The following is a 57,671-nucleotide window of genomic DNA, read 5'->3' as shown; positions in this document are numbered from 1 at the left end:
GCATTATTGCCGTTTCGCGTTTTATCGGCTCCTTTTTTAGCGACGATTCCCCACTTTGCGAAGAGCACCATCGTTCACTCGATGTGCATTCATGCGAAACTGCGCTTCGCCATGTGGCACGGCAATCAGAGAAAGCATGTTCTCGTCTGGCAAAAAACGCGCAGAGCTAGTTTTTGTCAGCCCAAACTCGGAGCAGTAAAACAAAACAACTGGTCAACATGTTTTCGCCAAACCCCTCTTGAGGCTAGAGGGGTTTCTTTTTGCCCACGTTTCATTGAGAACGCCCATTCTTTAGTGGTGACGGCTATACTAGTGCGCATGAATACTTCACATAACAATTGCCGTGCTACCACTCAACTTGACCGCCCCGTTGTCGATCAAGTTAGTCACGACACCATCCCTTATGAAGATTATTGCCAGACCACCGGACCAAATGAAGCCGGAATGATTACCCAGCAGTTTCTGGCCTTCAATACCGTCATTACGCTTCAAGCCTTCGGTGACCCTGATCATGTACGAGCAGCGTTTGACGCAGCCCGAGCACAATGCCGCACCTACGAACGTCTTTTTTCGCGAACACTCGCTCATTCAGACATTGCTCGCATCAACAATGCAGGTGGCAAGCGCGTTAGCATCAGCAGCGACACCGCCAAGCTTATCCAGGCAGCACTCTATTATTGCCAACAAGCAGACGGTCTTTTCGACATCACCATCGGCAAGGCTGTTGCGCTCTGGAACTTTCACGAAGGCACAATTGCACCCGAAAAGCAGCTAAAAGCAGCACTTGCGCATGTCAACTGGAAAAATGTTCATGTTGAACAAACAAACGATGGCGCGTTTGCCTATCTAGACGACCCTGAAGCGGCACTTGACCTGGGCGGGATTGCAAAAGGCTGGATGGCCGATCAACTCACCGAGCTCCTTGAGAGTGAAGGCTTAAGTAACTTTATTGTCAATCTTGGTGGTAATGTGGTTGTTCGTGGCGAAAAACCCAATGGTCAGCCATGGCGCGTAGGTTTACAAGATCCGTTCAACAAAGAAGGCATCTTGGGAGGTATTGAGCTCACGAATGCTTCAGCGGTTACCAGCGGCACCTACGAACGAAGCTTCACCCATGATGGCAAAACTTACCATCACATTCTTGATCCCAAAACGGGCTATCCCGTAGAAACAGACGCCGCAGGAGTAACAGTGGTAACGCGTAACTCTCTTGATGCCGAGGGCTATTCGACCACATTGCTGGCACTTGGTATTGAACGCGGTTTGGCCTTCGCAAAAATGCATCCTGAGATCTTAAACGTCTTTTTCGTTGATCAGGAGAGAGGCATTTACACCCTCCGATAAAAATGCACCACCCCGTAAGTGCACAAAGCGCTAACGTGCACCAACAATAAGAGCCGCACATAATTCATGCGGCTCTTGTGAAACAACAAGTTTAATTATTGGTGGTGACACTTCGTATAAATTAAGCACAATCTGGACAAGCTCTCAAAAGCGCCCAAGTGTTGCAGCTACATACGCTAGGACAAAACCGTTTCTTCTTCGTCCTCTTCAACCATTTCCGTGAAGTCAGCACCCAAAACATCGTTTTCTGGGATAAACGGTTCAAAGAGTGGCTCGCCATTTTGAGAAAGCTCAACCATTCCCGTTAGAACATCAACATACTGGTAAGACTGACGTGCCGTACGACCGCGCTTGCGATCAACTTCCATAATGAAAAGCTGCGGATGCACCTGCATCAATACGCCTTCGCTCTCAATGATCTTCGAACGACCCATGTTAGCGCGCACCTTCAAACGCTGGCCCACAAAATCATCAAGCGTATCGTGAATGGAGTCTACAATCTTTGCCTGTTTCGCTAAATCCATGCTCAGTATCCTCATAGAGATTCGGTTACAGTGATAACGGCTCAAAATTTTATCACGTTTGTCAAGCTTCTACACAATCTGCAAACTTGCGTCATCTTTTGAGCAAACCTCACTGAGACACTTATTCTTCTTGCTGCACAACCCCAGACTTATAGCCCTTTAGGAGAAGAGTCGTCGAAGACAACATCATTGTTGCTGCACACCCCCAGACTGAAAGCGGTAGTGCTGCGCGCTAAAAGCGCCTTTCCGCGCATCAAGAAGCGCCTGCAATAAAACCGCACGATCAGCGCTTGTTCAGCAGCTTATCAAGCTCCTCGTAAGAGTGTGCGCCGGTTTTGCTGTAGATGCCCTGAACATGCGAACGCACGGTTGCCACAGATACCACAAGCACTTCGCTAATCTCTTTGGGGCGTTTGTCGCGTGAAAGAAGTAGCAAAATCTCAGACTCCCGTTCGGTAAGGCCGAACTCGCGCGAAACTTCCTCACAGCGTAAATCCAGCTCGCGATTCATCTTTGCTCGAGGGTCCTCATGAGGAATAAGCCCCCAAACAGTCTTGGCGTACTTCTCGGAATTCATATTGAATGTCACCAGTGTCAACAAACCAAATACAACCGCGCCAATAATGCTAAACGTAGAGGCATCAAGCACGACGTTTTCGTGCACTATCGTTCCAATCATGTTGCCGCAAAAAAATCCCACAGCACGAATAAAAAAGGCTCGACCAAACACCTGAGCTGGCGAGCTATTGATTGCCAAGGCAATGGTATAGCTTGCCGTGGCCAAAAGTGCGTCGAAGTAGTATAGGGCGCATGCCTGCAAAACAAGCGCAGGCAAAAACTCTGTTTTGGTGGTCAGTGGGCCAAGCAGCGCCGCAATGGTCACAACAGGAAAGACAAAACGATAAAAACGATTCCAAATACTCGCAACATTTTGCACGTCTGCCGGTCGAACTGTCCACGCATACAACCCAAACGCTACAACCGCACCAATGATAAAGGTAACCACACGCGCATATACACCAAGCGGCAAAGCGAGCGGAATGACATGCATAAACCCAAATACACATGCATACAAACCTACAATTGCAAACAACCTAATATAAACAGGTATTCGGTGACGAGCACTATCGCCACTTTCCACCTGCGCACGAATTGGCTGCTCATGTGCCTCATAGGCTTTGTGCAGCGCTTCACTTTTTCCAAGTGCAAGCACATAACTGACAGCTGCAATAATAACCAACGCATTATGAAGCAGCGCTGAAACTTCAAGTGGTGCACTCACTTCAAGCGCACTAAAAAGCCCTTGCACGAGAGCGATCATGGACAAGAACACAATCATGACCGTCATGATCATCTGTCGAGGAGACAAGCAGCGAACAACTTGCACGCACACAATGACAAATAGTGCACTCACCGCAGCCCCGAGAATCTGCACTGTCACCATCAGCCACCATGAATCAGGATGCTGCAATGCATAATAAAAAGACGCCACTATAACAAATTGCACAACAAAATAGGCAATCCACCAAGCACGATTGAATGCAAGACTGCGCAGCCGACTCCAACTCAAAAATGAAGCTGCCAGCCCAAGAATCAGCCCCACAGAATGAGCATCACAGGAATATGCGCGAACGTTATGAACCTGCCCGTCAACAAAAGAGTAGCCAAGTTGCCAACTAGCCGATTCGTGAAGCAGTGTGGAAGAGCTTGCAATACAAATGAGCGCTATAAGCACCATCACAGACCCGCATGGTAAAAAACACCGCGCCTCGGTATGCACTTGTGCCTGCTGAGTTTTTGCCATCCTGGCACTCAACGTAGCGCCCCTCCCCTTCGCACTGCTGAACACCGTCTACTTTGGTCGAAAATCTTTGCTTTGCAAAGATTACCACGCTTCATGCGTAAACGCCGAATCGTAAGCACAATATCGATCAGGTATTTTGCAAAATTCATCAACAGTTGATGAGATAAAGACATCCAGTACTTCGCAATTCCACAACACTTGCTGATCACAGGTTTTTCACCTGTTCGTAAACTCAAGATACGCGCATGGAGTGAATTGAAGGTGCTTGGGGTGAGAAAGCGGATTCGATTTGCCTGTGCATAACCCGACCCATCAAGGAGAGGAGAGGCAGATGAAAGCTGTCAAGACTCAGAGCGTGTCAAGGGGACGCGCACTGGCTATCGTCGCAGCAAGCATGCTTGCACTGACGCTCGTTTTGTGGGGATGTGCCCCCAAGGCAAGCTCAGATGATGCTGATAGCACCGCTTCGCAATCAAGCGAAGCAACCGCAGACAATAATGCTGCAGATTCTATGTATCCGAAATTTACCGATCGCACGGCAGGTTTATTCCCGGACACATACTTTAACGAGAACTATCTCAATACGGGCAACCGCGGCTGCAACGCATGCCATGAGAATCTGTTCGACAAGATGGTCAACAAAAATGGCTATACGCACATTTTGAGCTATGTTGGCTATGACAAAAACGGCACGTACAAAGACTGCGAGCCGTGCCACCGCGGCCACATGACGCTCACCGGTCCGTACCTCGGCGACGCAATGCATGCAAGCCACTACAGCTCTGAGATGTTCTTAGAGGCTGATGGCAATTGCTGGAGCTGCCATGCAGTCAATTCAGATGGCGAAATGGGCGAATACCAATTCATGTTATGGGAAGACTACTATGACCAGGCAGCTTTGGGCGGCTACCCATGGCTGGCTGACGATGAGTCCACTCGCGCTTGGGTTGAATCTCGCGGCTACGCAGGCGGCTACCTCACCGAAATGGCCGTAGACACTGATCCGCAAATTGAAGTGAGCTTTGCTCAAGACGCAACCGACGCCGACGACGTATTCGTTGTTAACAACTGGGGTCCAGACGCTATTGACCTTGATGCCATTTCGGCTGATGACAACCCGCTGACCATCACTGGTGTCAACAATCCTCGCACCTTCACGGTTGAAGAGATTCGCGCAATGCCGCAAGTTGAATTCACCGCTCAGCAATCATGCGCAACCAACGGCGAAGGCGGCGCTCTCATGGAGAACCTCCCCATGGCTGGCGTTCCACTGAGCTATCTTGTTGAGCAATGCGGCGGTCTTGTTGAGGGCACCAACGCCATCAACGCTGCAGGCAATGATGGTTGGGCAGCATTCCCGCCGATGGACTTCCAGCTTGAGCTGCTCTATGAGGACACTTATGTGGTCACACAAATGTATGGCGAAAACCTCACCGTTAACCAAGGTGCTCCGCTTATGCTGGTTCCCTGCGGTATGCCTGGCGCACAATGGGTAAAACACCTCGGCAGCATTGACTTCAAAGTTGCGGATCAATTTATGGACGGCCCAACTTATGCTGCATCAACCGCTCCATCTCCGAAGATCAACGTTAATGGCATGTGGTTCCAAAACGATGGCATCACCGCTAAGGTTGGTGAAACCATCAATCTCACTGGCGCTTGCACCAGCTGGGCAAAGTTTGTTGGCGAACTGGACACAATCCGCTTCAGCTTCGATATGGGTCAGAATTGGGTTGAGTACAAAGTGAGCGAAGAAGTGCCTGACTTCGACAAATATCAATGGGTGAACTACTCCATGGATTGGACGCCAACAAAAGCCGGTAAATACCAGGTCAAGCTGGATGCTGTCGACACCGAAGGCAACCACATCACCAACCCAACCACCCTGTTCGTAACGGTAGAAGAATAAAGGAACGCGGTGATATTCATGAAACAACAAACGATTAAAACCGCAGGTGCATTACTCAGTGCTGCTGCATTAATCTCCGGTGGCGCTGTAAGTGTTGCCGCCGCCGCTCCGGCCGCCCCTGCACAGCAAGACCCGCAGGCAACGGTCGAGCAGACTGATATCGTAAGCGTCAATGTTGAAGAGCGCGCAGTTGAAGGTACTTTTGGCTACAGCCAAGACGTTGTATCTTCTACGGAGCAAATCTCGTGCATCTTCTGCAAAGCTGCAGCTACGCTCTGTGCTGGCCTGCCGCAATATTCAGCGCAGTTGGTCAACCCTAGCATCACGGTAAGCGCCGACAATGGCGTCAGCTTTGAGGCAAATGTTGCCGATATGGCCGCTGACGAAGATGCAACCTCCTACGTCATGGCATGCGCATGCGCTACCAACGTCGCTGGTGGCGGCGCTGTTGCAAACGCTGATGTAAGTGGTGTTTCGTTGGCAAGCGTACTAAATTACATCGCCGGCTAACGCTTCTGCTTACCAAACGCTCCCTCTTATGCCCTTGCGCCATGTGCGCAAGGGCATTTTTGTTGCAGGGAAATTTGTGTTCGCGAGCTGCGTTGTATCCGCAACCCGCGCCGACACCCGCTTCGCGCTGGTGCTCGCCCGGCTCAGACGACCGCGCTGGCGTTTTCCGCCTGCGCCGGCGTTCGCCCTGTTCAGGTGGCTGTCTGAGCAGGCGGCGTGATAAAATTTGCAATTAAACACCAAACTTTGGCAGGAAAAGTAGCCGAATAGGTGGATTGGGCTTCAAAATGGCTGGAAAAGTTGCCGATTAGGTGGGTCATCCTCCAAAAACCGCCAAATATTAGTTCAGTGTTGCAACAAAATCGTTACAGCAGTTTCGCGCAGATTGCGCAAGTTTGCCAGATTTACGCAGGTTCGTCCAATTTCGCCCTCATTCGCCAGCCTTCACGATATCACCAGTTCAGAAGTATATACGCTCTCTGCATCACAAGAGCAAGCTTAAAATCACCGCAACAATTGCTTGCCTCCCGATGCCGCGATCGTCATGTACCGAGCATCTGTCCCATAGACAGTACTACGAAATCTTGCACGTTCTCATACAATCATGTTGCATGTAAAAAGAGTATGGTTGCAAATATCTTCACGCCCCCAACCACCCTACAGAATGGAGCTGCTATGACTCAGCCCAGTATCAAACAGCACAATAAGAAAGCTGACAATACACGTACTCCTGGCGAACAGCTTCGCGCAATTGTCTATGGTGCTGCTGTTGGAGATGCTCTCGGCGTGCCGTACGAATTCATGGCGCGCGACACATTTACCTGCACAGATATGGTTGGCGGTGGCGCACATCGACAACCAAAAGGTACCTTTTCCGATGATACTTCTCTGCTTTTAGCCACCTGCGACAGTATCAGGCACAAGAGAAAAATTGACGTAAAAGATATGCTTCAACGCTTCAGACAATGGAGCTACGAAGGTGCTTATGCAATTGATGGGGCTGTATTTGACATTGGAAGAACTGTGGCAACGGCGCTCTCTGAAGGGGCAGGTCGCTCAGACGAATATTCCAATGGAAATGGGTCGCTTATGCGCATTGCGCCACTTGCTCTCACGAACGCAACCAACAAACAAATTGCTGAGGTATCAGGCATTACACACAACCATAGCCTCTCAAAACAAGCTTGCATAACCTTTGTCAGAATCTTGAGAGAAGTACGACTGTCCGCAGATCTTCCCGCCGCCATTGCAAAAAACATCCCCGACGACCCCCGTTTTTCCTTCATGGAAAATCTCTCTGAGATGTCGCGTGACGAAGTCTCCTCTGGTGGATACGTCATGGATACACTGTGCGCAGCTCTTTGGTGCGCCCTCCACACCAACAGTTATGAACAATGTGTGCAAAGCGCAGTAAATCTTGGCAGAGACACCGATACCACGGCATGCGTCGCTGGCGCATTGGCAGGTGCGCTTTATGGCCAAGAAGCTATACCTACCAAGTGGCTTTCGGATTTGCGCGGCAAAGACATCATTGAAAGCTGCCTGTTTTTGTAATCCAAGCACCTATCACAAGACAAATACGCCACGAAACATGCAATTCCGTGCACGTATGCATGGGAATAACCCTTTGCGCAAAAATCTCAAGTAAAGTTAATTTATTTGCTTATATAAGCTTTTGATCAGCATTAACGCAAAATACCCCAATGCGGGTGACGCAGGATTTTTCTTCCCAAACTACTATGACGCCACTTCGTCATTAGAGACGCTGTTATCAATTTTGATTCCTTAGGAGGGAAGAATGGCGCAAGGTATTTCACGTCGTAGTTTTTTGTCAGGTGCAGCATTAGCAGCAGGCGCTGCAGCAGCAGCCGGTTTATCGGGATGCGCTCCGCAGTCGCCACAAGACGCCATGGCCAAAACAGGCTCTGCTGTTGACGAAAGCGGTATGGCTGTCGTTGGCAAGACGCCGGCTTGGCTTGGGGAAGCTCCCGAAATTGCCGCAGAGGACATTATTGAAACAAAAGAGACTCAACTGCTCATTGTAGGCGCAGGCAATGCAGGTCTTGCCGCTGCTGTAACGGCACAAGATCTCGGCCTTGATTTTTTGTTGGCCGAAAAGGCGGGCACCGTTTCTACCACACGTAGTTGGTATGGTGCAGTTAACATTCCAGAGTGCGCTGAAGCAGGCAAGTCTGTTGACACCATCAAGCTTAACAACGTTTTGCGCCAAGCTTTCTGGGGCAAAAATGATATGCGTACCACAAAAACATGGCTCAACGAATCTGCTGAAATGCATGAGTGGGTCAAAAACATCATGGATCAATATGGCTTTGCAGTAAACTTTGATTCAGACCAAGGCGAAGGTCGTGGTGGTGTTGGCATTGACATGTATGTACCGCCCATCCAGGTAAATTACAATCCGCGTGAGGATTGCCCTGAGGAAAACAAGGAACTCTCTCGTAACCAAATCTTTGAAGACCTGCTCAATAAACAAGGTAACGAAGTATTGTATGGCTACGATCTTGCAAAGCTTTTAACTGATGAAAGTGGAGCTGTTACAGGCGCAATCTTTGAGACGCGCGAAGGCTTCGTGCAGATCAACGCAAAAAATGTCATGCTCACAACTGGTGGCTACGCAGCAAACCCTGACATGATGGATGGCATTAACCCCATTCTGTCACGCTGCCTGACCTCATCAGACTGGGAGCCAAGCAACACCGGCATGGGTATCAAAGCTGGGCTTTGGGCTGGTGCCATGAAAGATCCCGGTGCCGCAGCTTTCGTCTTTGACCGTGGCGCTGTTACACCAGGCACGAAAGCTGGCTGGACCGAAGAGAGCGTGGCAGCAGGAGAGCCCATGCTTCCAACTGCGGGCCAATTCAATCCAGGTTCACAGCCGTTCTTGAAAATGAATCTCCATGGCGAGCGCTTCACGAACGAGTCAGGCAATTACGACTGGCTACCTTATGCTGCAGCCTCACAACCGGGTGGAGTTTATCTCGAAGTTTGGGATGCAAACTTCGCCTCCGATGTTGAGCGTTTCCACAGTCTTGGCTGTGCAAGCTTAACAAACCTAATTGTTAATGTTATGGGCGCAGGCACTGATGGTTTCTTGCAAGAGTGGATTGATAAAGGCATCGTCATAAAGGCCGATACGCTTGAGGAACTTGCCGACGGATTGCTTCTTGAAGGAGATCACAAGAAGAACTTCCTTGCCTCAATTGAGCGTTACAACGAACTTTACGACAAGGGAGAGGACGAAGACTTTGGTAAAGAGCCTTATCTCTTGTCCGAGATTCGCACTGCACCATTTTATGGAGTAACACTAGGAGGTACACTGCTTGATACCTCCGACGGTTTGCGCATTAATGCTGACGGACAGGTACTCAAGACCGATGGCGACGTTCTTCCTGGTCTTTACGCTGCAGGCAACTGTGCTGGTTCGCTCTTCGCAGATGGCTACTACAACCTTACCCATGGCATGGCTTGCGGTCGCTTGTTGACGTTTGCACGTCATGGTGTACGCCATATCGCAGGTGACTTAGACTAAGCGATTTAAAGACTTACTCATACCCTCCCGTTAGGGACGACGCATATCCAACCGCGTCGTCCCTTTCCGCACATTTGGAAAGTACCAAGATTCATACCAATGGTGACATTATGTGTATTATTGGAAAACATATTAATCTGATACATTCGGCGTACTGATATCTCGTACAAAACATGATAACCAAGAAGGTCTTATGAAAATTACGAGCAACTGGCTTTCAGTCTGTTTTGCAGGAACCGCAAGTATTGCCTGCAATAAAGTTTTGAATATGGATATTATTGCGCCGCTTTCAGTAACGGCACCGCTCTGGCGCGATGTTGTTTTTATTATCGCTGCCATTGTCCCTTATCTTGCAATTTTATGGATGGTCCAAAACTCTCTCTTCCCAAAAGCTGAGGCACTGGCAACCAAGGTTTCCGTAATTACAACGTGTACAGGAGCTTTTTGTGTTGGCTGGTATATGTTTCAACCCATCACGGGAATATTGTGCGTCGGGTTTACTCTATGGGAGCTTGGAGGATTATGGATAAATGTACTCATCATGCTGGCGCTTTGCCAACTTCCAAACGCAAGAAGTGCTGCTTTGTGCATATGCATAGCAAGTCTGTTTGGTGATCTTGGACAAGGGCTTCTTGTGGCATGTAATCAAGAATTTCGCATTGTTGTTGGCACCATATTAATGCTTATTTCGCTTACTCTTTCACGACCTTATGCTTGTCAAAACCTTCTACTGCTAGATCGAGTTAAGAATATCGAAGCTGTAGAATTCACTAATCCTTTTGCATTCATCAGCCCTTTTAATCCTGCTTTTTGTTGTCTCTTCGTTTTTAATCTCGTGTTTGGTATTGCCCTCTCGCTTAATTGCGTCAGTGGTATTCCGGTTGACACCTCTCTTGTTGGCGCAATCGTAGCTCTCTGTGCATTCGTCTGCATTGCATGGAGCAAAAAGCTTGAAAACTATGTTGATCTGCTTGCCACCGCTGCAGCTTTTTTAGTACTAGCAGGTTTGCTCTGCGCCGCAGTATCGCTCTTTATTCCACTTGGAACAACAAGCAACTATATTATCCACGCTGGGGACATCTGTTTTTCCATCATCCGATGCTTAGTTGTTTTTGGCATTGGCATGCGCAACAGATTAGGAGCATTGCGCGTTATAGCGTGGAGTTCTATTTTTACTGGTTGCGGAACTCTCGTAGGAACCTATTCTGGGCATGTCGTGAATAGTCTTGTAGGCTTAAATGATACGCTTGCCTGCGGATTCCTCTGTTTTATGCTGCTCTCATTTTTAGCGCTTTCTTTTGTCTGGCTCTCAAAATATAGCTTCCGCGCCGTTATATTTGGGGTTGAGCCTCTTAATCATACTCTGCCAATTGAGTTGCCAAAAGACACAACTTCCAACTCAAAAACACTCGATGAATGCTGCTCAGAGCTTGGCGCAGAATATGGCCTCACAAAACGCGAGATTGAAATATGCGCATTGCTTGCCAAAGGACGCAACGGACGCGCCATTAGCGAACAGTGTTATCTGTCATATAACACAGTCAAGACGCATGTTAAACATATCTATATGAAACTTGATGTCCACTCCCAGCAAGAACTCATTGATTTAGTTGAGGACATGATCACCACTTCATCTGCGCCAGAAACCGAGCACGCAAATAAAACGCAACCCACCTCAATAACTAGCTGCGAGCATAAAGCGCACGAAGCTTAAGCTGTTGGATTGGATTAAGCCTCACGCCGTTGGTCAAATATGCCTGAAAGCTGCCATACTGCCGTTCTATTTCGTCGAAGAATGCATGCAAATACGCAGGTCGGGCCTCTAAAAAAGACATCAGTATTGCCAGCTCATGCTCAGTCATGCCCGCACTTAGTCCTTCAGCTTCTTCGCGTATATAATCCGCATTAATTTCGTTAGTGATGAGATAATCCTGCATAATGTCATCGTCATGCACGTCGCATGCTTTCATGATGACCGCACAAATCACACCCGTGCGATCCTTACCATTCACGCAATGGATCAGTGCTGGTACTTGTTCTGCAGCAAGCGCACGTAATGCGCGTCCTATAAGGGGATACTCCTGAACATATCGCCTATAATTCGCAATCATACGCTCTTCGGGTACGCCATATTCGCCAATAACGCCAGCCGCAAAACGCTCGTTGGCGCTCTTGCGGCGACGCGTTGTAAGCGGTTCAAGCTGAATGGTTTTCGCCCCCACCAAATAGGGCTCCGGAGCCGCATGCACCTCCCATTCATTACGAATGTCATAAATGGCTTGAATACCTATTTGTGAGGTCATAAAACGTGCTTCATCTGGTGAAATATCAGTTAACTGTGCAGAGCGAAACAGGCGAGCTCCCGCAAGAGATCCACCGCCCAACGCACGCATGCGAAACCGTCCGAGCACCTCATATTCGCTCACGGCAACACCTCAAACGCAAAACCTGACACAAGCGAGGAAGCTTCGCCGGTCTTGCTAAGTGCGCGTACTTTGAGAAGATAGCAACCAGCCCTTTGAGGGGTATACTCAAAATTCCAGGTCAGTCCTACGTCATCTCGAGAATCTTCAGTGGAATAACCCGTCCAAGTCACGCCATTATCCAAGCTGAATTGAATTTGCGCAATCCCATGCTCGAAATCATCAACGTAGCCCTCAAAAATGATAGGTTCGCCCACATGATGAACTTCGGTAGTCACCTTTGCTTGCTTCTCGCTCACCCGCACTCCCCTTTACGCTTGTTCACCCAACGTCTGCAACGCGCATCCAAGCGCAATGAATTCATCCAGGTCAAGCGTCTCGCCACGTCGTTTCGGATCAATATGAGCTGCCTGTAGTATCTCTGGAAGCACGCGTAAAACGTGCGCGCCTTGCGCTCCTCGTCCCGAAAAATATGTCTTGCACGAATTCGCAATGGTTTTACGGCGTGTGGCGAAAGCAGCATCGGCCATTTGCGCAGCACAGCGCAACGTTGCTTTTGAAAGTGGCTCTCCTTGCGCATCCGTCAAGGTGCGACGATCAAGCTTTATCACACTACTCTCAACGCGTGGTGGGGGAAAGAAATTCTGCGGGCTCACTTGAAAACGCCCTGCTACCTGAGTATAGAGGCGAAGCTTTACCGTATAAGCACCATAGTTTTTGCTGCCAGGCGTTGCCGACATACGATCCGCAACCTCTTTTTGCACCATAACCGTAGCAGAATTGATTTCTTCAAAGCGCTCGAAGTAGTCAAGCACGATAGTTGCCGCAACAGCATAGGGTAAATTTGCCACCAGTTTATTTGGAAATGGAGTGGTATCCACCGTGGCTAAAGCAGGGCTTGTAGCAGCCGATGCAGCAGTTAGCTGTGCGGCGCATGTAGCAATCTCGTCGGCGCTTACCTGGAGCGCATCAGCCGAAATGAGCGCAAAATGATCTGCCCACGGTGCTGTGGTCTGTGCCAGCACATCCACCAAATCCTCGTCACGCTCAATAGAAACAACCCACCCCGCTCGCGTAAGCAATGCAAGCGTGAGCGTACCTATACCAGGACCCACCTCTAAAACACCATCGGATGAATCCAGCTCGGCAAGACTGACAATTTTTTGCACAATAGCATCATTGACCAGGAAATTCTGCCCAAGTGAATACTTCGTGGATAGTCCATGCAATTCCAACACAGCACGCGTAGCTTTAACGCTTGCAAGCGGCGACAAACTAGGCATGCACATCCTCCCCCACCTTTGGGAATATACCCGTAGGCGTTTGCATCAGGTACTCAGAAGCGGGAGATACGCGACCCCCACAGAGCGCACCCACTTCATCCATAAGCGCCCCATCGGGACGGATAAGTCCTACCCAATCGTGAACCGTCTCAAGGCGAAATCCCGCAACCGCCAAAGCAGAACGAGTTTCACTCACCAAAGCGGCAAAACCATGCGGGTCTCCACCTTCGCCCACAACAAACAAATCACACGGGCGCTTACTCTTAAACATATGCGCGTAATAATAAGGTTGCAAGCGATCAAAAAATGCCTTGAGCTGCGAAGGGGCGCCCGAAAAATACACCGGCGAAACCACCGTCAATGCCTCCGCCTCATTTAACAGCGCACGCACGCGAACCATACCATCAGCAATCACACAATAGAGTGGATCTCGACCATGAACACGCAGGTTTTGCTCACACACTAAACACCCTGTGCACGACGCAATATCTACACTTGCCAAACTGACGAGATCAACTTCGTCACCTTGCACACGATATGCATCTGCCAGCGCCTCAGCAAGCGCTGCACTTCTCCCTAACGCTCGGGGAGATCCGCAAATAATCAACCGACGCATATAGTTCTCCTCACACTCTTTAAGCTTCCTCGCGCTGCCCAAGCAGCCTATTCGCATTGTGAAAGAGTTGCGCCAAAAACTCCTTGCGTGCCTGACCGGGCGCGCAATCGCGCACATTCGCCAACTGTGCTGCAGTAAAAATCGTATGCGCCGGCTCGCATGCCATACCACGCATGGGCTCAGGAGTCATATAGGGCGAATCAGTCTCTGTAAGCAACCTCTCAAGCGGAACGCACCGAGCCGCAGCGCGCACCTCATCGGTTGACTTAAATGTCAGCGGACCGCCAAAAGCAATATAGCAACCCGCTTCCACCCAAGGAGCTAACATCACTTCGTCCAATTTGAAGCAATGCAAAAGCACGCCCGCCTGCGGAAAGCCCTCTTCACGCATGATTGCAAGCGCCTCATCATGCGCTTCGCGAAGGTGCAACACAACGGGCAGCCCGAGCTGGTGCGCAACACGCAGCTGGGCGCGAAATACGCGCTGCTGATCTTCGCGCGGAGAAAAGTCATAATGATAGTCAAGACCAATTTCTCCAATTGCACACACGCGCGGGTCACGCGCTCGCTCAATGAGTTTCTCTTCAAGCGTCCGGTCATAGTGCTTGGCATTATGGGGATGGCACCCAATTGCAAAGCGAACCTCAGGCAAAGCTAGGGAAGGTGCATCCTTGACGCTTTCTGTATCTGACCCATCCCGTGCCGCACTTTGTGCAGCCCAAACCTTAATTGCGCTCACCGTTTTCGCTGGAAGCGCCTGCGCTCCATAGGCTTCATAGGCGCTTTGCGCCAGCGGATAAACCAGCTGTGCCGCTGCATCATGTGCGCGCATTACGTGATCAAAGGTGTCGGGATCATCTTCCCATACATCAACAATATCGCAGATAAAATCAACGCCGAAAACCGCCGCCTTCGCAAATGCCGCCGCAGGAGATGCTAACAGCTGCACATGTGCATGCGTATCCGCAACGGCACCTTCTAAGGCAGGAATAGGCGGTTCCACCACACGAAACTTGCCCTTTTTTCGTTTCTGACGAAAGAGTGCATCTTCAAATAGCGGTTCGCCCGAAAAACGATCTACGCCCGCATTACCACAGGTGCCGACCGCAGGTTCTTCCTGCATTGCATTGGCTTGCGAGTTATCGGACTCTTCCATGAGTTATTCAACCTCAAGAGCAATGGCATCCATGTCAAGACGCGGGAAGAGCGGATCCCCAATCTCAACTGCATTACCAGCAGGAAGTTGTCCCCACTGAGAAACCGCTTCAATATCGTCAACCTCAGTGATATTACCCAGCGACAAACGCTTGAAAACCTCAGCTGAGGTGTTGGGCATAAAGGGCGCCATATACAGCGCTATGATGCGAATGGCCTCAAGGAGGTTATACATGACATATGCCAGCTCATCGGCTTTTGCCTCATCTTTGGCAAGCGTCCACGGAGCTGCCTGCTCAACATAGAGATTTGCCGCATTCGCCAACTTTTGAACTGCCGCGGCTGCGCCCGTGAAATCAACTTGTCCCATGCACGCGTCATACTCAGCATACAACTCATCGGCAACAGCTTTGAGAGGATTGTCTACCCCTTCAAGCTCAAGCGGAGCCACAGGAACTTGACCGTCAAAGTATTTCTTTGTCATGTTGAATACGCGACTCACCAGGTTACCCCATGTGTTCGCCAAATCTGCGTTATATACCTGCACCATACGCTCAAGCGAAATTGAACCGTCGTGACCAAACTGAACATCGCTCATAAAGTAGTAGCGATATGCATCCACGCCAAAGATTTCCACCAATTCAGCGGGCTTTAGGGCGTTGCCTTTTGACTTAGACATCTTTTCGCCCTTGGTAAGCAAAAAGCCGTGACCAAAGACGGTATGCGCAATAGGAAGCCCGGCAGCCATGAGCATGGCCGGCCAGATTACACAGTGAAAACGCGTGATATCTTTGCCAACAAAGTGGTATTGCATAGGCCATCGTGCATCGAATTCACCCGGTCTATCAGGATCGCCATAGCCAATGCCGGTCAAATATGCCAATAGCGCATCTGCCCATACATAAGCCACATGACCCTCATCAAAAGGTAGGGGTACACCCCAATCAAAAGTGGAACGCGAAATGGAGAGGTCCTTAAGACCACCCTCGACAAAGGTCACAATCTCATTGCGACGTGTTTCTGGGCGAATGAAATCAGGGTGCTCTGCATAAAAATCAAGCAGCGGTTGCTGGAATTCAGAAAGCTTAAAGAACCAGTTTTCTTCTCCCCCTGCCTTTTGGACAGGACGCTTGCAATCCGGGCATACCAGCTGGCCTTCTTCGTTTTTCTCAAGGTCGCTTTCCGCGTAATACGTTTCTTCGTGCACGCAGTACCAGCCCTCATAGGAGTCTTTATAACAGTAACCCTTGTCATAAAGATCCTGCCAAAACTTTTGCACCGTGCGTGCGTGGCGCGGTTCCGTTGTACGCACAAAGTCAGTGTAGGTAATATCAAGCATATCCCACGCATCGCGAAATGCCGGCTCCATTGAGTCGCACCACGCCTGCGGTGTCAAATCATGCGAAGCGGCAGTGTCGGCAACCTTTTGCCCGTGCTCATCCATACCAGTCACAAATGCAACATCATAACCATTCATGCGCTGGTAACGAGCAACGGTATCGGCGGCAACGGTCGTATAAGCAGTGCCCAAGTGTGGCGCCGCATTTACATAATAGATAGGAGTAGTAAATGAGTAGGTACCTTTTGACATGGTGCTTCCTTTAGAATCAGGGATATTCGGCGCATAATTGTACCATGAGCACGCCTTCCTCACACACCTCACACCGCAGCTTTGGGCGTCTATCACACGTCAACTACCCATAACAAACATACAATCTGAGACACACACGTTATGCGCTTTTGGTGACCAGCCAAATTAACACCACCTCACTTCGTATAATATGCGGATGCGAATTTTTCGCCCGACATATCAAACTCACCAACGCATGATGGATGCCGGAAGCGTTTCACCACTATATGCGCTGATCAGCTGTATACTAGCTTGCGTTTTAGCTCTCTATGGTTTTAACGCGCACGCGTTTGAGTTGCACTACGCATACGCAGCCGAAGAAGACACACAAGAAACCTCAGATGAAACTCGCATTGAAGATGACGCAGACAAAGCGCCTGTTACCGGCAGCAATCCGGACACAACCGTACCAGACGACATTGATCCGCTCACACAAGAAGTAGAGCGCACCTCGCAAGAATACGATGAGGCCACCAAGCGTTTAGCCGAGATTGAAACGCAAATTGAAGAAAACGAAGCATCGCTTGCAACCATGCGCGAAGACCTCCCCGAGCAACAAGAACGCGCCGCAAGTGCCTATCGTGCGCAGTATGAGCTTCAACAAGAAAGTCCCAATATTATTGCGCTCTTTTTAGGTGCAGAGTCGCTGCAAGACTTCATTCGCAACTTCGTCTATCTTGATCACATTCAAGCGCACAATGCTGCAGAAATTGAGCGTCTGCAAAGCCTCAAGGAAGATCTTGAGACAACCCAAGCAAACTTGGATTCCGCGCGCGATGAAGCGGCAGCCGAAAAAGAATCAGCCGAAAGCGCCCTCAAAGCCGCACAAGAAGCACGCGAAGAAATGCAGCGCCGCGCACGTGAAGAAGCGGCGCGCCAAGCAGCCGAAGCAGCAGCGTTAGCCGCTGAAGCTGAAGCAGCGCGCGAAGCAGCCGAAAAAGCTGCGAAAGAAGCCGAAGAGGCAGACAAAGACGCCGACGAGTCCAGCAACGACGATGAAGAAGACGATCCAACCAAGGATGAGAACTACATAGCGCCTCCCACCAGCGCCCTAGAGCCACCCAGCGACGATGGTGCAGACTGGAGTATGGGCCGAGATGCCTTTATTGCCGAGTGGAGTACGCGAATAAACAACTATCTTGCTGGATCACCGCTGTCAGGCTATGGCGAAGCTTTTGCCACTGCTGCATGGAGCTATGGTGTTGACCCGCGGTGGTCACCTGCAATCTCTAACACCGAGTCATCCAAAGGTGCGTATTGTTTTGAACCCTACAATGCCTGGGGCTGGGGCAGCAATAATGGTTGGACCAGCTGGGAACAGGCAATTGATGCACATGTTCGCGGGTTGGCGGCAGGCTATGGGTATACCATTACCGTTACAAATGCACAGAAGTATTGTCCTCCGAACTGGGAAAAGTGGTATATCAACACCTCTAATCAGATGGCGCTCATTTAGGGATAAACCTCACGCGAGGTCTCAAACAATCTCCCCTAGCGCAATTTCGCGCGGCGCTCTTTCCAATCAGGCATAAACGCATCCATGAGCGCATGAAATTTCGGCCCATGACCGCGTTCGAGCAAATGACACAGCTCATGCACCACCACGTACTCTAAGCACTCAGGCGGATACAGCGCAAGACGCACATTGATGCAAATGCGCCCCGTAGCAGGCTGACAACTTCCCCACCGACTCTTCATGTTGCGATACGCCACGGTTTTCGCCTTAACGCCCATAATAGGCTCCCACGCCGCTATGAGCGCAGGCACGCACGCTGACACCACCTCACGCCAGCTGGCAATATCTTCAGGCGAGGCGCTTTCAGCTTGTGCCATCGGAGATTGGCGAAGCACAGCGCGCTGCTTTTCAATCCACGATTTATGCGTGCGAACAAAGCGTGCTATCTCGCCTTTTGAAACCGATGCTGGAGCCGAAACCACAACCACCTCACCCGCATCAGCAAGGCGCATGTGCACCCCTCGTATTCGTTTTCTCACGAGGCGAACACGAATACCATCCACCTCATACTCTTGTGGAGGCGAAACTATTGCCCCATGACCTGCACGTTTGCGATCACGCGCGCCCGAATGCGTGCCGGTGCGACCATGCGCGCCCGGATGCGCACCTGTGCGACCGCGCATCACTTAGCCCTCATCCTCAAGAGCAATAGCATAAGCATCATTACGTGAAATACCAAACTGCTCTGCAAGGTGTTTTGCAATTTCTTTCTTGCGCACCCCTTGGGCACGCAAGCCAGCAGCAACCTGACGCGCATCTTGCTGAGCAAGAGTCTCGTTTTCATGCTCCTCTGCAGAAGAAGGCCCATCAACCACCAGGACGATCTCGCCTTTGATCTGGTTTGATTCGCCACGTGCTGCAAACTCTTGTGCCAGCTCAGGAAGACTCATGCGGACAATCTCTTCGTGAAGCTTTGTGAGCTCTCTGCACACTGCCGCCTCGCGATGCGGAAAAGCTTTCGCCAATGCCGCCAATGACGAAACTACCCGCTTGGGGCTTTCGTAAAAGATGAGCGCCGCATCAAGTGGCGCCAAACTTTGCAACAGTGCTTGTCGCTGAGTGTCTTTGCGCGGAAAGAAGCCACCAAAATAAAAGTTCGTGTTATGCGTTCCGCTTGCCACATAAGCCGTAGCTGCAGCAGTAGGACCAGGCAACACCTCCACCACACCGCCCGCAGCGCGCACCGCCTGCACCAAACGCATACCAGGATCAGAAACCCCTGGCATACCAGCATCTGAACAGTAAGCAATCACTTCGCCAGCACAAACTCGCTCAGCTATTGCTTCAGCGCGTTGAGACAAAAGCGCCTCATCCAAACGCTCGAGACGCTTCTTGATACCCAGCGCTGTCAATAGTTTTCCTGTTACGCGCGTGTCCTCGGCGCAAACCACGTCTGCACAGGCAAGCGCTTCGCGCGCACGAAAAGTCATGTCACCTAAGTTGCCAAGCGGCGTCGGGCATATGATCAGCGCGCCTGCCTCGTACGTTTGTGGCTGATGCTGGATAGAGGACGCAAACTCCTTAGCGTCATAAGCGTGAGCTGTGACGCTAGTCGAAGTAGTTGGCGAAGAATCGCTCATGAAGGTAGCTCCTGGTTATGCTAGACGCTTACTCAAAATGCTGCGAGTCCATGATAGCGCACTGCGACAGCTGCCGGGTTGTGGCGCGCGGGAGGCGGCTTCGATCCGCCAATGCGAGTGCGCACCTTCCACCGGTCGCCCCCTCGCTGGTTGCAGCTCCTCGCAGGCCGTACAGCCAACGCTTTCTGCGGCATTTCTATACAAATCGGGAACAAACTGCCACAACACTATGGGGCATCTGATCAGGCATTATGCTTCATAATGCCTGATCAGAGCTCATGGCAGCTTCTGCCCGATTTGTATAGAAATCGAGCGATTTCGCGCTCAATTCCGCGCCCGTTGTCGCGCCTGGCTCCGCGCTCAATTCCGCGTCCGGCTCCACGCCCGATGTCGCGCCTGGCACGCCGCACGCCGCACGCTGGCTGCGCAGCTGCTTAATCCACCTGCGTTTCGCTCACTTCAATCTCCAGCGCACCGCCATCTTGCGTGGACGCCTGTCGCGTTGAAGCAGCCACCTGCGTGTCGCGCTCAACACGCGCTACCTGCTCCTTTTCTGACAAGTTCGCCTTAGCTACACTAATCATAAGCTTAATGCGGTTGAGCTGGTTTACCTCAGATGCACCCGGATCGTAGTCGACTGCCACAATATTGGATTGCGGATACTGACGTCGTAGCTCCTTGATAACTGCCTTACCCACTACGTGATTCGGCAGGCAAGCAAACGGTTGCGCACATACAACATTGGGCGCACCCGTGCGAATAAGCTCAACCATTTCAGCTGTGAGCAGCCAGCCCTCACCCATGGAGTTACACAGAGACAATACCTGACTTGCGTAATCTGCCAGTTCATAAATATCAGCTGGCGGCTCAAAGCGACTTGACGCCTTCAACGCATTAGTTACCGGAGAGCGGAACTTCTCAACCACTTTCAAAGCAATGCGACTTCCAAGGGCTCCCTTAGCGGATCTACCAAGCGGATCTTTTTGGAAGATGCCGCCCGCAATACCAAAGAGGAAAAACTCAATGAGCCCCGGCACAACCGCTTCGCATCCTTCGTGCTCAATTACGTCAACAACCTGGTTGTTTGCTGTGGGATGGAACTTTACTAAAATCTCGCCAACCACACCAACACGCGGCTTTGTGCCTTCACCTTGCAGCGGCAGCGTATCAAAATCCTCAACAATGCGCTTTACTGTTTTCTTAAACTCAGAGCGCTTGAGACCGCGCGTCAGTTGCTCGCGACAAGTGCTCATCCATTGGTCAAACAAACGATTGGCACTACCTGCTTCCACCTCATAGGGACGCGTGCGATACAAACACATCATCAGCAGGTCACCATACATAAGCGCATAAACTGCTTGCAAAAGCATTGCAGGCGTAATCTTAAAGCCCGGATTATCTTCGCCTAAATCTTTAAATGACAACGCAATGACGGGAATGTGCTCAAGCCCAACCGAGGCAAGCGCCTTACGAATAAGCGAGATATAGTTCGTTGCGCGGCATCCGCCACCTGTTTGCGTAATGATAACCGCCAGCTTGTCGGTGTCATACTTGCCCGACATGACCGCTTCCATGATCTGGCCGGTGACAAGGATTGAGGGGTAGCAAATGTCGTTGTTGACATATTTGAGACCCGCATCCACTGCACCGTGATCAACCGAAGGCAAAAGTTCAAGGTTATACCCATTGCGATGGAAGATCTCAACGAGCAGGTCAAAGTGTATAGGAGCCATCTGCGGGCAGAGAATGGTATAGCCAGCATCTTTCATCTCTTGCGTAAATTGCGCACGCGGAAACTCGGTAGTGGTTCCTTCGCGCTGCTTAATGCGCTCGATGGTTTCAGGAGAAGCCTTTTCGGTGAAGGTTTCAGGTGCTTCAATTAAAATGTCGAAGTTTGCAGCAGGACACGCATGAGGCGAAAGCTGCTCTTCGGCGCGCTCGTCAGCCTGGTTTTTCAGAGCCGCCAACAAACTTCTTACGCGAATGCGCGCGGCACCCAAATTTGAAACTTCGTCAATCTTTAAGACGGTATAGACTTTGCCCGCTGCCTCCAAAATCTCTTGCACTTGATCAGTAGTTAGAGCATCTAAGCCGCAACCAAAACTGTTGAGCTGGATAAGATCTAAGTCTTCACGCTCGGTGGCAACCTTGGCAGCTGCGTAGAGGCGCGTATGATACATCCACTGGTCAACAAGACGAATAGGACGCTCAAGGGTGCCCAAGTGAGCAATTGAGTCTTCAGTGAGAACCGCCAGGCCAAAACTGGTCAACAGCTCAGGAATTGCATGGTTGATCTCAGGGTCGTTGTGATACGGACGGCCTGCCAGCACAATGCCGTGAGTGCCTGTCTCTTCCATCCATGCAAGTGTCTCTTCGCCCTTTGCGCGAATATCACGCTTGAACGCTTCGTCTTCTGCCCAGGCGGCCTCCACCGCGGCATCAATATCAGCTTGCGTCGGCACATTTCCCTGTGCATCGCGCATGAGTTCGGGGTGCTCTTCTACCAGCTCAACATAGAGTCGCTTCTTCAGATGCTCCTTTTGGTCATAGGGCAACCAGGGGTTTAAGAACGGCATCTGAGAGGTCTGCAACTCATCAATGTTGAGACGCAGCGCTTCAGCATAACTTGCCACAATAGGACAGTTAAAGTGGTTTCCTGCGCCTTCGTCTTCTTGGCGCTCCCATTTTGAACACGGGAACCAAATAAAGTCTGGACGCTTTTCCAGCAAGTTCATAACATGACCGTGGCTCAGCTTAGCGGGATAGCACACACTCTCAGAAGGCATAGACTCAATGCCTGCCTCATACGTCTTTTTCGTTGACGGATCAGAGAGCACCACGCGATGACCCAGTTCAGTAAAGAACGTAAACCAGAATGGATAGTTCTCATACATATTGAGTGCACGCGGAATGCCTACCGTTGGACGCGTTGCCTTTTCAGCTGAAAGCGGCTCATAGTCAAACAAACGGTGAGATTTATACGTAAAAAGATTAGGTGTTGCATTCGACTCATCAAAGGTGCCTGCACCTTTTTCGCAACGATTACCCGTAATAAAACGGCGATGCTTGCCCGTGCGCTCATCTTTGCCAAAGTCATTTACTGTCAGCAGACAGCTATTTGAGCAGCCCTTACAACGAACCGTCTTGTGCGTAGGAGAAAGCGTTTCTATCTGCTCAAGGGTCAAAAGCTCAGACACTGGACATTCCACTTCAACTTGAGAATCCAGCATGCTGAATGACTCTGCGCGATCCGCGCGGTTTTGCAGTTTATGCGCCTGCACTTGATAGCGATCGCGCGCCAATAAAGCAGCGCCGTATGCACCCATGTTGCCTGCAATATCAGGACGAACAGCATTAACTTCAGAAAGCTGCTCAAATGCGCGCAAGACAGCATCGTTTAAGAAGGTGCCACCTTGCACAATGACCTTTTCGCCCACATCATGCGGGTCACGAATTTTAATAACCTTAAAAAGCGCATTCTTAATAACCGAAATGGCCAAACCGGCAGCAATATCGCCCACCGTTGCGCCTTCTTTTTGCGCCTGCTTCACGCGAGAATTCATAAATACCGTACAACGGCTTCCCAAGTCTACGGGGTTCTTTGCCTCAATAGCAGTCTGCGCAAACTCAGCAACATCAAGATTGAGACCAGTGGCAAAGCTTTCAATAAAGCTTCCGCAGCCTGATGAGCATGCCTCATTGAGCATGATGTGCTCAATGACCCCATCTTTGACACGCAAGCATTTCATATCCTGTCCGCCAATATCCAAGATGAATTCAACGCCAGGCAACATCTCTTGTGCGCCGCGCAAGTGAGCTACAGTTTCAATTTCACCAGAATCAATGTGAAGTGCTTCAAGCAAAAGATGCTCGCCATACCCTGTTACGGTAGCGTGACCTATAGTGATAAGCGATTCACCTGTTTGCGAGTCAACGGGCATATCGTTATACAACTGAGAAATGGCTGCTTTTGCGCACCCCAACACATCTCCTTTGTTGGAGGCGTAGTGAGACCAGAGCAGACGCCCCTGATCGTCAATCAGCGTTGCCTTAAATGTGGTTGAGCCCGCATCAATACCCAAAAATGCCACACCCTCATACTCAAGAAGGTTTGCTCGCTCCACTGTCTCTTGCGCATGGCGCGCATTGAACTCAGCGTACTCCTCTTCATTGGCAAAAAGAGGCGCCAGACGAACTACCTCAGAGCCTTGGATGTCGCCCAAGTTACGCAGGCGCTCAAGCACGTCAGTCAAGCGCTCGGTTTTAACCGTCTCGCTTTGTGCGCCCGCAATGGCACAACCACTTGCCACAAACAGATGCGCGTTATCGGGAACAATGATGGCATCATCGGTCAACTCAAGCGTTTCATAGAAGCGTTTACGCAGTTCAGGCAAGTATTGCAGCGGACCACCCAAGAAAGCAACGTTACCGCGAATGGGGCGACCGCACGCCAAGCCTGAAATGGTCTGCGTAACGACTGACTGAAAAATTGACGCAGCAATATCTTCTTTTTTCGCACCCTCATTAAGCAGCGGTTGCACGTCAGTTTTGGCAAACACACCACAGCGGCTGGCTATGGGATATATCGTGGAATGGCTTTTCGCCAACTCGTTCAACCCACCCGCGTCGGTGTTCAAAAGAGCTGCCATCTGGTCAATGAATGCACCTGTACCTCCGGCACACGTACCGTTCATGCGCTGCTCAATTCCCTGGTCAAAATAGATGATCTTGGCGTCTTCGCCACCCAACTCAATAGCAACATCGGTAGTAGGAATAAAGGTTTCAACAGCGGTTTTAGAAGCAATAACCTCTTGTACAAACTCAACGCCTAACCACTGCGCTAAAAGCAAACCACCTGAACCGGTAATAGCAATGGTCATGACTTGGTCACCAAAATCTTGCGCTGCTTCAGCAAGCACTTCGACAATAGTTGCACGTACGTCAGCATGATGGCGACGATATACTGCGTATTTAATTTCATGCGCAGCATCCAAGATAGCTAGCTTTACCGTGGTTGATCCCACGTCAATACCCAGATGAAGTGCATTATCAGATGTTTGCGTCGTGAGAGTTTCAGTTTGGCTCATATCTTTCACTTCCATAACTATATTCTTCGCCTAAAGAGCAATAGGTTCGCCGGGTTTAATAAAGAACAGTCTCAAAGCAATCAGCGCCATCTCTTCGCTTGATTCATGCATCCCTGTTTCAATCCAACGCGTAATCACGCCAAGATACGCAGCAGCATAAAAAGAGACGTAGTAATCTACAAAGGCATCATGTTCGTTGGCATAGTGCTCATGCAAAATTGACCAAACAAGCTTCGAGCACACACAGTCCTTAAGACGCGGCCCAAACCCTGGATCTCCGCCAGGGCCAAGCATTGCGTGCAGAAAGTCTCCTTGTTCGCGCAGGTAATCAAAGAGCTCAACCAAAAACGGAAGGGGCTTTTTAAGCAGACGCAATTTCACCAAATCCATCATGCCGAGCTTTGCCAGATCATCCTGAAAACGCGTCAAATCAAAGAGAATCTCATCTTCAAAGGCACGAAGCAGGTCGTCTTTATCTTTGTAGTGATTGTAAAAGGTACCGCGATTCAGATCAGCGCGCTCGCATAGATCATTTACGGTAATGGCATCAATGCCAATCTCTTCAGTAAGCGACACCAGCGCCGTACGCAAGGCTCGCTTTGATCGGGTGATGCGCCTGTCTTGGAGGCTTGTAGCATCAAATGCTAGTACGGTTTCCAACCCATCCCCTTCGTGTCGGCAGCTATAAACTTCTATTTTCAACACTACGCACATTATTGAACAGAGTGTTGAATAATGCTATCCTCATGCTCCTTTTCCACAAGAACAACCTATTTGCGCAAGTCTACGGGTATACTAAAAATCATGGAGAGCCAAAGACCACATACTGCCAAAAAGCCGACACCGCGCAAAGACGCCTTGGGCTACAGCGCTCAAACGCATACCAGCACCACTCCTTGGGGCCGAGTTGCAGCTCTTATAGGTGGCGTAGTGATCTTAGTTGCGCTTATTACGTTTATCAGTGCACCAGGTTCACTCGATCAAACTGATAGCTCATCCAACCCAACCGAAAAGAACCAAAATACCGAACTAGCTGGAACTTCAGGACGCGTGTCATTTGTAGCAGTTGGAGACAATCTGCCCGACATTACCATAGCCGAATATGCTGACGCATGTGATGGTGAAGTGGGCGATGGTGCCTATGACTATGCTCCGCTTTATGCACCACTTAAGCCACGCATTGAAGCTGCTGATCTTGCTTACGTCAAAGAAGAGACTCATCTGGGTGGTGATGAAATTGGTCCGCGTGGTTGGCCTTCGTTTAATACGACTGACTCCATGGCAGATGCCCTTGTAGAAACAGGATTTGACCTGGTTGCCTCCGCAACAAACCACTCCTATGACTGGGGAAATTATGGCGCAGTTGAACATAGTCGCACAGTATGGAACGCCCAACCTGTCACCTTTACCGGTACGGCGTCCTCTCAGGCTGAAGCCGACGAAATAGCCACTGTTACCTGCAATGACATAACCTTCGCACTGCTTGATTACACCTATGGAGTAAATGGCTTTGAGCAAACAGATCTACCCGCTTATGCGGTGAATTTCATAGATGAAGAACGCATCCGCTCAGATGTAGCTCGCGCTCATGAAGTTGCTGATGTGATATTAGTTGCAATGCATTGGGGCACTGAAAACCAAACCGAGCCTGATGAAGATCAGCTCTACTATGCCAACCTGCTCACCGAACTTGAAGTTGATGTGGTTTTGGGGTCTCATCCGCACGTAATCGGACCGCTTGAGTGGATGCAAAGCGAATCTGGTCATTGGACACTGGTGGCTTATTCGCTCGGAAATTTCATCTCACACCATGATGCACCTGCCCCACTCAACGAACTTGAAGGAATGCTCAGTTTGGATTTTGTTCGCGGTGACGATGGCGAGATAACCGTGCAAAACGTGGAATGGACGCCGCTTATCAACCATACGCAAGAGGGCGCTTATGCTGTCTACCCTCTTGATGACTACACTAATGAGCTTGCGTTTGCTCATGAAAAGCTTGGCGAGCTGGAAGACCCCCTCACCTGGATGCACGACACCACAGCTGAGATCATCAACAGCCGTGGTGGCAGCTTTACTATTACCGATTAACCATCCATAGCAAGGCTTTGGCAAATATATCTGTCCTTGCCTACCTAACTGATAACCGATTTTCGTCATGCTGACCCAAATCACCCCTTATAATGACGCGTTATAATCTTTTGAATTTGAGTGTCATTTTTGTATTCGCACGTCATGAGGAGTTCACATGCAGATTACGCCTGCTGAAATTGCTGAAACATTAGCCATGGTAAGCAAACAGCACCTTGATATCCGTACCATTACCTTAGGCCTAAACCTACGCAGTTGCACTGATGCCGACATCAACGTGATGGCTCGCAAAGTGTATGACCGCATGACATCGGCTGCCGAAAAACTTGTTCCCACCGCTGAACAGCTTGAGCGCGAATTTGGCATTCCGATTGTCAACAAACGTATCTCGGTTACTCCTATTGCTGAGATTTGCGCAGCTTGCGAAGCCGAAGACCTCACACCGATAGCGGTTGCCATGGACAAAGCTGGCAAAGAAGTAGGCGTTGATTTTGTTGGCGGTTTTTCAGCACTGGTGCACAAAGGCGCAACCGCTGCTGATCTTAAGCTCATGAACTCCATTCCGCATGCTCTTTCGGTTACTGACAACGTTTGCTCTTCAGTTAACGTTGGTTCCACACGTGCGGGCATCAACATGGATGCCGTGCTCAAGATGGCTCATATTATCAAGCAAACAGCCGAAGCTACAGCCGATAGACAATGCATTGGCGCAGGTAAACTTGTTGTTTTCTGCAATGCTGTAGAAGACAACCCCTTTATGGCAGGCGCTTTCCATGGCTCAGGCGAAGCTGACGAAGTCATCAATGTCGGCGTATCAGGCCCGGGTGTTGTACGAGCTGTCTTAGCTGATTTACCCAAAGATGCAGACCTGACCACTGTGGCTGAGGCAATCAAAGCAACCGCTTTTAAGATCACGCGCGCAGGCGAATTAATGGCACGCGAAGCGTCAACACGCCTGGGCTACCAGCAAGGCATCTTAGATCTCTCTCTTGCCCCTACTCCCGCCGAAGGAGATTCAGTAGCCGAAATTCTTGAAGCCATTGGTGTGGGCCAATGCGGAGGTCCAGGTACCACCGCTGCTTTAGCAATGCTCAATGACGCCGTTAAAAAAGGTGGCGTTATGGCTTCTTCTTCAGTCGGCGGTCTTTCAGGTGCTTTTATTCCGGTGTCTGAAGATGCTGGCATGATTCGCGCAGCTGAAGATGGCGCGCTTTCCATTGAAAAGCTTGAAGCTATGACGTGCGTTTGTTCCGTGGGTCTTGACATGATTGCAGTTCCAGGCGATACCTCAGTTGAAGCCATTTTTGGCATTATTGCTGATGAATGCGCCATTGGTATGATCAACAACAAGACTACCGCTGTGCGCATCATCCCTGCTATTGGTAAGGGAGTTGGCGAACAATTAGATTTTGGTGGCCTTTTAGGATATGCACCTGTCATGCCCGTCAATCCCTTCGCTGGAACCGTTTTCGCGCATCGCGGCGGCAAGATTCCAGCGCCGCTTAATTCGCTTAAGAATTAGCCCTTACCACCACCAACATACCCCTCACAGTAAAGGAGCTGACATGGGATTTCTAACAGGTAAAACCGCAATCATCACCGGAGCTGGCTTGGCCAAGCTTAAAGACGGATCTCCTGGTGCCATTGGATATGGCATTGCTATCGCCTATGCAAAAGAAGGCGCAAACCTTGTTATCACAGGTCGCAATGTGGCTAAACTTGAAGGCGCTAAAGAAGAACTTGAGCGCGAATATGGCATTGAAGTGCTCTGCGTTCAAGCTGACGTTAATGCTGGAGCAGATAATAAGGCAATAGTTCAGCATGTCATTGATAGCGCTGTTGAAAAATTTGGTCGCATTGACGTGCTTGTCAACAACGCACAAGCCTCTGCTTCAGGTGTTACGCTTGCCGATCACACAACCGACCAATTTGACCTTGCCATTTACTCAGGTCTTTATGCAACGTTCTATTACATGCAAGCATGCTACCCGCACCTTAAAAAGACGCAAGGTTCTGTTATCAACTTCGCTTCAGGTGCTGGCCTTTTCGGCAACTATGGACAGTGCGCTTATGCGGCAGCCAAAGAAGGAATCCGTGGTATGTCACGCGTAGCGGCAACCGAATGGGGCCCAGATGGCATCAACGTCAACGTCGTTTGTCCTCTTGCATGGACAGCTGCGTTGGAAAACTTCCAAGAGCAGTATCCTGATGCCTTTGAGGCCAATGTGCACATGCCTCCTATGGGCCACTATGGCGACGTTGAAGCCGAGATCGGCCGAGTCGTTGTGCAACTTGCCAACCCTGACTTTAAGTTCATGAGTGGCGAAACTCTCACGCTCGAAGGCGGCATGGGTCAGCGCCCGTAAGCTCAACCCTTGGCTTAAAGCATGCAAAAGCCCGCCCAGATGGAATGATCTGGGCGGGCTTTATCTTTAAGGGAGCCCAAGCACTTTGAATGCTTAAGCGCCTTTGAAGCTATTTTGCCACGATATTAACCAGGCGTCCGGGCACAACAACAACCTTCTTAACATCTTTACCTTCAAGGTCAGCAGCCACCGCTTCGCGAGCAGCAGCCTCAACCACGTCATTGTCGGCATCCGCGGCAACGGTAATACGCGCCTTTACCTTACCATTAACTTGTACAGCAAGTTCAACTTCGTCTGCTTTTGCCAACTCAGGATCATACGTTGGCCATGGTTGGGTGTGAACTGATTCCGTATGCCCAAGCGCTGTTTGCCACAACTCGTCTGCCCAGTGCGGTGCAATTGGCGCCATAAGCTTTACGAGCACCTCTGCTACCTCACGATCAAAGGTGCGCGAGAATTCCGAAGCCTGACGCTCAGATGCTGAACAGCGACGTACATAATCACCAACTGCATTAGACAACTCCATAATGGCCGCAATAGCGGTGTTGAAGTTATTGCGCGCGAAGTCATCAACAACCTTACCAACTACGCGATGGCGTTCACGGACCAGCGCATCAAGCGAGGCTTGCGCCTGCTCAGGCGTAGCGCCTTCCTGGTATAGCGTCTCTTCGCCCGCATCTCCTACGAGGTCAAACACTTGGCGCCACACCCTATTGAGGAACTTATACATGCCAGCAAGGCCATCTTCGTTCCAAAGCTTCTCTTTGTCGGGCGGCCCCATAAAGAGCATTGCTGCGCGTACCGCATCTGCGCCATAACCAGCAATCATTTCCTCAGGAGAAACCACATTACCCTTAGATTTGCTCATCACTTCGCCATGAGCATCTAGCACCATACCTTGGCAAAGCAGATTCTCAAACGGCTCATCAAATGCAAGCATCCCTTCATCACGCAGCACCTTAGTAAAGAAGCGACTGTAAAGCAGATGCAAAATGGCATGCTCGATACCGCCAATATACTGATCAACCGGCATCCATTTATTTGCCTTCGCCGGATCAAAGGGTAATTCTTCATTGTGCGGATCGGTATAACGCATGTAATACCAGCTTGAACACGTAAAAGTATCCATCGTATCAGTTTCGCGCTTTGCGGGCTTGCCACACACCGGGCAAGTTGTATCAGCGAACGCCTCATGGGTGGCAAGCGTTTCGCCCGCCGCCAAATCAATGTCCTCCGGAAGCAAAACTGGCAACTGATCAGCAGGAACAGGCACAACACCGCAGTGCTCACAATGAATTGCCGGGATGGGATTGCCCCAATAACGCTGACGGCTAATCAGCCAATCGCGCAGGCGGAACTGCACACTGCGACGACCGCGACCTGTTTCCTCAAGCGTTTTTACCACTGCCTCTTCACCAGGCGAATGCTTTCCTCCTACCAAACCCGTGTAAGGACCTGATTGCACAAGATAGCCCTCAGCATGGTAGGCTTCCGGCCAATCAACCGACGTCACTACGCGCGACTCTTCATCCTTTAACTGCGGATAGAGCGGATCATCCTCGGGCAAAATGATAGGAATGATGGGCAAATCGTATTTGCGCGCAAACTCAAAGTCACGCTGGTCGCCGCACGGAACCGCCATAACAGCACCCGTACCATAATCAGCAATAACATAGTCAGCAACCCAAATAGGCACACGCTCACCATTGATAGGATTAATGACATATCTTCCGGTAAACACGCCGTGCTTTTCGTGATCGCCTTGGGCGCGCTCGAGCGCAGAGATCTTTTTGGCAGATTCTACAAGCTCCATAACGGGTTGCTCGTACTCGGTTCCTGCAACCAGATCATGCAAACCGGCATATTCTGGTGCGAGAACAAAGAAACTGCAACCAAAAAGCGTATCGGCTCGCGTTGTAAATACCGTGATAAGTTCAGGAATATCTGTAGCTTCCTCGTCCTCACGCGGCACCAGCTCAAAATCAACCTCGGCGCCCTCTGAGCGACCAATCCAATTTGCCTGCTGTTGCTTTACGCGCTCAGGCCAGCCTTCCAGTTGATCCAGATCATCAAGCAATTCCTGCGCATAATCGGTAATCTTTAAATACCATTGCGTCAGATCGCGCTTTTCAACCTCGGAGTTGCATCTCCAACAGCGTCCCTCAATGACCTGCTCATTAGCCAAAACAGTGGCGCAATCAGGGCACCAATTTACCGGGCTATTGCGGCGCTCAACTAAACCGCGCTCCCACATCTTCAAAAAGATCCACTGACCCCAGCGATAATAATCCGGATTGCATGTCACAACAGTACGATCCCAGTCATAGCTAAAGCCCATGCGCTTGAAGCTTGCCATTTGCGTATCAATATTTTGATAGGTCCATACCGCTGGGTGCGAATGATGCTTAATGGCAGCATTTTCAGCCGGCAGACCAAACGCATCCCAGCCCATGGGATGCAAAACGTTAAACCCTTGCATACGACTATAGCGTGCAATCACATCACCATAGGTATAGTTGCTGACATGTCCCATATGAATATCACCTGATGGATAGGGGAACATCTCAAGCACGTACTTTTTGGGCTTGGTTGATTGTTCGTCAACCTTATACAGATCTTGTTCAGCCCACGCCTGCTGCAGGCGCGGTTCAATTTCATGCGGATTGTAGGGTTTCATAATGAAAGCTCTCTTTTCCCAGGTGTCAAATTCAGAATGCTCATATTATAGTAATTGCGAAACATCGTGCACGCACACGCCGAAAAAAAATCGTGCCAGCTGCACCTTCGCACCACCAAAGGAGTCAAAGTATGTTCGTTGAGACACCTATTACTGTTCGCTATGGCGAAACCGACATGATGGGCGTGGTCTATCACGCGAATTATTTACTGTATTTTGAAGATGCACGCATTGATTTTTTGAACCATCTCAACTTTTGTTACAGCGAACGCATTGAGGGCGCTGGCTTTATGAGTCCCATACATGAAGTGCAAATCAAATACCACGCTCCCCTGCGCTATGGAGAACGTGGTTTTGTACGTACCTCTCTGGTTAAAAACCAACCGATGCGCACGATATATCACCAAGAGGTATACCGCGAAGGCATGACACCAGGAATAGATTCACCTCTGGTGGACGCCTATATAACCGTATGCGTTGTTGAGCGCGAGACGTTCAAGTTAGTCAACGCCAAAAAGACGTTTCCTGACTTGTACAACGCTTACGCATCAGCACTTGAATCCAGTGAAAGTGTATGATCTGCTTTTTGACCCCACACTTGAAGCTGAGAGACAAACGCGGGCGAAAAATCGTTGTCGCCCGCTACCAATACCCGAAGCGCCGGGAGCGACGTCACATCAAGATAGGTGAGGTTGCAGTTGTCGCAATAGAGCTCAGCGATTGTGGCTGACTTTGCGGTGTCAAGCTGCAAACCAGAGTTATAGCCACAGATCAGCACTTCAATCTTTGGAAAGCTTGTCAAATTAAGCGATGCGAGCATATTTGTGCCGCAATCCAAATAAGTAAGAGAAGCAGCCTGTCCAGTGATGCTCGTCAAACGATTGTTGGCGGCATATAAGCGCTCAAGAGCTGGATAGTTTGACACATTAAGCGTACCAAGCGCCTGGTTGGCAACATTTATCTCACGCAGACAAGGTGCTGTGCCTGACAATGTTGCAAGTTGCGCTTTGCCTGAAGCCTTTTTGGCGTCACGCTGGCAGGTAAACGTAGTCAGATTTGTTGCGCCCGATAAATTAAGCACGCTCAGCGCATTATTGTTGCAGGTTAAAGAGGTGAGCGAAGAAGCCTTTGTCAAGTCTAATCCAGTCAGATTGTTGTCACTACAATTAAGCGTCTGCAAAGAAGTCATGCTTGTCATAGGCAGCGATGACAAAGCATTATACGAGCAATCCAACTCTGTGAGTTTTGCCGCTGTTCCCGTAATACGTGAGATCTGGTTTTGCGCACAATGAAGAGTTTGCAGTGCAGGATAGTTATCCAGATTCACTGTAGTGAGCTGGTTTTTTGTACAATTCAGCTTTATTAGCGACGCAAGATTGCCCGTAAGTGTTGTAAGGCGGTTATTGTTGCAGTCAACCGTGCGAAGTGTAGGGTATTTCGACAAATCAAGCTGTGCAAGACGATTTGACGCACAATTCAAGTATTCAAGCGGAGCTGAAGTTGGCAGCACAAGAGTTGTGAGGTTATTAAACGAACAATCCAAATTGCGCAATGATGTGCACTGACTCACGTCAAGCGTGTTGAGTCCTGACAATGTCACGACCTCTTGCTTGGTGCTTGAGGTAGTTGGATAAGTAGTGACCTCCATGGTGGTGTAACCGACGCCGTTGAGCTGCACGCTCACTACGTTAGCTCCTCCAAGCGTAGCAGGAATGGTCACCTTTTCATCTTCACCATTGTAACCAGTAATATAGGCGCCATACCCCTGGTCCCCTGTCTTAATAGTGTAAGTAAGCGCAGTAGGAGCTGTTGTGGTGTCACTTGGAGTTGACGGTTGCGAAGGAGTAGATGGTGTTGAGGTTCCTGGTTTTGTCGTCGTACCCGGTTTGGTTGTCGACGTACCTGGTTTCGTAGTAGACGTACCTGGCTTTGTAGTGGACGTGCCTGGTTTCGTGGAAGGGGTTTCCGGCTTTTTTGTTACCAGACCATCGGCGCCAACATATTGATTGCCCACCATCTCGTTGCGCGCCATGATGCCATTGCTCTTGAGATAACGCCCATCAATCCACGTATTTTTCACCATAGCACCTGATGAAGCAAAGAAATATTTGTTGTTTGAAAGAGTCTTCCAGCCAACAGCCATCTTGCCCGTTGCAGGTTCTAAGTAGTAGCGAACACCCGACAGCTCAAGCCAACCATGTATGCGTTCGCCTGAACTTCTGAAGTAATACCACGAACCATTAATCTGCTGCCATCCATTCTTCATGGCTCCGCTTCCAGGTGTGAGGTAGTAATAATTGGCACCAATTTTTGTCATACCTTGCGCCATATATCCACCAGATTTGAGGTAGTACCACGCACCACTTGACTGAATCCACGAAGACTCTGCCATTGCACCTGACGAAGCAAGCCAGAACCAATCAGCACCAACTTTTAGCCAACCAGTTTGCATGGCACCGCTGCTTGGGAGTAGGTAATACCATACGCCACCCACCTTTTGCCAGCCGGTTTGCATAGCACCGCTGCTTGGCGCTAAGTAGTACCACACGCCACCAACTTTTTGCCAATTGGTGCACATACCCCCGTTGCCTGGCTGCAAGTAATACCACACGCCACCAACTTTTTGCCAGCCTTCCTGCATCCAGCCGCGCGCATCAAAGTAATACCACGTCCCAGAAATCTTCTGCCAACCAGTTGCATATCCGCCACGCGAATAAGCATACCACCAGCTCGTTCCTGATTTCTTCCATGTGCCAGCCTGAGCAGCATAAGCAGGCGTTGGATCTTGAGCAGCCGTAGTTACTGCAAGTGCTGATGCACCGGTAAACACGCCAACCCCTAAAGCAAGACTCAGCAACACCGATGTCAAAAAACGTTTTGGCTGCGTTGACACAGTATCCCTCTTTCTCTTTAGCTTCGCCGCAAGCCTACCCCTGGCTTAACACCACCGAGCACGCATGGTTTCCCATGCCGCATCGCGTGCGGCTTCTATCTCGGCAATTTCTTGCTCATCCAGTGCGCGGAAGCGTCCTTGTCGCTTGAGATACGCCTCAACGCTGGCAAACTCTTTCGGATTGCGATCGAGCTTAAACACGCCACCTGGAACCCCACTGAGCGCCGAGCCTTCAAACTCCGCCAAATACCATAGGCCAGTGTCCACGATATCACGGGCAATGTCCACTGTTTCATCTACACCGCATCCCCAGCCTGTTGGGCAAGGCGCCATTACGTGTATAAAGCGCGTCCCACGCATGTCACGAGCACGTTCTACCTTACGCACGAAGTCCGGCAAATATCCAACCGATGCTGTAGCTGCATAAACAATATCGTGCGCTGCAACAATCTGGAACAAGTTCTTCTTGTTTGTTAAGCAACCATGTACATGCTGCCCAGCAGGGGTGGTAGTGGTTTTTGCACCAAACGGCGTGAGAGAGCTTTTTTGAATGCCCGTATTCATATAAGCTTCATTGTCGTAGCAAATATAGAGCACGTCATCATTACGATCAATTGCACCCGAGAGCGCTTGTAAACCAATATCAGCAGTGCCGCCATCGCCCGCAAAACCCACTACCGTGCAATCATCAGGCTTTTTCCCTTGAGCACGCAAACCGGCTTCAATACCAGTCAACACCGCGGCTGTAGCAGCAAAAGGCGTAATCATGGAGTTGTTGGCAAAGGAAAGCTGCGGAAAGTTAAAACCGACCGCACTCATGCATCCCGCAGGAAGCGCTGACACCGCATTCGGACCAAGCACTTTAAGCGCCGCTCGTACTGCCAGCGAACCACCACACCCAGCGCATGCTTTGTGGCCAAAAAACAGTTCGTTATCCGAAATCGTAGAAGCATTAAGCGCCATTATTCATGTCCTCCTACGTTGTCAATTCCAATAAAGCGCACATGGTCACCAGCACTTTGCTGAGACGCCATGCGAGCAAGAGAACGATAGATATCGCACAGATCAGTTACCGAAATATCGTCGCCACCAAGACCTCCAATAAAATTGCACGTCGGAAGTGCCATGCCTGCCTGGAGTAGCGCCGAGTTTACATTGGTAAACACCGTGCCTTCGCCGCCAAATGAAATATCTTTCTCTAGTACGCCAACGGCTTTCGCGCGTGACAGCACATGCGTCAATTCATCTTTCGGGAAAGGACGCATGTAGCGAATACGTACCAAACCAGCGCGAATACCTTCTTCGCGCAGCTGCTCAAGCACGCTTTGAGCAAGCCCTGCGACAGAACCAAGCGTGACCAGCACTACTTCCGCATCGTCGGTATATGTCGTCTCAAGCATGCCGGTATAGTGGCGGCCAAAAAGCTGCGCAAACCGCGTCTCAATCTCTTCTATCACCGTTGGCGCCGACAACATGTCATGATGTTCGAAGTATTTGAAGTACTTGTTGTATTCAGGTCCTGCCGAATAACCGATGTTGACAGGATTATCAAAATCAAAACAATTAGCAGCGGGTTCATAAGGTGGTAAAAATGCGTCTGCCTGCGCTTGATCAGGGACATCAACAGTTTCGTAGGTGTGCGTGAGTGCAAATCCATCCAGATTGACCATCACCGGAGTCATAACGCGCGGGTTTTCTGCAAGCGCATATGCCATAAGAGCCATATCAAGTGCTTCTTGATTGTCCTTTGCGTAAGCTTGAATCCAACCGTGATCCAAAAGCGCAAGCGAATCGCGCTGATCACCGTAAATGTTCCAAGGCAGCGCTGTTGCACGATTGGCATTCATCATAACAATTGGAAATCTTCCGCCCGCTGCATAGGTAAGGCACTCAGCCATATAGAGCAACCCTTGGCTGGAAGTAGCCGTAAAGGTGCGCGCACCGGTAGCCGCTGCACCAATTGCACACGACAGCGCCGAATGCTCTGATTCCACATGTACATATTCTGCTTGAAGTTGCCCCGATTCCACCATGTCAGAAAGGCGCTCAACAACAACTGTTTGGGGGGTAATAGGATAAGCCGAGATTACCTGAGGACGCGCCAGACGCACGCCTTCGGCAAAAGCTTCGTCTCCCGAGAGAAACTGTTTCATGCGCGGTTCGCCTCGCTTTCTGAAATCATGGCAAGCGCATTGAACTTACATACGCTTACACACACGCCACATCCTTTGCAAAAGTCCAGGTCAACCGCTACTGGTACAGAGGAGGCAGCCTTGTAGATGGCGCCATCAGGACAATAGAAGTAGCACTGATAGCACCCCGTGCACAATGCGCCATTAATAACAGGACGTTCGTTTCGCCATCCAGCATTTTTGGTAACAAGATGTCCTGCGGAAAAACAGGTCGTATGAGCAAATTGCTGCGGATCAAGTTCACCTGCTTGCAGGGTGCAAATAATACTGTGCGGTCGCGGGGGATGCATGGCAGATGCGCTTTCATCCTGCGAGGACACAACTTCCGGCGTTGGTTCATCAGCACCGAGCGCCTCTGCGTTATCAAGCGTTGCTACTTCACCAAAAGCTTGCGCGGCTACGCGGGCTTGAGCACACGCTGCGTCAACAACCGCGATATTCTTGTCGTGCAATTTTGGTGCCATATACTGGCGAATTGCCGCATGCACATCTATGGATTCAAGCCGGTCGCACAGCGCGCACAATGCGCCCAAGAAAACCGTGTTAGGAATTGCTCTCCCAAGATACGCTGTGGATATTGCATCAGCATCAAGTGCAATAATGCGCTGATCCCCAAAGTAAGCTGTGGGTTTTGCGGAATTAACAAGCACTATACCACCGGGCTTCAATTCGCGTTCCCAATCGGCACCAAGAAGCGTTTCGTCTAGATACACCACAAAATCTGCCTGCTGCATGGCACTTCTGTCCCCTATTGGAGCATCATCCATTTTAGTGAAGGCGCACATTGGAGCGCCGCGACGCTCTGGACCAAACGAAGGAAATGCCAGCGCATATTTTCCCTCACCAAGCGATGCTGCTGCACCTAAAAGTCGAGCGGCAGTAAATGCGCCTTGCCCTCCTCGACCATGCCATAACACTTCAACCATAGACATTTCACCCTGTATTTCGCCTGATTAAAAACTGACTAATTTACTCTGTCGTGCGATATTCAGAATAATTGTAGCGTATCTAGCATCTATTAAACCTTATGCTAGAGACAAGAAACCATTTAAGCAAATATGGGGAGAAGGTTGCTATGCGATGGCTTTCGCGGTATCAAATTGTTGCTCTTGTTGGCTTTAGCTTTTTGTGGGCATATATCCAAAAAGGATTTTTATCAACTCGCCTTATTTGGGTTCCACAAAATGACACCCCTTTTGCAACCGCCGTTTTTCTCTTCTCGCTTTTTCTCTCGGTTGCCATATGTGCCGTTTTTCATGCACACATTGAAAGCTATTTTACAAAACGTCATGCAAGCATGGCTGTCTTTGCCACGGTTGTGATCATCAACGAATTGTTCGCCTACAACAATGGCATCTTTACCCTCTCAGGACAAGCTGAGTATCTGCTTTGCTCAGTCTACTATCTCATTCATGCAGCCACCCTTATTGTCCTATTCTTTGCTTGGATGCTTTGGTTTGTTCAAAACGCTTTTAGATCAGGCTTATCATCAACCGTAAGCATCATGCTTACAGCCATGCTAATCTCTCGCATAATCACAATGCCGTACTTTTATATATGGGAGTTTTTTGCCACCGAGGAAACCTTCTTTCTCGAAGGGCTCTCTTTTGTCCTTTACATCTTCAGCCTTAATAACTCACCTCAACCCGAAGTGCGCTTTTCTGGCCATTTATCACAAAGCTCTCTTTTAAAACGCTACTTAGCTCCGTTTACAATCTACTTTTTCAGCGGTGTATCAAGTCGTCTTCTTCAAGGCTTTTCTGATGATTTTTTCACAATGCAAGTATTCAACAGTTCGCGCGAAATCATCTGTTTTGCCTTCTTGGCGCTCTGCCTGTCCGTTCTTCTCTTGTCGCATAAACAGCATCGGATATTCTTACCGCGTGACACATTTTTCCTGGTAGCAGGTCTTTCTATGGGTGCCGTAGTTGGTCAGTTGCTAGGCATAAGCACTGGCGTTGCCCCAATGCTGGTATTTTTCGACTTTATTGAAGTGTCACGTGCAATACTTCTTGTTGTCTCGGTGCTTTTAGTGTTGCTCATTGTGTACGAAGAATCCGTCTCTCCTGTTTTAGCTTTTGGCGTATTTGTTCTTGGTCCGATTATCATTTGGCGAACCCTTAATCTGCTCTCAAACACCATTGGACCAATGCCCGTCTCAGAATGGGTCTATATCCTTATTCTTGTTTTAGTCGCCCTTCTCTTCCTCATTACCTCTCTCATGTTTTTGCTCGTATTTGTGGGAAGCAACTCATTCAAAACGTTCTTCCAAGTCTCAGCGCCAACCCCAAACGAACGACAGGCAACGCTTGATAAACTTGCTAAACACTACCAGCTTACCCAAAGAGAATCCGACATCTTTGAATACCTTGCGTTAGGCTATACCGCAAAAAGCATTGGAGAAAAGCTCTACATTTCTCCCTATACTGCACAAAACCACATTCGCTGCATTTATTCGAAACTTGGTGTTCATTCAAAACAAGAAGTCATTAATCTCATAGAAGCACAGAGTTCCACCCCCGTTTAACAGGCATTATTAAAGATGATTAAGAATTCATCACTCCAAAAAGCTAATTATTAATCTCGCGCCTCATTCCTCTCTGTCTTAAAAAAGTCTCATCGGTTCATTTTTTAGAGGAAGGATCAACTATGGCCGAGGGGAAATTTTCGCGAAAAGAATTTTTACTGGGAACAGGAGCTGCGCTTGTTACCACATCACTTGGATTGCTTGGATGTACTCCCGAGCAATCTCCATCCCAACAAGAAGAGCAGCTTGCATCAACAGCAACCAACAACCCTACTTGGGATGAGAGCTTTGACGTTATCGTTGTGGGCGCAGGTATTGCAGGCATGGCAACCGCCGCAACTATTGCAACAGAAGGCGACGGCGCAACATGCCTACTGTTAGAAAAGAGTGACAATGAACTTGGTGGGGGCAATACCCAGTATTCTGCTGGAGCTATCCTTGCCACCAATGATGCAGACGTAGCTTTTAAGTACATGAAGGCTTTGCGCGGCGAGAATCCAACTGTTTCTGATGACGTTCTTAAGGCCTATGCCGATGGCATGGCAGAACATACTCCGTGGCTCAATGCCTTAGGCACCGAAGACTTTTATGCGCCATGGGATCCAGGTGACCCAAAAGTCACCTCCGTATCAGCTCCCGAGTATCCAGAGCTTCTTGATACCGATGAAGAACGCGCAAGTGTTGGCTGCATGCTCTTTAATGGGGGCAGCAGCGGAGAAGGATACAAACATCCACACTTGTTCCTTTCGGATGTAGTTGACCAATATCCTGATATTGTTACGCGCAAGACCAACACACCCGTCACCCGACTCATACAAGATCAATCAACAGGGGAAATTACTGGCGTCATATACGAATCCGATGGCAAAGAAGTATGCGCACAGGCATTAAAAGGTGTCGTTATGTGCTGTGGCGGATTTGAAAACAATCCCAACATGATGGCGAACTATATTCGTGCCTATGGAGCGCATCCGTTTGCTGGCATCAGCAACACAGGTGACGGAATTGCTTTGTGCGCTGAAGTAGGCGCCGATATGTGGCATATGGCAAATATTGCAGGGTTCTACAACGGCTTTGCTTCTCTTGACGGCGAAAGCTTTGTGGCTAAAAACGCTGCGCAAACACCACGCGGCGAAGGCATAATTGTCGGACTCAACGGTCGTCGCTACTATATGGACAATGGCGGCTTTGGTAATAAGGGTTTGACTGAATATGATCTTCGCATTCATTCAGGCTATCGTCATGGCGACAACAACCGCGGCGGCGAGTGGATGCACCAACATCTTCCCGCAGTGTCGTGGTTCGTTTTTGATCAAACAGGTTTTGACGCAGGTGCGACGTCTGAGATCACCGAAGATGACCCTGTTGCTGCTGGTTGGGGCTATAAAGCAGAAAGCCTAAGCGAACTAGCTGAAGCCGTTGGCCTTCCAGCCGGAGAGCTTGAAACCACCGTTGCACACTGGAATGAGATGTGCGACAACGGTGCCGACCTTGCCTTTTATCGCTTCAGCGACACGCTGAACAAAATTGAAAACCCGCCATTTTATGCTATGAAGATGGTTCCTTATTTCTTAAACACCGATGGAGGCCCCGTTCGTTCTGCAAATGCTGAAGTAATGGATCGCCAAGGAAATCCTATTCCTCATTTGTATTCCGCTGGTGAGTTTGGCTCCATTTGGTCAGATATGTACAATGCGGGTGGCAACCTTTCTGAGGGAATGGTATTCGGTCGAATTGCAGCGCGTAATTGCCTGCAGTCTTCTCAGAGCTAAACATCTTTATCTCGCACGCAATCTTTACGTTTCCTGCAGCAAGCTCCTCCCTCCGTGCTTGCTGCAGGTTTTATGCTGCTATTGGTCATTTCTCCAAATAATCCTGCTTCTGCAATACAAGCAATATATGCGTCAACAATTTATATATCCCATGTAAATCAAATAACTCAATGACGCCATCCAAGAGATTGACGCATAATAATCTACGTAAATGATCACGCATCTGAGAGAAAGTTCAGCTTTTCACGTATGGATCGGCAGCCGCAGCATACTTCTTTTGATCAAGAGCACACGCGCGAATTCAAAACCACAAGCACCTCAAATCCCACCTATTCAAACAGCGCTGTTAGCAACCAAGAGACAACGCGTCGCTTGCGCGGCCAGCATGCAGCGCAAACAGCTGAAATGCCTCAGACGCGCACGCGCAAGCCAAACTTCATTAAACGTGGGTTGGATCATTGGTTTTCTCGTTTGCTCGGCGCTGTATCATCAGGAGATCTCGGCGGCCAACAAGAAGAATATGCGTCGCATCGCACTACGCGTGACTACATCTTTAACACAATTGGCATCACATTATGGGGCATGGTTTTCCCCATCTTGACCATTGTGGTTACTCAGCTTGTTGGTGTCGAACAAGCTGGTATGTTTTCTATGGCATTTGTCACTGGCATGCTGCTCATGTATTTGGCTAATTATGGTGTCCGTACCTATCAAGTCTCCGATCTTGAGCAAACGCATTCATTTTCGGATTATCAGATTAACCGCTGGATTACCTGCATCATTATGGTGGCAGTGAGCGTTGCTTACTGCTCTTTGCGCGGCTATAACTCAGAAATGTTCACCATCAGCATGGGTGTGTATATCTATAAAATGATTGATGGCTTAGCCGACGTATACGAAGGACGCCTCCAGCAGATGGACAAGCTGTACTTGGCGGGCATTTCGCAAGCTCTGCGCTCGGCAGTTGTCCTTATTGTCTTTATCGTCTTTTTGTTTATTACGCGCAATCTTCCTGGTGCCTGTATTGCCATGGCAGTTGCCGCTGCCGCAACGTTTATCCTGGTCACCTTTCCCCTTGCGCTTTTTGAAACACCAAAGTCAGATCATATGCGCGTCTCTAGTGTGGCAATGCTTTTTAGGCAATGCTTCCCGCTGTTTGTGGCTCTCTTTCTTTATGCGCTTATTGACAACATGCCGAAATTTGTCATGGAAGGTGTTCTAAGCTACGACAACCAACTCTACTTCAATGCGCTCTACTTCCCAGCGCAAGGCATTTTGCTCACCGTTGGTCTCATCTATAAGCCACTACTCGTTCGGATGGCTGAGGCATGGTCAGACCCCAACAAACGACGCCGTTTTGACCTCAGCATCATTGCCATGTTTGTCCTCATCATTGCCATCACCGTTATCGTGGCACTCTTTATGGCATGGATTGGTATTCCACTTATGAGTTGGCTCTATGGCCTTGACTTTGAGCAGTTCCGCGGGCTGTCCTACATCATGATTGCCGCAGGTGGCGTAACTGCTGCCATTGATTTTCTCTACCAAGTAATCACGGTGCTTCGCCGCCAAAAGTCCGTCACGAAGCTCTATTTGATCACATTTGGCTTCTCGCTCTTTGTGCCAATTTTGCTCGTGAATTTCACGGGCCTTCCCGGTGCGGTCATTGGGTATCTCATTGTGATGACTATTTTGCTTGTGCTACTTGTTATTGAGTATGTAAGCATTCGCCTTGATTTGGCGAACAAACTCGGCATGGATACATCAAAGTCAGGCGAAATGCCCAACGCAGCTGACACAGCCAAACTGACAGCCATTCAAGACAGCAACTCACAAACAACGCGCGGTGCACATCGAAGCTCACATCGGAATACCGATACCAGCTCAGATCGCACCGCGCGGATTCGCCGTCATTAAGGCAAGCTAAAACACCACGTGCTTTTTGCCAAACACTTATTTGCGCATCAACATGCTTAATTTGTGCTGCCTGCTTAAAAGCAGCATATGTTTAGAAGCGAGCGTAACGCTCCAGATTCTTTTTGAGGGTCTCAACAAAGCGAATGCCCACTTCATCAAGTTCTTCATCCTTGCGAACCACATAGCCCAAATGAAGAGTTTCATCTGTTTCAAGCGGCACCGTGTCCAGTGAAGAGCCATCAGAAATACCTACCAGAATGCCACTCGTGATGGTATAGCCGTTCAGTGCAACAATGAGCTCCGAAAGCGAAGCGCGGTCGGTGCACGCGATGCTCTTTTCACGAGGAACTTCTGCAAGTGCCTCCTCGGCAAAACACGCCGGTGAGCCCGGCTCCTGCTCGAAGTAAATATACGGATAGCCTTCCATGTCTTCAAGCGAGAGCGAAGACGCATTCACCATCGGGTGGCTTTTAGGAAGCGCCACGCGAGGGGTTGACTGAATGAGTTCGCAAAATGTTAGACCAGCTGCATCAAGTGCCACATTAAGCTCATCGGCGGTTCGCGATGTCTGCACAATTACGCCCAGCTCAGAATCACCAGACACCACATCATCAATAACTCCTTGCGTTGTCCGATCGCGCAACGCATAAGAATACTTATCCCCACCAAGCGCTAAAACAGTGTGGGCAAACGTTTGCACGTCAAAAAGGTAGTGCTGTCCTGAAATTGCAAAAGTTGCTGCCATGATTATCCTTCTTCCTGCAAACGCTTATTTCGTATTCGTACGCTCATCCACAAAGCGGCTTGCTTTGTGTTCAGATGACGTGCCCAACTTACCAGCATCATACACGATAACCTTTGCCGGTCGTACTCCGGTATGCGTTTTCAACGCACCTTCAACTCGTTTAGCCACCACATCATAAGGCTCATCTGATCCCTGAGCACGCTCAACCGAGACTTCATACTTTGTCGTGAAGTCCTGATCATAAACGCGAATGGAGTATTCGCCCGTCAAACCTTTTTCGCCACGTACGACATATTCAATATCAGTTGGGAATACGTTAACCGCACCAACAATAAACATCTCATCCTTGCGACCGGTAATATGAATGCGTGCGAGCGTGCGACCACATTCGCACTTTTCATTGCTTACATACCCAATATCACCCGTGCGGAATCGGATCATGGGACGCGCCTTCTTCATGAGCGTGGTGTAGACCAACTCACCAAGTTCGCCCGGTGCAAGAACCTCTCCGGTATTAGGGTCAACCGTTTCCACCATGATCTGATCCTCGGCGATATGCAGACCATCTTTTGCCTCACACATGGCCGCACATGCGCCATAAATGTCTGAAAGTCCGAAGAAGTCAACTACCTTCGCGCCCCATAAGTCTTCAATGGCCTCACGCGTTGACTTAATGGAACCTCCTGGCTCACCTGCAACAATGATGGTATGAATTGCGAAATCAGTCTTGGGGTCAAAGCCTTTTTCCTTTGCTTTTTCGCCAAGCGTCCATGCGTAAGAGGGGCTCGTCCAGATCACCGTCGGCTGATATTGCTTAAGCACAAACAGCAAACGATCCGACGGAACAGCGCCTACCCAAATGGCCAGCGCCCCCAAACGCTGCGCACCGATAACATCCGGGCCGCCAACGTAAAGCGCAAAATTGAGCCCGTGCACGTAGCGATCGTTCGGACGCATGCCCGCTTGCCAGAAAAGACGCGCTTCGGTGTCTTGCCACAGGTCGAAATCTTCTTGGGTGAAGGGACTTACCGTAGGCACACCTGTTGAACCCGATGAGGTTGCCATGAAGATAACTTCTTCCTCCGGCACCGAACACATCTCACCAAAAAAGCTACCAACATGCTGCGTATCGCGCTCGGTCTTCTTGTCAATGAAGGGGAATTTCTCAATGTCAGTAAGCGTCTGAATATCATCCGGAGATACTCCAGCCTCATCAAATGAACGCTTGTAATAAACCGTATTGTCATACGCATAGCGAACCATCTCTTTGAGACGCTCAAGTTGCATAGCTTCAAGCTCAGGGCGAGGCATGCACTCAATCTCGGGGTCGTAGTATTTCTGGTCGTAAGGAATGTCCTTTTTCGCCATAATGATGCTCCTTAGCTGCGTATGTCGGAATAGAAAAAATCAGCTTAAGCATCAAACCATGAACAACCGCCAAATACAACCTCTTTTGTCATATGATGTTTAGAACAGATGCTATCTATTATTTATATTACCAGGCTCATTGTTTTACCGAAATTAAGCAATACCTCACTGTTGCAACCTCTATACTATGCAACAGTCAAACCATCTTTATGGCTTGCACAAACTGTCCTTCCACACTTGAGCGTCTGAGCATTTTTGTTTTGGTGCCACTTCGCCTGTAGTTGTCCACCTTGCTATCGTGAGGAAAAATATGACACTTCAACAACTTCGCTATCTCATTGCTATTGCTGAATATGGCTCCATCAATGCTGCTGCGCAAAATCTTTACGCATCGCAGTCGAATCTTTCCATTGCAGTCAAAGAACTCGAGCAAGAACTGGGCATAACAATCTTCATGCGAAGCAACCGTGGAGTCACACTCACCAATGATGGTACTGAGCTTTTGGGTTACGCCCGACAGGTTATTGAACAAGCAGACATGCTTGAAGCTCGCTATACCGAACATGACAACTCGCATGTTCGCCTGGCAGTATCAACGCAGCATTACGCATTCAGCGTTCAAGCTTTCGTCAAGGTTGCCGAAAGCTGCAATTCGGACAACTATGAGTTCATCTTACGTGAGAGCACAACTGCTGAGATCATTGAGGATGTTCGCACTTTTCGCAGCGAAGTGGGCATTTTGTTTGTAGATAGCTTCAATCAACAGGTCCTCCAAAAAGCGTTCAACGATGCGCACGTCACTTTCTATCCACTCTTCAAGGCTTCCGTTCATGTCTTCGTGGGCGAACATCACCCCCTTGCCACGCGAGAAAAACTCACGCCTGAGGATTTAGCAGCATATCCTCGTTATTCATTTGAACAAGGCACCACCAACTCGTTTTACTACTCAGAGGAACCCTTGAGTTATTTGCCGCACACCAAAAACATCCGCTTTTCAGACCGAGGCACGCTTACCAATCTTTTGACAAGCCATAACGGGTTTACGCTTTCAACAGGTGTTTTGTCGTCTGAGATGATGTCGGGCATTGCAAGCATTCCGCTTGATACCGAAGACTCTATGCAGGTTGGTTACATCATGCACGCCGAACGCAAACCTTCTGTGCTTCTCCTGCACTACATTGATGAGCTGCAAGCAATTATCGCAGCCAACCCTTGCGTGCAAATTCCCCAATCGTAAAACGCCACCTGTGAAGTGAATCACTTCACAGGTGCGGCAAAAACTTGTTATGCACTTTGCATTTTGCTTGCATGTTTCATTTTGACGCGGTTCGCTTCCTTATCAGGTGCGCGCAGGATGTCGACTTGCTGCGCGCTCGCAGGTTGCTGCGCGTGCCCCCGGATACCATGCGCAACATTACCAATCGGTACCCGTTGATTATCAGGGACTTTGCAATCAGCAAGCGCACTAATTCGTCTCCTTGTTGAATCGTATAGTCAAAAAGAACCTTACTCACAAGCTCAAGCTTTGTCATCTATTCAATGCTTTAGCTTACTCAACCAAAGGAGGCACATATGGGTTGCACGACATTATTGGTTGGCAGAAAAGCAACAAACGATGGATCAACAATCATCGCACGCAACGAAGACTGCGGCGACGGCTCATTCAACGCGAAGAGCATGGTTGCTGTTTTGCCCGATCAGCAACCTAAAACCTACACCGGCGTAAATTCGCATCTCACCATTGAATTACCTGATAACCCGCTTCGCTATGTCTGCACGCCTAACACTGACCGCTCTGACGGCGTTTGGGGCGAAGCAGGCATTAACGCCGCAAACGTTTCCATGACTGCAACAGAAACAATCTCGTCAAACGCGCGCGTATTAGGCGCCGACCCACTTATCTGCTACAAACCAGCTAAGGGAACACCTGGTCAATCTGGATATGAACCTGAAGTACCCGGCGGCATTGGCGAAGAGGACTTGGTTACCATCATTTTGCCTTATATTCGTAGCGCAAAAGAGGGTGTTCAGCGCATGGGTGCGCTTCTTGAGCAATACGGAACCTATGAGATGAACGGTGTCGCTTTTGGCGATGATCACGATATTTGGTATATCGAAACAGTCGGCGGACACCATTGGATTGCTCGTCGCGTACCTGATGACTGCTATGTTGCCCAGCCGAACCGTCTTGGCATTGATCGCATGGATTTAGCAGATGCGCTTGGCGCGCAGCGCGACTATATGTGCAGTGCAGACTTACCTGAGTGGATGGCCGCCAATCACCTGAATGTCTCACTATCAGAAGGAGCAGCCGCTGACGAAGACTTCCATGGCATTCCTGCGGTATTTAATCCGCGCCAAGCATTCAGCAGCTATACCTGGCTAGACATCGTCTACAACAATCCGCGCGCGTGGTATATGTGCAGCGTGCTTAACCAAACTTCTCCCCTCTTCCACGGCGCCGACCCAACCTACACCGTACACAGCATGGATATTCCATGGTGCATGGTTCCCGAAGTAAAAATCTCGGTTATGGACGTAAAGAATATCCTATCTTCCACCTACAATGGCACTATCTACGATTGCTATGGCAATCTTGGAGACCACCAATCTCGTCACCTGTATCGCGATATAGGCATAAACCGTACCTGCGAGACTTCCATCCTTCAAATTCGTCCGTATGCTCCTCACGCAGCACAAGGCGTCCAATGGGTTGCTTTTGGGTCAGGTCCCTTCAATACCGCCATTGCTCTGTATAGCAATGTGCGCGAAATTCCAGCGTATTTGGATACACCTTCCAACGTCAGCACCGAGAGCTTTTATTGGACGGATCGCTTAGTAGCTGCCCTGGCTGACCCTGAATACTTCGACAACATGGAAGCTATTTCGGGATATCAACAGGAGACGCTCGCAGCAGGATATGCATCACTCCGTGTTACCGATGAGCTCATCAACGCCGATGCTGACATGGACGACGATGCCGCCATCAAGACACTCGAAAAAGCCAACGCTCAACTTGTTGACCTGGTAAAAGCCGCTAACGACAAACTGCTAGGAAGCGTATTGTTTGAGCGAAGCCTCAAGATGCAAAACGCATTTGGCGCGTCTGATCACTGAGTTTAACGCGCCACCATTTTTTGCAGCCCCCTGCGCCTCTGTCGTTGGGGGCTGTTTACGTATTGGGGCATCCCTACATCACCAAGCAATGCGCATGGAACACAACAAGCAGTAACTCCTTCGCACGAAAGAAAGCCGAGGCACAAAATGTGTCTCGGCTTTCCTGTACAATGGCACGCTTTGTCACAAACAAATCGCACCCCGGCAACCGGCACGGTAAGGGGTTAATCGTGTCGGATCGTCGTCTCGAAATACTGCCGTCAACCTCTTACTTCCTTGGAAGTTGAAGCTAGGCGCTCACAGGGTTAAACGTATTCCAGAACGGCCAAACGATTGGGTCGGTACCCAAGACCTTCTGCTGTGCCTCGCTGAGAAGATCTTTGCGGATAGCAACTTCGTACACAAAGTTGTCAAACCATTCGTCACCACACACGAAGTAACCATTGTTGCCCGTCTTTTTGCCACCATTTTCGGTGCCCCAAGAGTTCTCAATCTTCCACTTGACCGGCTTGCCTTCCTTGATGTCAACGCCAGCGATAACCATTGCATGAGTAGGCAAGCTCTCATGGGTTGCAAAACGCTCAGCTTTATCCATGTCAAAGGAGACGTCAAACATGCTCTCAAGGTCATACAACTTCATATCCATAACACCCGCCATGCGGTCACAGTGCTGCAGCACGTCGCAACCAAACCATACCGGCTCGCCTGCTTTTAACTGTTCAATAACCAGCGCTTTAAGCTCGTCCATCGGCAGATTCAGATAGAGGTTCTCGCGCTCAGGTATCTGGTCGGAATCCTCAATGGTGTACATGCGGTTGTAGGGGTTCTCTTCGCCAGGAACATTGATAACGCCAATATAGTTAGCAACATCAATCGGAACATATTTCTTGGCGAACTCAAGCGGCGTCAAATCATAGTCCGCATGGTATTCACCCTTGGCATCCTCATAGGTAAAGTCAAACTTCTCAGGCGGCTCACCAAAGCAAACAGCCAAGACGCGATATACCTCGTTGAGCATCTCTTCTTGAGTTTGCGTGGTGTCTTTACCTTCTTGTGCCATCTTGCGCAGCTTCAAAGCATCCTGACGAAGCAAGTGTGACAAGAAGGTGTTAATCTCAGCCGTGTCGTTGGTGCAATGTGTTTCTGACATAGCTGAATGCGGGATAACTCCGTATTTCTTAACCAAAGCAGCTACCATATCCCAGTCGCCACCGTCTTGCATCGGTGCGCTGATCAGCCAATCTACTTCGCGATCATCAAGGGACTTGTCAGCAGTTGCCACAATGTGCTCCATAAACCATGCAGAGCGCTCAAGCTTGTTGAAAAACGCCAGGTAAGCTTGCGAAAGCTCGAAGGTTCCTTTGGGTAAATTAAGATTTTTCTCAATATGGAAGCGCAGCGTGTTGAGGCATGCAAACATCCAGCAACGGCCTGATTGCAACTGGTTAGCAACCGCTTCTTTGTCCACGTCAATTGAGAAAGCAAAGTTTGCGGGCGAAAGCTCTTTGAGCACTTCGACATCTTCAGCTGACTTCAAAATGCCATTTGTAGTAACAGCTTTTTGAGCAACTTGCTGGGTCTTTGCTTTTTTAAAAGACTCAGACATTTTGGCTATTTGTTCTTTTGATAACTTCATAAGACACTCCAATTCTCTTGCGTCTATTTTTTCCATTAGTTTTGCGAACCACCCCTCCCTGGCTCAATCTTTCATGCACCAGGGAGGCGATTGTGTTGCAAAAGATCACAATGTTTGTGTTATTCAAAAAGCGTCCATGCTTCAGTGGGGCGAGCTTTCAGATAGCCCTTCATCCAATTCCACAGCGGATGCTGCTCAAAGAACGCGTCCACATCAAATTCGACACCATCTGCGCGACCATAACGACCCCACATCTGGATCTTTTCCATTTCTTCAGGACCGGCAGCTTTAGCGTCGCACGAGCCCGCAGGATAGAATGGGATATTCCACACGGCATCTGGATCGTCAGCGTAATACTGCGGATCAACGTCATAATGAGCGCAAATGCAGCGTGATGACGGGTTGTTGTAGCCCAGATACACGTCATAGGTGTCAGCCAGCATCTTATTGGCTACTTCCACATCAATCTTGCCGTAGTACTGATCAATGAGCTCCATCCAGCGTTGGCGACGTGCGCCAGTCTGCTGACGCGGATCATTAAAGCCGTTGTCTTTGCACTCAAGATTTCGGATACGCGGGTCAAACACGGCGTTACAACCAAAGTAGCAACCGTTTTTTGTGCGCTCAAGCGCCTGATACTTCAAGCCCTGTTCATAGCGCGCAATTTCGCCCGTCTTTTTGTCGGCAATAAGCCATGCGTTTGCATATCCACCGTTGTTGCCGCTGTTCAAACGCTCAACAAACTCATCAATAGTGGTTGCATACTGGATGGCATCACGAATACGTACCCACTCAGGAACGCCTTCAGTTGAGTACTGGTCAAAACCGGCAAGTGTGGTCTCGGTTACTGACAACCCATATGAGGTGACATAAAAGTCCGTCATAGAGCTCAGCATGCAAGGACCTGATGCCTGCATGATAAAAGTTGCTCCTTCATCAGGCTCAACACGTTTGCAAACATTGAAATACTGGCCACTCCAGAACTCGTCAAAACTCTCATGAGCTATGACTGGCTTGCCATCAACTGTAGCGTCACCTGTAGCAATAATGGCAGAGCAGTGCTCTTTACGATGCGTCTTCATCTGCGGACGAGACATCAACTTTGGCGCAGCTTGCGGCCACCAGTAGCCTGTCATTTCCATCCAGTCGTTCCACGCAATAACATCATCAACGCTGGTCTCAACGCCAGCCGCGGTCAGACCATCAGCCATACCTTGGAGCTCTTCAATAATGCGAGGAGGAATCTTGTCCTTGTGAAGGGCGATAGATTGCTCAGCAAACCATGAGTATTCCATGCCAAAGGACTCAAGCGTCATGTAAGTGTAGACCCTGATTGCGTCAGCATATTCGTCAGCAAGCAAGTAACCTTCTTGAAAGCCACACTCGTAAGGTGTGCCTTTCACATGGATATGCTGCCAGCCATTTTTTTGGTTTAAGGTTGCCTTATCTACAACCGCTTTTTGTTTTTCGTCAAGCATAACTACTTCTTTCCTTGCGTTTTGCTTTGTTTGTATATCTAACCCAAGTGACGTTTCTCGTAGAATGCCTGCAGTTCGCCAACCATCTTTTCCAGCGTCGGCTGGTCTTCATACGCCATATGTCCATTCTCATGAACGTGATACTCAATATGAGAAGTGATGCTTTCGGGCAAGAACATCTTGGACACTGAGTGCTTAACGTTCCAATACGGCGTAGCAGCATCATGAATACCACCGAAGAACAGTACGCGGCAGTGCGGATTACGACGAAGCGCGGTACCCATGTCATATGCGGTATTCGGGCAAACCGGCGAACCCATAGTGCCAGGTGCCTGATGTGTCCAATTCCAGTCAGCGTTCACCTTAAAGGACAGTCCAACGTAGTTTGGCGAACCCTTGAAGCCCGTCTCTTGTACAAGCATCATCCATGCAGAAGTGTCAGGAGTCATGATGGCGTCACCCGATGGATCTTCGCCAGCGAAGAACTCATTGTCACCCTGAACATCCATGTAGGCAGGCTCGGTAAAGCGCATATCGTAACGACCGGTGAAGAGTCCCTCATCAGCCATGATGGTCTTACGGAAGGTGTCAAATTCAATACGCAAGTGCTTCTGCTGAATAAACTCTGCCGGCAGACCGATCAATTCGCTCATCTGCTCAGCAACCTTCATCTCTTCGTCAGCAGATAAGCTATCGCTGCGGATGAGCGCTGCACCCATCACTTCGTCAACAAACTTCCATGCGCGGTCAAACCACTCAAACTGGTCAACGCCTTTGCCGGCTTTGCCAAAATAATTTGCGGTAGCTGCGTATACCGGAGTCATGCCCATGTAATACAGGTCATTACCTGCAAGCGTCGGGGCATAATCCAAAATAGTTGACTGCTCTACAACACCGGTAACACCAATGCCGCGCTCGCCTAAAACACGCATCAAGACAGAGTTACGCATGGTGCCATATGATTCGCCATATAGATACAACGGCGCATTCCAGCGCTGATGAGCGCTCAGCCATGCAGCAATGCCGCGAGCAAATGCGTCGGCATCTCCGTCAACGCCCCAAACCTTTTTCGGATCATAGCCATCGGCGATCTTCGAGTAGCCAGTACCCATAGCATCAAGAAATACCATGTCCGTAAAGGGAAGCATCGTCCAAGGATTATCCTCGGGCTGCGTGGGGCACGGCAACTGTTGCTGCTTGTCAATTGGAACATGGCGCGGGCCCATGCCGCCTACATTGACCATAAATGACGATCCGCCCGGGCCGCCGTTCCAGAGAAACGTTACAGGACGATCGGTCTTATCTTCTTCGTCGGTAACATATGACAGCGCAAACATGTGACCAATGAGCGTGCCGTCGTCCTGATTGAGCTGCAGGCATTCTGCGGTTGCTTCGTAATCAATAGACTGAGAGCCATTTGACCACGTACGCTTAATGCTTGCGGGCTCAGGAACAGCTGCTTTAGGCTTTTGTTGTGCCTTGTCGTCTCCAATAGTAACGGTAAAAGAATTTGTTGTTTCACTCATAGTTACAAGCTCCTTATTGTTTGCTTGTTATTACCAATAATTGCTACAGCGTGATTGCTACAGCGTGATGTCGCGCTTCAAAACATGCGCAATAACGAAGTAGTAAATAATGCCGATCACAATCCAGATAGCGCCAACCGTTAACGCTACGTCTTTAACTGAGAGCATGATGGCGAAACAGATAATTGCGCCCAGCGTCGGGAAAATCAGATGCATGAACACGGCTTTTACACCGGTGCGTTCTTTCAGTTTGAACCAGCAATAAATGATGACGCACAGGTTCAGCAATCCGTAGGTTGCCAGAGCACCAAAGTTAGAAATCTTTGCAACCGTATTCATGTCGATGCCGGCAAAATGCACAACAAGTGTCAAAACAACCGATAAGGCGATAATGAAGATAACCGCATTAATAGGTGAGTTTGTACGCTTGTTCATTTTGCCCATGAATTTGGGAAGCGTGCCGCCATTTGCCATAGTAAACATAACGAACGCAATGGAGTTTTGCTGTGCAATTGCCGTAAAAATACCTTGCGCCAACGCAACACCAACGGCGCACAAGATTGCCAACCAAGGACCAGTAATCATGCGTGCTACCACATAAAATGCGTTATCGGTATTGTTGGCAAAGTTTGCACCACTCGGATCAATGCATGTTGCTATGAAGCATTGAGCAACATAGAGCACGCACAACACAAGCGCCATTACCATCATAGCGCGCCCAGGACCACGTTTAGGATCCACAGCTTCTTGCGTAAGTGTTGCAATTGCGCCAAAACCAACGTAAGACATTACTGCCAATGAAACTGCTGACATGGTGCCACCGAAGTCAAACTTCGCAGGATTTACTACATTGGTCAGCGAGAAGCTGCATGTCTCAGGATGACCAATGATATAGGTCACACCAAGAACAACAAAGATAGCCAAGATCACAAGCTGCGCTATCAAAGCAATCTTGTTTACAACCATGGCTGTTTTCATGCCAATCAGTGACACGATAGCGACCACAATTAAGAAGGCAAAGCACAGCACCAAAATAGGAATTTCTGGAACCATGGAATGAATTGCAATTGCAGCAATCAAATACACCAAGGTCGGGCTGACCAGATACTGCAACAGCATCAGCCAACCGGCAATAAAGCCCATGGGCTTACCCATAATGTGGCTTACATAAGTAAAAATTGATCCTGATGACGGAAAATGCTGAATCATAATCCCAAAGGAAAATACTGAAAACAGCACTGCCACAAAGCCAATCAAAAAGGCCAAAGTAGGCATTCCGCCAGAGTCGGTAAACACGCCGCCGTAAATGGCCATTGGGGAAATAGGAACCATGCATATGAGTCCCCAAATCACCATGTCAGGCACGGTAAGCGTGCGTTTGAATGGAGAGTTTGCCTGACCAGGCTTACCAGCTGCGGTCTGTGTTTTAGCAACCGTAGCTTGAGCAGTCTTCGCCGAAGCAACCTGCACCTTATTTGAGTTTGTAGTCATATCTTCTCACACCTGCCTCGTAAAGACAGCGCTTGCTTCGCTCGCATCACAAAGCAAGCGCGTCTTTTCTTACTCTTACTTCTGATCTTTCTTATCAGAGGCGCCTTTATCTGGCTTTTTTGGTGTCGAAGTTTTACGGTGACCCTTCGTTGCAGCATGAGATTGCTTTGCTGCAGCCGTGGTCTCTTTCACCTCGCGCTGGGCGGTCAACAAATCTGAATACGCCTCAACTTGCTCTTTATAAGCTTGTGCTTCAACTGCATAATCGTGAGCTTCCTGCTCTGAATGCGTCTCTTGCGCTTCAGCTTTTTGTTCAGCTTCAGTTGCGCGCTTTGCCGCTGCAGTAATATCGCGCGGGATCCTCACCGCTTCTACCTCATCAGACGGCGCTGCAGGCACGCCTATTTCAGGCTGTACAGGCACGGTCTCAAGGGAGCGAATGTTCTTCTTCAAACCAGCTGTTTTCGCGGTTGGCAAACCTGCCTTATGAGAAATCACCGTCGGCTGACTCATGACAGCAACACCCATAGCCGTATTTGAAACACCATTGGTTTTAACCGGACGATTAATAGCTGCAGGGTCGTCGCCAGCTTCGATAGACGGCGACATCGGATGATGACCACCGTGACCTAAATACTCTTCAGGAAGCACTATTTGCTCGTTGGGGTTCCAGAGCTTTTTGATAGGCATACCCATGGGGTTTTGACCTTCGCTCATCATTTCTGAAGGAACGTTCGACAAAACTTTTCCTGGCTTCTTTAAGCCTTCAATTTGCCAGGTAAACGGAGCAAATACGTTTGACGGGTCAACCCAGTTATGACGCTTGGATGTTTGATACATAATGAAGCAAATGGCAAACGTGATGAGGATAATAGCGACAATAATGCCGACATACACCACAGGACTGCCAACTTCTTCGGAGACCTGAGCAGGAGGAATGATTGCCAAAACAATACCGAATACGCAAGCAATCAAACCAACGCCAGCAACCAGATAGGCGCCAACTGTGCCACCGGGTACCTTGAAAAGACGCGGACGATTCGGTTGATCATGACGCAGTTTCAAGAAAGAAATGAACATCAAGACGTAGTACATCATGTACAAAATCGTGATGGCCTGCGTGATCAAAATAACAAAGCCTTCAATGTTAGGAATAAGGAATACCAAGAATGCAACAGCGGTCATAAAGCCCATTTGCATATACATCAAACGGCTCGGCATGCCATGCTTGTTGTTGTTCTGCATGAACTTCGGCAAAAAGCCTGAGCGACCTGCTTGACCAAGCATAAATGACGGACCTGCAAGATTGGTAACCAATGATGCCATGGAAGCACCGAGACCAACCCAAACGAATGCTACATAAATCCAGGGGCAGCTAAAGCATTCGCCCAAAATACGGTAGGTCTGATACAAACCATAAACAAGATTCATCTCGCTAACTGGCGTAACGATAGCGATACACAGCGTACCAGCGATAAAGATGATCAACGTCAAAATCATGGCAATAAAGATTGACATGGGGAATTCTTTTTGTGGCTTTTTCAACTGCTTAATGTGAGCAGCATTCATGTCAATGCCAGCAAAGCTGAAGAAAACACCTGCTGCAAGTGCAAGCGTTGATAGACCATGCCACTCTGGGATCAAGTTTTGCGGCGCAAATTCAACATTAGAAACGTGACCTTGAGCCAACCATACGCACGTCATGATAACCATGAAGCCCAACGGAATAAACGTACCAATAATTACGCCGTATTTAGTAAGACCTGCAAAAGCCTTAACACCTTTTGTTGAAACCCAGGTCAAACCCCAATAATATGCCAGCCATGCAATCATGATAAGCAACTGGAATTGCGGATGGTTCATGAAGTTGACTGCCCAGTCCCAATCGGGTGTGTAAAAACCAATTGTGGCGGCTGAGGAAGCAACACCAGAACCAAAGTTAATTGAAGTCTGGAACCAAAGGATCAACAGACAAGAAAATGCGAATCCAGGACCAAGTGCTTCGCCAACCCAACGGAAAATACCACCTCGTTGGCCCCAACCTGAAGCCAACTCAGCGGCCACCAAACCCGTTGGTAAGAAAAACACCAAAGCGCCGATAATAAAGAGCGTGATTGACGATAAGCCATAATAAGCCTGCTGAACGTCGTTCGCTACACTTCCGATGATGGTCACGTTCATCATTACGAGGGCCATCAATGAAATGTAGTTACCCGTGTTCTTTTTAGCCGGCGCAGCCGAGGATTTCGCGGACGATGCATGAGATGTACTCATAACGTACCCCTTACTCGAAATTGGCCGCGCAACAAGATAAAGGCTGCCCGCGCTTTATCTTGTTACCTGTACAAATGCCTCCGAAGCGAGATGCCGAGCCTAGGATTATTGCCAAGTCCTTCGTCAGCAAACTTAGTTTGCGCGTTAAAAAACTCAAGGAGTACGCACAGAAGGCGTTTGTTTGCTGCGCGTCAATTAACCGATTCCGTGTTTATACCAAAGGCTGCATATAACTGAATATTTTTAATCATCTATGTGTAATTCGCTCATCTTTTTTGAGTAATTCGCCTTTTCTATTCATCTTGCCTTCTTGCTTGCTTGCGAGACCTTCGCTTCGGGCGTCTCGACTGCTGCGCCGCCAGCCCCGCCGCGCCCCTCTGTGCCTCGCCCTCAGCGAACATTTTCGCATTTTTTTCTTCTGACCTGGTATTATGGCAAAATTTAGCGAAGACGCGACCTAATTTTGTTTCAACGCTGAACTAAAATATGGCGGTTTTTGGCGAAGTGTGGCAGGGAATGTGCCCGATTAGGCGGTTTCCGAAGGTCGACCCACCTAATCAGCGACTTTTCCAGCCATTTTGAGACCCAATCCGCCTAATCGGGCAAACTAGAAAAAAGCAAAAGCGAAAAAGTTATATTAAAATGCCAGTTCAACTGCATAAACGTTAAA

Annotated in this window: 40 protein-coding genes; 16 read left to right on the top strand and 24 right to left on the bottom strand. The window is 49.3% G+C overall.

Translation table 11 applies throughout. The features are described 5' to 3' along the window. Positions 1 to 318: 318 nt before the first annotated feature. Positions 319 to 1,344: an FAD:protein FMN transferase gene (locus NFR28_RS03430; RefSeq protein ID WP_251178436.1), complete on the top strand. Its 1,026-nt coding sequence runs from the start codon at positions 319 to 321 to the stop codon at positions 1,342 to 1,344. 176 nt (positions 1,345 to 1,520) lie between these two features. On the opposite strand, the gene NFR28_RS03425 is transcribed toward NFR28_RS03430, so the two are convergent. Both NFR28_RS03425 and NFR28_RS03420 read right to left on the bottom strand, forming a co-directional pair. Next, positions 1,521 to 1,868: a Veg family protein gene (locus NFR28_RS03425; RefSeq protein ID WP_251178435.1), complete on the bottom strand. Its 348-nt coding sequence runs from the start codon at positions 1,866 to 1,868 to the stop codon at positions 1,521 to 1,523. A 283-nt stretch (positions 1,869 to 2,151) separates the two neighbouring features. Further along, positions 2,152 to 3,672: a response regulator transcription factor gene (locus tag NFR28_RS03420; RefSeq protein WP_251178434.1), complete on the bottom strand. Its 1,521-nt coding sequence runs from the start codon at positions 3,670 to 3,672 to the stop codon at positions 2,152 to 2,154. Between the two features lie 331 nt (positions 3,673 to 4,003). Between NFR28_RS03420 and NFR28_RS03415 the strand changes: the two genes are divergently transcribed. The 5 genes from NFR28_RS03415 to NFR28_RS03395 all read left to right on the top strand — a co-directional run bounded on the left by NFR28_RS03415 (position 4,004) and on the right by NFR28_RS03395 (position 11,355). After that, entirely contained in the window at positions 4,004 to 5,581 is a 1,578-nt protein-coding gene (locus NFR28_RS03415; RefSeq protein WP_251178433.1) for a molybdopterin-dependent oxidoreductase, read from the top strand. Between the two features lie 18 nt (positions 5,582 to 5,599). After that, complete coding sequence (locus tag NFR28_RS03410) at positions 5,600 to 6,091, top strand: hypothetical protein (protein WP_251178432.1); 492 nt, start codon at positions 5,600 to 5,602, stop codon at positions 6,089 to 6,091. Positions 6,092 to 6,766: 675 nt separating this feature from the next. After that, positions 6,767 to 7,645 carry an ADP-ribosylglycohydrolase family protein gene (locus NFR28_RS03405; RefSeq protein ID WP_251178431.1) on the top strand — a complete coding sequence of 293 codons (879 nt, stop codon included), beginning with the start codon at positions 6,767 to 6,769 and terminating at the stop codon, positions 7,643 to 7,645. Positions 7,646 to 7,889: 244 nt separating this feature from the next. Further along, entirely contained in the window at positions 7,890 to 9,641 is a 1,752-nt protein-coding gene (locus NFR28_RS03400) for an FAD-binding protein (RefSeq protein WP_251178430.1), read from the top strand. A 193-nt stretch (positions 9,642 to 9,834) separates the two neighbouring features. After that, positions 9,835 to 11,355 (top strand): helix-turn-helix transcriptional regulator, encoded by a 1,521-nt coding sequence (locus NFR28_RS03395; RefSeq protein ID WP_251178429.1) that lies wholly within the window; start codon positions 9,835 to 9,837, stop codon positions 11,353 to 11,355. On the opposite strand, the gene NFR28_RS03390 is transcribed toward NFR28_RS03395, so the two are convergent. The 6 genes from NFR28_RS03390 to metG are packed head-to-tail and all read right to left on the bottom strand — an operon-like array spanning position 11,324 to position 16,709. Next, entirely contained in the window at positions 11,324 to 12,067 is a 744-nt protein-coding gene (locus tag NFR28_RS03390) for a tyrosine-protein phosphatase (protein WP_251178428.1), read from the bottom strand. The genes NFR28_RS03395 and NFR28_RS03390 overlap by 32 nt on opposite strands. Then, positions 12,064 to 12,363 (bottom strand): hypothetical protein, encoded by a 300-nt coding sequence (locus NFR28_RS03385; RefSeq protein ID WP_251178427.1) that lies wholly within the window; start codon positions 12,361 to 12,363, stop codon positions 12,064 to 12,066. The genes NFR28_RS03390 and NFR28_RS03385 overlap by 4 nt, the downstream gene beginning before the upstream one ends. Positions 12,364 to 12,375: 12 nt before the next feature. Further along, the gene (gene rsmA, locus NFR28_RS03380) at positions 12,376 to 13,347 is read right to left on the bottom strand and encodes a 16S rRNA (adenine(1518)-N(6)/adenine(1519)-N(6))-dimethyltransferase RsmA (RefSeq protein ID WP_251178426.1); all 972 of its coding nucleotides are present in this window, start codon (positions 13,345 to 13,347) and stop codon (positions 12,376 to 12,378) included. Continuing rightward, positions 13,340 to 13,963: a flavodoxin family protein gene (locus tag NFR28_RS03375; RefSeq protein WP_251178425.1), complete on the bottom strand. Its 624-nt coding sequence runs from the start codon at positions 13,961 to 13,963 to the stop codon at positions 13,340 to 13,342. Before NFR28_RS03375 ends, rsmA begins: the two co-directional genes overlap by 8 nt. A gap of 19 nt (positions 13,964 to 13,982) precedes the next feature. Continuing rightward, positions 13,983 to 15,119, bottom strand: coding sequence for a TatD family hydrolase (locus tag NFR28_RS03370; RefSeq protein ID WP_251178424.1), 1,137 nt, complete (start codon positions 15,117 to 15,119; stop codon positions 13,983 to 13,985). Between the two features lie 3 nt (positions 15,120 to 15,122). Further along, positions 15,123 to 16,709 (bottom strand): methionine--tRNA ligase, encoded by a 1,587-nt coding sequence (metG, locus tag NFR28_RS03365; protein WP_251178423.1) that lies wholly within the window; start codon positions 16,707 to 16,709, stop codon positions 15,123 to 15,125. Between the two features lie 196 nt (positions 16,710 to 16,905). Here metG and NFR28_RS03360 point away from each other — a divergent pair, with 196 nt between their 5' ends. Continuing rightward, on the top strand, positions 16,906 to 18,204 hold the full coding sequence (locus tag NFR28_RS03360; protein WP_251178422.1) for a coiled-coil domain-containing protein: 1,299 nt from the start codon (positions 16,906 to 16,908) through the stop codon (positions 18,202 to 18,204). Between the two features lie 35 nt (positions 18,205 to 18,239). On the opposite strand, the gene NFR28_RS03355 is transcribed toward NFR28_RS03360, so the two are convergent. The 4 genes from NFR28_RS03355 to NFR28_RS03340 form a co-directional block, all read right to left on the bottom strand. Then, entirely contained in the window at positions 18,240 to 18,887 is a 648-nt protein-coding gene (locus NFR28_RS03355; RefSeq protein WP_251178837.1) for a M48 metallopeptidase family protein, read from the bottom strand. A gap of 3 nt (positions 18,888 to 18,890) precedes the next feature. Further along, the gene (gene rsmI, locus NFR28_RS03350) at positions 18,891 to 19,844 is read right to left on the bottom strand and encodes a 16S rRNA (cytidine(1402)-2'-O)-methyltransferase (RefSeq protein ID WP_275556961.1); all 954 of its coding nucleotides are present in this window, start codon (positions 19,842 to 19,844) and stop codon (positions 18,891 to 18,893) included. A gap of 434 nt (positions 19,845 to 20,278) precedes the next feature. Further along, on the bottom strand, positions 20,279 to 24,946 hold the full coding sequence (locus NFR28_RS03345) for a 2-hydroxyacyl-CoA dehydratase (protein WP_251178421.1): 4,668 nt from the start codon (positions 24,944 to 24,946) through the stop codon (positions 20,279 to 20,281). Positions 24,947 to 24,961: 15 nt separating this feature from the next. Continuing rightward, the gene (locus tag NFR28_RS03340) at positions 24,962 to 25,591 is read right to left on the bottom strand and encodes a TetR/AcrR family transcriptional regulator (RefSeq protein ID WP_251178420.1); all 630 of its coding nucleotides are present in this window, start codon (positions 25,589 to 25,591) and stop codon (positions 24,962 to 24,964) included. Positions 25,592 to 25,735: 144 nt separating this feature from the next. On the opposite strand from NFR28_RS03340, the gene NFR28_RS03335 reads away from it, so the two are divergent. The 3 genes from NFR28_RS03335 to NFR28_RS03325 all read left to right on the top strand — a co-directional run bounded on the left by NFR28_RS03335 (position 25,736) and on the right by NFR28_RS03325 (position 29,388). Further along, on the top strand, positions 25,736 to 27,022 hold the full coding sequence (locus NFR28_RS03335; protein ID WP_251178419.1) for a CapA family protein: 1,287 nt from the start codon (positions 25,736 to 25,738) through the stop codon (positions 27,020 to 27,022). A 157-nt stretch (positions 27,023 to 27,179) separates the two neighbouring features. Next, a complete protein-coding gene (locus tag NFR28_RS03330; protein ID WP_251178418.1) occupies positions 27,180 to 28,544 on the top strand; it encodes a PFL family protein in 1,365 nt (454 codons plus the stop codon). Positions 28,545 to 28,587: 43 nt separating this feature from the next. Continuing rightward, on the top strand, positions 28,588 to 29,388 hold the full coding sequence (locus NFR28_RS03325) for an SDR family NAD(P)-dependent oxidoreductase (RefSeq protein ID WP_251178417.1): 801 nt from the start codon (positions 28,588 to 28,590) through the stop codon (positions 29,386 to 29,388). 109 nt (positions 29,389 to 29,497) lie between these two features. Here NFR28_RS03325 and leuS read toward each other — a convergent pair whose 3' ends face one another. Continuing rightward, positions 29,498 to 32,065, bottom strand: a complete 2,568-nt coding sequence (leuS, locus tag NFR28_RS03320) for a leucine--tRNA ligase (RefSeq protein ID WP_251178416.1) — start codon at positions 32,063 to 32,065, stop codon at positions 29,498 to 29,500. 131 nt (positions 32,066 to 32,196) lie between these two features. Between leuS and NFR28_RS03315 the strand changes: the two genes are divergently transcribed. After that, the gene (locus NFR28_RS03315; RefSeq protein ID WP_251178415.1) at positions 32,197 to 32,643 is read left to right on the top strand and encodes an acyl-CoA thioesterase; all 447 of its coding nucleotides are present in this window, start codon (positions 32,197 to 32,199) and stop codon (positions 32,641 to 32,643) included. Here NFR28_RS03315 and NFR28_RS03310 read toward each other — a convergent pair. The 4 genes from NFR28_RS03310 to NFR28_RS03295 are packed head-to-tail and all read right to left on the bottom strand — an operon-like array spanning position 32,607 to position 38,076. Next, positions 32,607 to 34,958, bottom strand: a complete 2,352-nt coding sequence (locus NFR28_RS03310; protein WP_251178414.1) for a leucine-rich repeat domain-containing protein — start codon at positions 34,956 to 34,958, stop codon at positions 32,607 to 32,609. The genes NFR28_RS03315 and NFR28_RS03310 overlap by 37 nt on opposite strands. 45 nt (positions 34,959 to 35,003) lie before the next feature. Continuing rightward, positions 35,004 to 35,921, bottom strand: coding sequence for a thiamine pyrophosphate-dependent enzyme (locus NFR28_RS03305; protein WP_251178413.1), 918 nt, complete (start codon positions 35,919 to 35,921; stop codon positions 35,004 to 35,006). Next, positions 35,921 to 37,111 carry a transketolase C-terminal domain-containing protein gene (locus NFR28_RS03300; protein WP_251178412.1) on the bottom strand — a complete coding sequence of 397 codons (1,191 nt, stop codon included), beginning with the start codon at positions 37,109 to 37,111 and terminating at the stop codon, positions 35,921 to 35,923. The genes NFR28_RS03305 and NFR28_RS03300 overlap by 1 nt, the downstream gene beginning before the upstream one ends. Next, on the bottom strand, positions 37,108 to 38,076 hold the full coding sequence (locus NFR28_RS03295; RefSeq protein WP_251178411.1) for a 2-oxoacid:acceptor oxidoreductase family protein: 969 nt from the start codon (positions 38,074 to 38,076) through the stop codon (positions 37,108 to 37,110). Before NFR28_RS03295 ends, NFR28_RS03300 begins: the two co-directional genes overlap by 4 nt. Positions 38,077 to 38,225: 149 nt before the next feature. Between NFR28_RS03295 and NFR28_RS03290 the strand changes: the two genes are divergently transcribed. The 3 genes from NFR28_RS03290 (at position 38,226) to NFR28_RS03280 (ending at position 43,366) form a co-directional block, all read left to right on the top strand. Further along, positions 38,226 to 39,677, top strand: coding sequence for a helix-turn-helix transcriptional regulator (locus NFR28_RS03290; RefSeq protein WP_251178410.1), 1,452 nt, complete (start codon positions 38,226 to 38,228; stop codon positions 39,675 to 39,677). Between the two features lie 122 nt (positions 39,678 to 39,799). Continuing rightward, the gene (locus NFR28_RS03285) at positions 39,800 to 41,449 is read left to right on the top strand and encodes an FAD-dependent oxidoreductase (RefSeq protein ID WP_251178409.1); all 1,650 of its coding nucleotides are present in this window, start codon (positions 39,800 to 39,802) and stop codon (positions 41,447 to 41,449) included. A gap of 249 nt (positions 41,450 to 41,698) precedes the next feature. After that, positions 41,699 to 43,366 carry a lipopolysaccharide biosynthesis protein gene (locus NFR28_RS03280; RefSeq protein ID WP_251178408.1) on the top strand — a complete coding sequence of 556 codons (1,668 nt, stop codon included), beginning with the start codon at positions 41,699 to 41,701 and terminating at the stop codon, positions 43,364 to 43,366. A 91-nt stretch (positions 43,367 to 43,457) separates the two neighbouring features. Here the strand turns inward: NFR28_RS03280 and NFR28_RS03275 are convergent, their stop codons facing one another. Further along, positions 43,458 to 44,111: a LysR family transcriptional regulator substrate-binding protein gene (locus NFR28_RS03275; protein ID WP_251178407.1), complete on the bottom strand. Its 654-nt coding sequence runs from the start codon at positions 44,109 to 44,111 to the stop codon at positions 43,458 to 43,460. A 24-nt stretch (positions 44,112 to 44,135) separates the two neighbouring features. Then, positions 44,136 to 45,479, bottom strand: a complete 1,344-nt coding sequence (locus NFR28_RS03270) for a phenylacetate--CoA ligase family protein (RefSeq protein WP_251178406.1) — start codon at positions 45,477 to 45,479, stop codon at positions 44,136 to 44,138. A 310-nt stretch (positions 45,480 to 45,789) separates the two neighbouring features. Here NFR28_RS03270 and NFR28_RS03265 point away from each other — a divergent pair, with 310 nt between their 5' ends. Beyond that, the gene (locus NFR28_RS03265; RefSeq protein ID WP_251178405.1) at positions 45,790 to 46,716 is read left to right on the top strand and encodes a LysR family transcriptional regulator; all 927 of its coding nucleotides are present in this window, start codon (positions 45,790 to 45,792) and stop codon (positions 46,714 to 46,716) included. A 335-nt stretch (positions 46,717 to 47,051) separates the two neighbouring features. Next, positions 47,052 to 48,596 (top strand): C69 family dipeptidase, encoded by a 1,545-nt coding sequence (locus NFR28_RS03260; RefSeq protein ID WP_251178404.1) that lies wholly within the window; start codon positions 47,052 to 47,054, stop codon positions 48,594 to 48,596. Positions 48,597 to 48,885: 289 nt separating this feature from the next. On the opposite strand, the gene NFR28_RS03255 is transcribed toward NFR28_RS03260, so the two are convergent. The 5 genes from NFR28_RS03255 to NFR28_RS03235 all read right to left on the bottom strand — a co-directional run bounded on the left by NFR28_RS03255 (position 48,886) and on the right by NFR28_RS03235 (position 57,001). Further along, positions 48,886 to 50,232, bottom strand: a complete 1,347-nt coding sequence (locus NFR28_RS03255) for a C1 family peptidase (RefSeq protein WP_251178403.1) — start codon at positions 50,230 to 50,232, stop codon at positions 48,886 to 48,888. A 119-nt stretch (positions 50,233 to 50,351) separates the two neighbouring features. Continuing rightward, entirely contained in the window at positions 50,352 to 51,710 is a 1,359-nt protein-coding gene (locus tag NFR28_RS03250) for a C45 family autoproteolytic acyltransferase/hydrolase (RefSeq protein ID WP_251178402.1), read from the bottom strand. A gap of 38 nt (positions 51,711 to 51,748) precedes the next feature. Continuing rightward, complete coding sequence (locus NFR28_RS03245; RefSeq protein WP_251178401.1) at positions 51,749 to 53,236, bottom strand: S10 family peptidase; 1,488 nt, start codon at positions 53,234 to 53,236, stop codon at positions 51,749 to 51,751. Between the two features lie 57 nt (positions 53,237 to 53,293). Continuing rightward, positions 53,294 to 54,727, bottom strand: a complete 1,434-nt coding sequence (locus NFR28_RS03240) for an APC family permease (protein ID WP_251178400.1) — start codon at positions 54,725 to 54,727, stop codon at positions 53,294 to 53,296. 75 nt (positions 54,728 to 54,802) lie between these two features. After that, on the bottom strand, positions 54,803 to 57,001 hold the full coding sequence (locus NFR28_RS03235; protein WP_251178399.1) for an amino acid permease: 2,199 nt from the start codon (positions 56,999 to 57,001) through the stop codon (positions 54,803 to 54,805). Between the last annotated feature and the right edge of the window lie 670 nt (positions 57,002 to 57,671).

This window comes from Adlercreutzia agrestimuris (assembly GCF_943193125.1).
Lineage (GTDB): Bacteria > Actinomycetota > Coriobacteriia > Coriobacteriales > Eggerthellaceae > Xiamenia > Xiamenia agrestimuris.
This window is presented reverse-complemented; position numbering and strand designations above follow the sequence as displayed.

Coding starts and splice junctions, on each gene's coding strand:
- NFR28_RS03245 (WP_251178401.1), bottom strand. CDS start 53,236: ATGAGTGAAACAACAAATTCTTTTACCGTTACTATTGGAGACGACAAG.
- NFR28_RS03360 (WP_251178422.1), top strand. CDS start 16,906: ATGCGAATTTTTCGCCCGACATATCAAACTCACCAACGCATGATGGAT.
- NFR28_RS03240 (WP_251178400.1), bottom strand. CDS start 54,727: ATGACTACAAACTCAAATAAGGTGCAGGTTGCTTCGGCGAAGACTGCT.
- NFR28_RS03260 (WP_251178404.1), top strand. CDS start 47,052: ATGGGTTGCACGACATTATTGGTTGGCAGAAAAGCAACAAACGATGGA.
- NFR28_RS03305 (WP_251178413.1), bottom strand. CDS start 35,921: ATGGCGCTTAATGCTTCTACGATTTCGGATAACGAACTGTTTTTTGGC.
- NFR28_RS03315 (WP_251178415.1), top strand. CDS start 32,197: ATGTTCGTTGAGACACCTATTACTGTTCGCTATGGCGAAACCGACATG.
- NFR28_RS03280 (WP_251178408.1), top strand. CDS start 41,699: ATGGATCGGCAGCCGCAGCATACTTCTTTTGATCAAGAGCACACGCGC.
- NFR28_RS03405 (WP_251178431.1), top strand. CDS start 6,767: ATGACTCAGCCCAGTATCAAACAGCACAATAAGAAAGCTGACAATACA.
- rsmA (WP_251178426.1), bottom strand. CDS start 13,347: ATGCCTAGTTTGTCGCCGCTTGCAAGCGTTAAAGCTACGCGTGCTGTG.
- NFR28_RS03335 (WP_251178419.1), top strand. CDS start 25,736: ATGGAGAGCCAAAGACCACATACTGCCAAAAAGCCGACACCGCGCAAA.
- NFR28_RS03235 (WP_251178399.1), bottom strand. CDS start 57,001: ATGAGTACATCTCATGCATCGTCCGCGAAATCCTCGGCTGCGCCGGCT.
- NFR28_RS03370 (WP_251178424.1), bottom strand. CDS start 15,119: ATGGAAGAGTCCGATAACTCGCAAGCCAATGCAATGCAGGAAGAACCT.
- NFR28_RS03275 (WP_251178407.1), bottom strand. CDS start 44,111: ATGGCAGCAACTTTTGCAATTTCAGGACAGCACTACCTTTTTGACGTG.
- NFR28_RS03325 (WP_251178417.1), top strand. CDS start 28,588: ATGGGATTTCTAACAGGTAAAACCGCAATCATCACCGGAGCTGGCTTG.
- NFR28_RS03285 (WP_251178409.1), top strand. CDS start 39,800: ATGGCCGAGGGGAAATTTTCGCGAAAAGAATTTTTACTGGGAACAGGA.
- NFR28_RS03420 (WP_251178434.1), bottom strand. CDS start 3,672: ATGGCAAAAACTCAGCAGGCACAAGTGCATACCGAGGCGCGGTGTTTT.
- NFR28_RS03290 (WP_251178410.1), top strand. CDS start 38,226: ATGCGATGGCTTTCGCGGTATCAAATTGTTGCTCTTGTTGGCTTTAGC.
- NFR28_RS03400 (WP_251178430.1), top strand. CDS start 7,890: ATGGCGCAAGGTATTTCACGTCGTAGTTTTTTGTCAGGTGCAGCATTA.
- NFR28_RS03295 (WP_251178411.1), bottom strand. CDS start 38,076: ATGGTTGAAGTGTTATGGCATGGTCGAGGAGGGCAAGGCGCATTTACT.
- NFR28_RS03395 (WP_251178429.1), top strand. CDS start 9,835: ATGAAAATTACGAGCAACTGGCTTTCAGTCTGTTTTGCAGGAACCGCA.
- NFR28_RS03330 (WP_251178418.1), top strand. CDS start 27,180: ATGCAGATTACGCCTGCTGAAATTGCTGAAACATTAGCCATGGTAAGC.
- NFR28_RS03415 (WP_251178433.1), top strand. CDS start 4,004: ATGAAAGCTGTCAAGACTCAGAGCGTGTCAAGGGGACGCGCACTGGCT.
- NFR28_RS03425 (WP_251178435.1), bottom strand. CDS start 1,868: ATGGATTTAGCGAAACAGGCAAAGATTGTAGACTCCATTCACGATACG.
- metG (WP_251178423.1), bottom strand. CDS start 16,709: ATGTCAAAAGGTACCTACTCATTTACTACTCCTATCTATTATGTAAAT.
- NFR28_RS03300 (WP_251178412.1), bottom strand. CDS start 37,111: ATGAAACAGTTTCTCTCGGGAGACGAAGCTTTTGCCGAAGGCGTGCGT.
- leuS (WP_251178416.1), bottom strand. CDS start 32,065: ATGAAACCCTACAATCCGCATGAAATTGAACCGCGCCTGCAGCAGGCG.
- NFR28_RS03270 (WP_251178406.1), bottom strand. CDS start 45,479: ATGGCGAAAAAGGACATTCCTTACGACCAGAAATACTACGACCCCGAG.
- NFR28_RS03410 (WP_251178432.1), top strand. CDS start 5,600: ATGAAACAACAAACGATTAAAACCGCAGGTGCATTACTCAGTGCTGCT.
- NFR28_RS03265 (WP_251178405.1), top strand. CDS start 45,790: ATGACACTTCAACAACTTCGCTATCTCATTGCTATTGCTGAATATGGC.
- NFR28_RS03255 (WP_251178403.1), bottom strand. CDS start 50,232: ATGAAGTTATCAAAAGAACAAATAGCCAAAATGTCTGAGTCTTTTAAA.
- NFR28_RS03345 (WP_251178421.1), bottom strand. CDS start 24,946: ATGGAAGTGAAAGATATGAGCCAAACTGAAACTCTCACGACGCAAACA.
- NFR28_RS03375 (WP_251178425.1), bottom strand. CDS start 13,963: ATGCGTCGGTTGATTATTTGCGGATCTCCCCGAGCGTTAGGGAGAAGT.
- NFR28_RS03250 (WP_251178402.1), bottom strand. CDS start 51,710: ATGCTTGACGAAAAACAAAAAGCGGTTGTAGATAAGGCAACCTTAAAC.
- NFR28_RS03355 (WP_251178837.1), bottom strand. CDS start 18,887: ATGCGCGGTCGCACAGGTGCGCATCCGGGCGCGCATGGTCGCACCGGC.
- NFR28_RS03430 (WP_251178436.1), top strand. CDS start 319: ATGAATACTTCACATAACAATTGCCGTGCTACCACTCAACTTGACCGC.
- rsmI (WP_275556961.1), bottom strand. CDS start 19,844: ATGAGCGATTCTTCGCCAACTACTTCGACTAGCGTCACAGCTCACGCT.